Source organism: Arthrobacter sp. 01T428 (genome assembly GCF_056398685.1).
In genome coordinates this window covers 573,177-629,695 of record NZ_JBFTPW010000001.1, presented here as the reverse complement: position 1 = coordinate 629,695, position 56,519 = coordinate 573,177, and the positions used below count along the sequence as shown (strand labels likewise).

Genomic DNA, 56,519 nt, shown 5'->3' with positions numbered 1-56,519 from the left:
CCGAGGGCATTGGCCCGGACTTCGGCGATGGGGAGCGGCCCGTAGGGTCCGTTGGCTGTGTCTCCCACGTAGATGATCGACTCATGGGGCAATTGGTCGATGATGGACCGTGCCACGGTGAGTCCGCCGACTCCGGAATCGAAGACACCGATGGGGCGTGATCCCAGCAAGGGGTTGGGTGCTGTGCTGTTCAGTGTTTCCGGCGTGCGCTGGGATTCCAACGCCGCTGCGGCGCTCTCCCCATCCGATACCGCGTCCGATGCTGAGTTCATGATTCTTAGAGAATAAGCCAAGGCATGTGCTGCAGCGACGACATGTGGCGGGGGCCTCGTGTCTGTTTTGTCACACGGACGCCCACAAGCCCCACTCAGGGCTTCCGGTCCATCGAGGCCATCATGGCCTGGACCAACGATTCCTGGAGCCACGTGGTGAAGTTGTAGACGAGCGCCAGGTAGCTCTCCACGTCTTCGGCCTGGGACCAGTCCTGCATGGCATGGACATGGTCGGCATCCGCTTCGTCGCGGATATCGAGGCGCTCCGCCAGCACCAAACGAACATCGTTGAGGGCCATGGACCAGAGCTTCGCCTCCTCCGGGGTGAGGACGAGCTCGTTGCGGTCCAGGCCCATGGCAGCGGCTCGAAGGGCGCCGATTTTTCCTTCCCGCAGCGAGCGCTCGGTGAGCTGGCGGAACTCGAGGGACGCGGCGTCGTCATTCTTCATGACGTTCGGCAAGAGCCGCAAAAGGGCGCGATCGGACGGTTCCTTGACGTTCATATCCAGGCCGATCAAAGCCGTCAGGGGATCTTCGTTGCTGGACAGCTCCGGTTCCAGCATCGAAATGACATCATCCACGAGTCCGCGCAGGAGTTCGCGCTCGGCGGGCTCAAGATAGCCGGTGATGCCCTTGAGTCCGTACTTGAAAGCCTTAGCCACGTGCGCCGCCCTTGCGTCCCCGGCCGTCGCCGCTGCTGCTTGCCTTTTCAACCGTTGCCCACAGACCGTAGCCGTGCATGGCAACCGCGTGCTGCTCCACTTGTTCCTTGCCTCCGTGCGCCACGATGGAACGGCCCTTCTTGTGGACCTCGAGCATGAGTTTGTTGGATTTGGCCTCGGAATAGCCGAAGTAGCTCTGGAACACGTAGCTCACATAGCTCATGAGATTGACGGGGTCGTTCCAGACCACCAGGTTCCAAGGGATATCAGCAGCACTGAGGAGGTCGGTGGACGACTGCTCCGAGATGTCCGTCCGTTCTTCTCCCTTTAAGCCTGCGTCTGTCACTGTGCAGGTGGCTGCATAAATGCCGGGGGCGACGGTAGTGGTCATCTGTCCATTCTAATGGTGATGGATGCGCGAGCTAATGACGGCGAGACGTGGGAGGCGGTGGGTGGGCCCACACCGCCGAGGGCCCCGCGTTGAGCGAAGCGAGACGTGGGAGGCGGTGGGGACTAGAGTGAATTCGTGAGTAGATCCGTCGCCTGGGACCACCCCCGCACGTCGTTGTATACCGATCACTACGAGCTGACAATGCTGGAAGCCGCCCTCCATTCGGGCGCGGCGCACCGGCGCTCGGTCTTCGAGGCCTTCGCCCGCCGCCTGCCCGACGGCCGCCGCTACGGCATCGTCGCCGGCACCGGCCGGCTGCTTGAGGGAATCAAGGACTTCCGTTTCGGCGATGCCGAGCTCGCGTTCCTCGATCAGCACAAAGTCGTTGACAGGCAAACACTGGACTTCCTCGCCGACTACAGGTTTTCCGGCGACATCTGGGGCTATCCGGAGGGCGAGGCCTACTTCCCCGGCTCGCCCATCCTGATCGTCGAATCAACGTTCGCGGAAGCCTGCATCCTGGAAACGTACATCTTGTCCGTGCTCAACCATGACACCGCGATTGCTTCTGCTGCTTCCCGGATGACCAGCGCGGCCGGCAACCGGCCTTGCATCGAGATGGGCTCCCGGCGCACCCAGGAGGAGTCCGCGACGGCGGCAGCCCGCGCCGCGGTCATCGCCGGTTTCGGCAGCACCTCCAACCTTGAAGCCGGACGCCGTTACGGCATCAAGACCGTGGGCACGGCCGCCCACTCGTTCACTCTCCTGCACGACACCGAGCGCGAGGCCTTCGAAGCCCAGATCGCCGCCTTCGGACCGGAAACCACGCTCCTGGTGGACACGTACGACGTCGAGGTCGGGGTACGGACCGCGGTGGAACTCGCGGGTGACAAACTCGGGGCCGTCCGGCTGGACTCCGGAGACCTCGTGGCCCAAGCCCAATGGGTCCGCGAGCTGCTGGACAACCTCGGCAACATCAACACCCGGATCGTCGTCACCTCGGATCTCGATGAATACGCGATCGCGGCCCTGCAATCGGCCCCGGTGGATGTGTACGGCGTGGGCACCTCCCTGGTCACAGGTTCGGGAGCGCCCACCGCCAGCATGGTCTACAAACTCGTCAGCCGGACCAACGATGCCGGGGAATTCGTTCCCGTGGCCAAGGTAGCCAAGAACAAGGCCAGCGTGGGCGGCCGCAAATACGCCCTGCGCAAGCTCAACGAACTCGGCATCGCAACCCAGGAGATCGTAGGCATCGGACATCGCCCGGAAGACGATGGCAACGACCGCCAGTTGCTCCAGCAGTTCATCAAGAACGGTGAGCTGCTCCCGGGATGGACCGGACACGAGGGCGTAGTCCGGGCACAGGAACGCCACGCTGCCACCATGGCCGAATTGCCTCCGGTTGTGCGCAGGCTGCAGCGCGGTGAGCCGGCAATCCCCACCGTCTATGAGGAGGACTGAATGTCCCGTGCCCTGATTATCGTGGACGTCCAGAACGATTTCTGCGAAGGCGGCTCCCTCGCCGTGGAAGGTGGCGCCGCCACGGCGGCTGCTATCAGCGAATACCTGGACGCGAACCATCAGCACTTCGACCACGTCGTGGCTACGCAGGACTGGCACGTGGACCCGGGCAGCCATTTTTCGGAAACTCCGGACTTCGTGGACAGTTGGCCGCCGCATTGCCGCGCCGGGAGCAAGGGCGCGGAGCTCCACCCGGATCTCGACGCCGAATACGTCCAGGCCTATTTCCGCAAGGGACAGTACACGGCCGCCTACTCGGGATTCGAAGGAGTCCTGGCGCCCGAAGACGAAGTGCCCATGGGCGAACTCGCGCCCGGTGCAGTCCCCTCCGTCGAGCTGGACGAGGACGCCCTCGGGCTCGATGACTGGCTGCAGAGCCACGGAGTGGAAGAAGTCGTCGTGGTGGGAATCGCGACCGACTACTGCGTCAGGGCCACCGCGCTGGACGCCGTGCAGGCGGGCTACTCGGTGACGGTGATCGGTGAACTCACCGCCGGAATCGCGGAAGATCTTGACGAGACCTACGCGGAACTGGAAGAAAACGGCGTCGAGCTGGGGCAGCGCTAAGGGCAGGAGCCCTGCCAAGCAGTTCTACTTCCGTCCGATGAACCAATCCTGGAGCTTGCGCAGCCGCGACTGCAATTGCTCCTCGTTCGCCTGCGCGACTGCCGGTCCGCCACACACTTCGCGCAACTTGTTGTGGACGACGCCGTGCGGGGTGCCGGTACGGGCCGACCAGGCCGCGACGTTTTTTGCGAGCTCATTGCGCAGGTCCATCAGCATGCGGTGGTCCGGGACCGCGGGTGACGCCGCGGCAGCCAACGGAGATTGGCGTTTCTTCCTCGACTGCTGGTCATGCTGCCGCTGCCGGAGCAAGGTTCCCACTTGTTCGGCGTCGAGCAGCCCGGGGATCCCGAGGAAATCAAGTTCGTCCTCGGAGCCGATATCGGCTCCCGTACCGAATTCGCCGCCGTCGAACAGCACCCTGTCAAAGGATGCCTGCGAATCGAGGGCCTCGAATTTGCCCTTCTCCAGGGAGTCCGAGGCCTTCTCTTCGCGGTTGGCCTCAGCCATCAGGTTCTCTTCGGGGTTGAAGAGGCCGTCCGGATCTTCCTTCTCAGGCCGGTCCAGCGCGTGGTCCCGCTCGGCTTCCATGGAGTTGGCCAAGGCCATGAGGGGTGGCACGGAGGGCAGGAAGACCGACGCCGTTTCCCCGCGTTTGCGGGCACGGACGAAGCGGCCCACGGCCTGGGCGAAGAACAGCGGCGTGGAGGTGGACGTCGCGTAGACGCCGACCGAAAGCCTGGGGACGTCGACGCCTTCGGACACCATGCGGACGGCCACCATCCAGCGCTTGTCGCTGGCGGTGAACTCCTCGATCTTGTGCGAAGCCTTGGAATCATCGGACAGGATCACGGTGGGCGACTGACCCGTGATCTTCTTGAGCTGACCGGCGTAGGCGCGGGCGTCGTCGTGATCCGTGGCAATCACCAGACCGCCGGCGTCGGGCACGGTGCGCCGCACTTCACTGAGGCGCTTGTCAGCGGCAGCAAGCACGGCGGGGATCCATTCGCCGCTGGGGTTCAGCGCGGTCCGCCACGCCTGGGAGGTGATGTCCTTGGTCACGGCGGCCTCGCCGAGGGAAGCCGCCATTTCGTCTCCCCCGCTGGTGCGCCAACGCATCTGGCCCGAATACGCCATGAACAGCACGGGACGGACGACGTGGTCCCTCAAGGCATTGCCGTAACCGTAGGTGTAGTCCGCTTTCGAGCGGCGGATGCCGTCACGGTCTTCGGCGTATTCCACGAAGGGGATGGGTGAGGTGTCGGAACGGAAAGGCGTTCCTGTGAGGGCCAGGCGCCGAGCCGCTGGATCGAATGCCTCGCGCAATCCGTCGCCCCAGGACAACGCCTCGCCACCGTGGTGGATTTCGTCGAGGATGACCAGCGTGCGGGCTGCCTCGGTCTTGGCCCGGTGGAGCATGGGCTTGCTGGCCACCTGCGCATACGTCACTGCGACGCCGACGAACCCCCTGCCGTGCTGGCCGTCCGCATTCTTGAAGTTCGGATCGATGGCAATGCCCACCCTGGCGGCGGCGTCCGCCCACTGCCGTTTCAGGTGGTCGGTAGGGGCGACGATCGTCACGCGGTTCACGGTTCCGCTGTCAAGGAGCATGGACGCAATCCGCAGGGCGAAGGTGGTCTTACCGGCGCCCGGCGTTGCCACGGCGAGGAAATCGCGCGGGCTCGCGTTCAAGTACAGGTCCAGCGCTTCCTGCTGCCAGGCGCGCAGCTTCGGGGCGGTTCCCCAGGCCGCGCGTTCCGGATAGGCCGGAGGCAGCGCCGGGCCGCCGAAGAGTGTTTCAGTCACGCGGATTCCCCCCGACCAGCAACGATTCCAAGCAAGGCCGCTGCAGCCAGCGAAACCCAAATAACCACAAAAAACACCAATCTGTTCCGGATGCGCCGAATCACGCAGGGCAGCACACAGGCAGGGGAAAGCGCTCCCCCGCCTACTACCAGGAAATACCCGACTACTGGGGCTTACTCGCTACTTGGAGCCGCCCGAGCCGCCTTTGTCTCCGCCGTCGTTACCTGGGCGAAGTCCTTCATAGATTTCTTTGCACTCGGGGCAGACCGGGAACTTCTGCGGGTCCCGGCCAGGGGTCCACACTTTACCGCACAGCGCAATCACGGGTTCGCCCGTCAGGGCGGACTCCATGATCTTTTCCTTGCGGACATAGTGCGAGAAACGCTCCCGGTCACCGGGTTCCACTTCTTGGCGCAATTCCTCGCGCTCAATGGTTGCAGTGGAAGTTCCGGCTCCGGAAAGCTCGCGCATGGGATCGTTTTCGAATGGGTCCGGAGGCAGCGTCGTCATGCCATCCATCTTAGCCGCTGCAGCTTCGCGATCAGATGCACCGTGTCAGATGCTCTGCCATTTCGGCTTGTTGTCATAGGTGTGGCGATAGTAGTCGGCGAGCTTGAGCGAGGACGCCGCAGCCTCATCGATCAAGATGGTGGCGTGCTGGTGCATCTGCAGCACTGATGCCGCGCAAATGGCCGCAACCGGCCCCTCGACGAAGTCCCTGACGGCCTGGGCTTTCTGGGCACCCGTAGCGATCAGGACCACGTGCCGGGCATCCATGATGGTTCCCAAACCCTGTGTGACCACGTGGTGGGGAACATCGTCGATGCTCTTGAAGAACCGTGCGTTGTCCTTGCGGGTCTGCTCGATCAGCGTCTTGATCCGGGTCCGCGAAGCGAGCGATGAGCCGGGCTCGTTGAATCCAATATGGCCGTCGGTGCCCACGCCGAGGATCTGCAAGTCAACGCCGCCGAGTTCGCGCATGGAGTCCTCGTACGCTTGGCAGGCCGCGGGAAGGTCGGCCGCGGTACCGTCCGGGCTGTGGACGTTGGAGGGGTCGATGTTGACGCGGTCCGTGAATTCACGGCGGATGACTTCACGGTACGACTCCGGATGGCCAGGCTCGAGCCCCACGTATTCGTCAAGGGCGAAGGCGTGTGCCTGGCTGAAGTCGAGGCCCCTTTCCTGATGGCGGCGCGCCAATTCGTCGTAGACAGGGAGCGGAGAGGACCCTGTGGCCAGGCCCAGGACGGCATTCGGCTTTCGGAGGAGCAGCGCCTCGATGGCATCCGCGGCAAGCGCCCCGATCTGCTTGCTTCCCGGAAGGATGACAACTTCCATCGTCCACGACCTTTCTAGCTGTGTTTCCCGGATCGACTGGTTCAAACTCGAGGTTATCCCATGTCCCATAACTTGTCATTGTCGTTCATGGAATCAACGGTTGACGCTCAATTGCGCGAAGAGCTCCGGCCCGCGCCGGTCAAGCCATCGGCCGCCGATCCGGACACCCGCAACGAACAATGCCGCTCCGAGAACCGTACCAATTGCCAGATTGATCCATCCCCACAGTGGATCGCCCGTGACCGACTGGACAATCACCAGGACAAGCTCCGGAAGGACGAGGAGGAACAAGACTGCCATTCCCCCGAACTGGACCGCCAGTGTCTGGGCAACGTTTCCCGGCGGCTTCTTGAACGGGCTGTCACCGGGCAACGGCACGGTGGACGTGTACCGTGCCGACACGATGGAGGCCAGGCCCAGGCCGGTGAACAGCACACCGAGGGAAAGACCCAGGACACCGGGCAACCAGCCCCAGTCGCCGGTCAGGAAAAAGGGCCCGACGGCGAAGATCAACACCACCGGGAGGGCGAATGCCAGGCAGGCCAAGGCCCGGCCGAGCCGGTCGTGAATGCCGCGGACCCCGGTGGCCAGATGCAAGGCAAAGGCGGTGTTGTCGTAGGAGACATCCGCGGAAATAGACCATGCGAGCACAAAGGCGGCCATGGGTCCCAGAATCACCAGCATGGAGTAGCTTCCGGACTGCGCTGACTGGAACAGGAAAATCACGGGCAACAACGGGACCACCATCAGCGAAGCTGCATAGCGCGGATCGCGGACCCAGTAGCTGAGGGAGCGTGCGGCAATGGCACCGGTGGGAGTTGCCGGCAGCAGTCCGAACAAGCCAAGTTTGCCGCCGCGTTTCCTTGATCCACCCGAATATGGCGGAGTGACCAGCGCCCGCTTGAGCAACGCATTCCAGGCGGCAAACAACACGAGGAGAGTGGCGAGGCCGATCAATGCCTTCGAGCCGGCGGCGGCGATATCTCCGGACGCCAGATCCCCGCCAAGCGACCAGGAAGCTCCGAGTGGAGTCCAGGAGACCGTCCGGGCAAGTTCCGGGAGATAGCCCGTGGAACCGGATACTCCCCTGAAGACGCCAGCTACGATCGGTCCCATCAGCACGAGTGGCACAAAGACCACAATGCTGCTCACGTCTTTGAAACGGCGGGAGGCCGCGAGGCTTGCAGTCGCCGTCGTGATGACTTTCGACAGGACCACGCAGCTCAGCACGCCCAGCACGGCACCCAGCAGGGCGCCGAGCGCCGCCGGTACGCTGCGCCACCATGTGGCCGCAGTGAACAAGGCCACAATCGTCGTGGACAAGCCCGGCAATCCGATGAATCCGGCGAGGGTAAGCCCGGCCAGCAGCTGGCGCATGGGAATCGCCGACGTCGTGAAGCGGGAAGGGTCAAGCGTCATATCGGCGGCCGAGGCCATCAGGGGAACGATTGCCCAGGCAAGGATCGCGGCGGCGCCACCGAGGACGACGGCGGTGTGGGCCGTCTCGGCGTCGGCCCACCGCAGGGCGACGAGCGTCACCACGAGGGTCGCGACGACCCCCAGCGCATAGAGCCCTCCGATCGCGATTCCCACAAGCTGGCCGGGGCTGCGCCGAAAGCCGTTCAGCAGGAGCCGCCACTTCAGGCTCAGAAGGTGCGCAACCATTCCAGGCCCCCCGTCTGGTTTCCGCCGCCCACGAGCTGCACAAAGCGGTCCTCGAGCGTGGCGCCATCGCGGACCTCGTCGACGGTACCGGCGGCGAGGACCCTGCCGGCAGCCACGACGGCTACGTGGTCGCACATGCGCTGCACAAGGTCCATGACGTGGCTCGAGACGATGACCGTCCCTCCCGAGGCCACATAGTTGTCAAGAATTCCCCTGATATTGGCTGCCGAGACGGGATCCACGGACTCAAAGGGCTCGTCCAGCACCAGCAGCCTGGGCGCATGGATGAGCGCCGACGCGAGGGCAATCTTCTTCGTCATGCCGGCGGAGTAGTCCACCACGAGGGTGCCAGCGTCGGCGCTGAGATCCAGGGCGGCCATCAACTCTCCCACCCTTTGGGCAACGACGTCCCTGTCCATGCCGCGGAGCAAGCCGGCGTAAGTAACAAGCTGCTCACCCGTCAAGCGGTCGAAGAGGCGGACGCCGTCGGGCAGTATCCCCATCAGCTTCTTGGCTTCGAGCGCCTTCGTCCACACATCCACGCCGTGGATGTAGGCCGTCCCGAAATCCGGCCGCAAGAGCCCGGTGGCCATGGACAACGTGGTGGTCTTGCCCGCCCCATTGGGACCAACGACGCCGTAGAAGGAGCCGGCCGGGACGTCCAGGCTGATGCCGTCGACGGCGATTTTGCCGCCGAAACGTTTCGCCAGTCCGCGCAGGGCCAAGGCGGGCACCGGGGATGTGGGAGGGGAACCGGGAAGCTGGACAGTCATGCAGTCAGCCTAGCCCCGGGGGCGGTGCCAGGGGTCGTCCCGGAGGGGGAACTACGGGGCCCCTTTTACGGATCCGCCTCATCCCAAAGGACTAGCTCCTAGAAGCTGTGCCGTGGAACCGCGCGCTGATACTGCGGCGCCCAATCCAAGGGGAAGCCGAGTTCAAATGCCGCGCGGAGCCACCAGTGCGGATCGCGGAGGGCTGCCCGTGCCATGAATACACCGTCGGCTTGGCCCGTAGCTACAGTGTGTTCGGCCTGTCCTGAGGATGTCAGGAATCCGACGGCTCCGGTGGGAACTCCCGCTTCGCGCCGGATCTGTTCGGAGAATCCCGTCTGGTATCCCGGGCCGGCCTTGATCCGCTGATGGGCCACCGCACCCCCGCTGGAGACGTCCACCAAGTCCACGCCGCGCTCGGCCGCGGCCCTCGCGAGACGCACCGAGGCGTCAATGTCGATGCCGCCCTCGGCCCAATCACTGGCGGAAATCCGCAGCAGCAACGGCATCGAATCCGGAATGACCGCACGGACGGCGTCAACGACCGCAAGCATCAAGCGGTTTCGTGCCGCCTCGCTGCCTCCCCAGGAATCCTCGCGCTTATTGATGAGCGGGCTTTGGAATTGGTGCAGGAGGTAGCCATGCGCGCCGTGGATCTCCACCGTGTCGAACCCGGCGTCCACAGCCCGTCCGGCCGCCGCGGCGAAATCCGAAATCACGGCGTGGATGTCCGCCTCGCTCATGGCGCGAGGAGCTGCAAGCCCGGCGAAGGGCTCGACTCCGGGGCCGCGGGTAACCCACCCGCCGTCGGACTCCGCTACGGATCCGCTCTCTTCCGCGAAAGGCCAATAGGTGGAAGCCTTGCGGCCGGCGTGCGCCAGTTGGACGCCGATCTTGCCGCCCACCGCACTGTTGCGGTGGACGAAGTCCACAATCCGCTCCCAGGCGCCCGCTTGCTCGTCCGTGTACAGTCCGGCGTCCCGCGGGCTGATCCGCCCCTCCGGGCTGACGGCCGACGCCTCGGTGAGGATGAGCGCCGCGCCGCCCGTGGCAAACGCTCCAAGATGCACCAGGTGCCAATCGTTCGGCACGCCGCCCCCGCCGTCGGGCGAGCAGCTGTATTGGCACATCGGGGAAACCCAGCCGCGATGCGGCAACGTCAAGGAGCGCAATTGAAGCGGACTGAACAACGCCGGCTGCGTCATTAGAAGAGGACCCGCGCCAGACCTTGCCGGGCCTTGGCAACGCGTTGGTCCGCAATGCCGACGACGTCGAACAGCTCCAGCAGGCGCACACGAGCCGTCTCGCGCTCGGGCCCGAAGTTGCGGCCAATGAATGCGATGATGCGGTTGAACGCGTCCTCGATGTGTCCGCCCGAAATGTCGAGGTCGGCCACCGTGAGCTGTACTTCGATATCGTCCGGCTCCTCCGCCGCACGCTGACGCATGGCTTCGGCATCCGTTGCCGTCAGGAGCTCAATCCTGCCCATGAGTTCCACCTGGGCAAGTCCGGCCTTCGCCTCGGCGTCAGCCGGTTTCTCGGCCAGCGCCTGGCGGTAGGCACTGGCGGCGGCGGCGTAATCCCCCGCTTCAATGGCGTCGAAGGCTGCCTGGTGCAGCGGCGGCAAAGGAGGGGCCTCCGCAGCAGCGGGGCCAGCGCCGATGCTGCCCGTTACGCCGTTGGCTTCGGCCACCTTGAGGAGTTCATCGATGAGGGCACGGATTTCCTGGTCCGACGCGGGCCCCTCGAAGAGCGGCACGGGCTGGCCCTTCAGGACCGCGACGGCGGTGGGGACAGCCTGGACCTGAAATGCCTGCGCAAGCTGCGGGAACGCGTCCACGTCCGCCGCGGCCAGCACCACTTTGCCGGCGTAGCTTTCGACGACGCCTTCGAGGCTATGGAGGAGGGTCGAGGCCTCCAAGGAGCGATTGGACCACAAGAGGAAAAGGACGGGAATCTGCGCGGAGAGCTGGACGAGGTCCTGGAAATTGGCCTCGGTGGCATCTACGCGAAGGGGCTGGCCGCTTCCCGGGCTTCCGCCGGAGGCAGCCGGGGCACCGCTCGGTGCCGCCGGCGCAGGGCGCCGCAATGCAGAGAGGTCGACGGCGCCGCGCAGGTTGAGCTGGCTGGCAGCGGCTGGAGAGACGGGACGGGATCCTGGCGAACTCATACCGTCCACTCTAGCCGCTGCGCCGACAGCATTTGCCTACTGGAAGCTGGCTCCCACCAGCCCGCGGACCGCGGCGACGAGCTTCATGGGAGCGGTCGAGCCTGCCGGCGGAATGTAAACGGCTACCGACTCCGAGAAGGTCTGCACAAGGCCGACTTTCGTGGAATCCCCGCCCGCGAGCACTGCCGCGGCTTTGTCCACGGTCAGCGTGTCTCCATCCGACTTGGGTTTGCTGGTGAAATCGAAGTTCAGCTTTCCCACCACCACGGCGCCGCCGTCGGAGGTGCGGAACACTGCCGTATCCGTCGGAGAGGGCGTGTGCGTGAAGGTGAAATTGCCGTTGGTACCGGACTTGACCGTGCTCGCCTGGTAGTCAAGGACATCGGCTATGTAGGGCGAGTTGGTGCCTTCCACGAGCTTGTCCTTGAATGCCGAATCGGCCTTGGTCAAGCGATCGCCCAGGGCTGCCATCGCCTCGGTCCCGCTGTACTGCAGCCCGGACTTGTCTCCGGCCGCCAACTGCGCGGTTCCGCCCAAGGGGATCGCCGGGAAGGACGTTCCCGGCTGAAGCGGGGAAGTGCTCTTCAGCTTGTAGTTCTCCCGCGGCGAGGCCTGCACGAGGGTAAGGACCTGGGGAACCACGTTGCCATCGCCCTGGGTCAGGGCGATCACAGTGCGGGGCCAGGTTCGCTGGTTGGAGATGACGCTGCCCAGCAACTTGCTGGACCGGACGGGCATCCGCGCCTCGTGAGTAGCAACCTGGGACCGTATTTTATAGTTCTGCGTGCGCACCTGCAGTTCCGCGCCGTCAACCCTGGGAGCAAGTTTGGAGGCATCGCGTGCGGCATCTCCGGCCGCCACGGCGCCGGCGACCTGGTCCAGGATGCGCTTGAGCTGCGCGTCCACCAAGACGGGGACGTTCTGCGCTCCGGCGGTCCCCGCGGGGCTCGCCGTCGCGGATCCGGAGCCCGGCGCCGCGGATCCGGAGGGAGAAGGAGTCTCGGCCGCTTGGGCACCTGCCGCGGTGCCACCGACGAGGGCCGTCACAACAGCTGCGGCTACAAGCGAAATACGAAGTGCGGGACCCGCGGCTGTGCCTTTGTTGGTGTCCTGGGCAGGTGCGTCCCCGGCAGGTGTGTCCTCGCCCAGGGGGTCCTTGTCGGTTTCATCGGCGGTGCCTTTGCTGGCGGTCTCCGGGGAGTTTCCGGTGGTTACGCCGCCCCGCGGACCGTTGGGGCGGCCGCCCCGGCCCTTGGTGAACTTGCTGACGAACGGCAACGCCGCACCCGCGACAATGAGGATCGCGCCAATGACGATGAGCGGTACGGCCCACGGCATGGTGGCATCATTGGCGAATGTAATGGAGACCGACGACGGCGCCGGTTTGGTTCCGTCGCTCGCCAGAAGGAGTGACCAGTTGCCGCTCGCGGGAGGGGTGAAGGTGTACTCCAGCTGTCCGTCGGCGTTCTCCGTTTGCACCCACAAGTCCGATCCGGCAGGAGAGGGGGCGTTTGCTTCGCCGTCGGTGCCTGCAAGCTGGAGGGACTTGCCGTCCTCGGAGACGCCGTTGATGGTGTTGTGGGCGGTCTTGCCGACCCACGCGTCGACGTCATCCGGACGTCCCACAGCCAACACGAACTTGCCGTCGCCCTTGACGCTGATCTGTCTCGGACCTCCCTTGTGGGTCAACACGTCTTGGGTGATCACCGTCAGCGGAGCGGCTTTGGAGTCGCCAGGGGCGGACGCGGTTACGGTCTCGGCCGGGGCCCAAAAGGTCAGCTGGCCAATGCCGGCCAACAGTGTCAGCAGGCCAAGCAGCACCAGCGAAACTGCAGTCTTCAATCGCACAGGAATACCAATCATCAGCGGTCGTTGAACTTCAAGGGTAACGGTTTTGTTACCAAGGAGTCAGTTCGGGGTCCTCCCAGAGGGCTTCCCGCCGGACGGCTTACCCTCTAGAATTCGGCAATTCCGGCCTGCTGATAGTGTGGCGAACAACATGACATCGGGCACCCCTCGAGCCTGACCGCGGAACGAAAAGGCAGCTGAAACACGTGAAAGAGCGCAAGGATCCCACACCCGCCGAACAAGGGCCCGGCACCAGCCCGGGTGGCTTGGATGATGGGTCTGCCCAAGACGGCAGGGATCACGGCGAGGGCCTGATGGCGTCCTTCGTGCGCCGCCTGCGCCAGCCCATTCCCGGCGCCCAACCGCGGGTCCGTTTCGAAATGCCTCCCGAACTTGAGCACGATGCAACCGCCGAACCCGCCTTGGATGAATCCGACGGCCCGCGCTTCGGTTCCCCCGGCCCGAGGATGTCCGCGCAACATCCGCTGTATGTCGGCTTCATGGGCACGGCCGGCGTCGGCGTCGCCCTCATGCTGTACTACATCGGCACCAACACCGCCCAACTGCTGTTGTGGATCGTGACGGCCCTGTTCATTGCCTTGGGACTTGACCCTGTGGTCCGCGGGCTCGAAGAGCGCAAGGTGCCGCGCCCGGCCGGCGTCGTCATCGCCGTCGGGGTCCTCGTTGCCGGAGTGGCGGCGTTTTTCGCCACCCTGATCCCCACCATCGTGGAACAGGTCTCACAGATCGTCCGGCAGGCTCCGGACTGGATCCGGGGCTTCGTGGATTCGGATTTCTTCCGCTCCCTGGACAGCCAATTCGGCGTCCGCGACAAGATCAGCCAGGAACTCGACAAGTTCGTCAAGAACCCGGACGCCATGGGCGGTATCTTCGGCGGCGTCGTCGGCTTCGGATCCACGGTGGCCAACGGGGTCTTCGGGACGCTGATCGTCCTGGTCCTCAGCCTCTACTTCCTCGGTGCCCTGCCTGCCATGAAGAGATGGGGATACAGGCTCGCACCACGGTCGCGCAGGCCCCGGGTGGAAGCGCTATCCGAAGAAATCACGCGCTCGGTGGGCAACTACGTGATCGGCCAGGTCTGTGTTGCCTTGCTCAACGCGCTGTTCGCGTTCATCGTCATGAGCATCCTGGGCATTCCGTTCAGCGTCCTGTTGGCGTTCGTGGTTGCCCTGCTTGCCTTCATCCCCTTGGTAGGCGGACTGATTGCCGCTGTGGTGGTCATTCTGGTAGCTTTGACCGCCGGCTGGCAGACCGCCGTGATCTACGCCATCTGCTACTTCGCCTATCTGCAGTTCGAGGCCTACTTCATCTCTCCGCGCATCATGCAGAAGGCAGTTGCCGTCCCGGGTGCTGTCGCCGTGATCTCGGTAATCGCGGGCGGCAGCCTGCTGGGCGTGCTCGGTGCATTGATCGCCATCCCGACGGCCGCAGCCATCATGCTGCTGATCAAGGAAGTCTTCATCGTCCGCCAGGACCGCCACTGAGCGGTGGCTGTTAAACCGTAGCCATTAGGCCGTGGCCACTGGGCCTGCCCACTGGCGAGGCAAGCCATGGGGTCCTGCACCGGCTTCCGTCACGTCGTCCACAATCTCGTCCAAAACCCGGGCAGCGTACTTCTCGCCGACCCACAAGTGCTTGGCGCCGTCGATCCCCACCACCCTGGCCTGGGGCACCAAACTGAATCGTTCCGCGGCCTCGGCGGGCTGAAGATAGTCGTCGTGTTCCGGAACCAGGACCGTCAGCGGCTTTCCCGAAGCAGCCCATTCCTTCAAATGCACGTCCGTTGCACGGTGCAGCGGCGGAGACAGCAGGACGGCGCCCTCCACTTGGGAAGCCACCGGTTCCACCGCACCGTACATCAAGGCCAGCTCGGTGCCGAAGGACCAGCCCACCAACCAGCGGTTCGGAAGCCCGCGCTCCACAGCGAAGCGAACAGCAGCCTCGACGTCGTACCGCTCGCCGATGCCCTCGTCGAAGTGCCCCTGGCTGGTACCCCGGGGCGAATGCGTTCCCCGCGTGTTGAAGCGCAGAACCGCGACGCCAGCCAGCGCCGGAAGCCGATAGGACGCCTTCCGGTAAACGTGCGAATCCATGAACCCGCCGTGCGTTGGCAGGGGGTGCAGGGTAATAAGGGTCGCCGAGATCTCGCCGGATTCCGGCAGCGCCAGCTCACCCACAAGCAACTTGCCGTCTTCGGTGCGGAATTCCACGTTTTCGCGGTGCGCCGGCAAAACGGTGGATGCCCTGATGTCCGTGGCAGACTCCGGCTGGCTGAAAACGAGGGAAGCGGGATCGAAACTCATGCTTCCAAGCTTAAGCGCTCAGCGGTATCTGTAGGTCCGGCCGGTCCAGCAGTTGTTGTGCCAGTGGCGGCGCTCCGCCAGCCCTGCGGCGTCGCCGAAGAGGTGCGTCTCGGACCACACCACCAGATGGGCGATGCCAGGCATGATGGCCATCGAACAGCCGGGACATATATACGTCTTCTCGGCATTGCGTGCGGTCATGGTCCGGACCATCCAGTCGCCGTCGGGGGCGCTTTCCCTGCGGGCAATGCCCGAGCGGGCACGTTCCAGGTCCAGTTCCGGCGACTCGCCTGTCCGTTTCCAGCTTGCCTTGGCTGATTCGGTGCGTCGGGGGCGGTTGGAGCGGGGCATGACTCCATTCTGCCCCAGTCGCTAGTTGCGCGGGGCAGGGGATGCGGCAGAGGAAGTAAAGTGGAGCGGGTGCGACTCGTCATAGCCCGTTGTTCCGTAGATTACGTTGGCCGCCTCAAGGCCCACCTCCCCCTTGCCACCCGGCTTTTGCTCGTCAAATCCGATGGTTCGGTGCTGGTCCACTCCGACGGCGGCTCCTACAAGCCGCTGAACTGGATGAGCCCGCCCGCAACCCTCCGGGTGACGACGCCGGAAGAGACCGAGGTGGAAGAAGGCGTGGTGGAGCAGTGGACCGTGCAGTCGGCCAAGACCGATGACCGGCTCATCATCAACATCTACGAGCAACTCCATGACACGTCCCACGACCTCGGAACGGACCCCGGGCTCATCAAGGACGGCGTCGAGGCCGATCTGCAGCGACTGCTCGCCGAGCAGATCGAAACACTTGGTGCCGGCTATTCGCTCATCCGGCGCGAGTACTTCACTGCCATCGGTCCGGTGGACATCCTCGCCCGCGACGGCGACGGCAGGACGGTCGCCGTCGAACTCAAACGGCGCGGCGACATCGACGGCGTCGAGCAGCTCACGCGGTACCTCGAACTTCTCAATCGCGATCCGCTGCTGGCCCCGGTGCGGGGCATTTTCGCCGCCCAGCAGATCAAGCCGCAGGCGAAGGTCCTTGCCAACGACCGCGGAATCGACTGCGTCACCCTGGACTATGACGCGATGCGGGGCGTGGACGACAGCGAGTCCCGCTTGTTCTAGCGGTCCCGGCCTTCATCCCGGTTAAACCGGGCCAGGCGCGGTCCCCGGCAACTAGAATCAAAACATGACTGTCCCAGACCGGCCTGTATCTTCTTCTGCGCCCGTGCGCCACCTGATCACCGGAACCATCGTCAGCGACGGTGCGGTGATCGAAGATGGCCTGGTGGCGGTGGAAGACGACCGCATCGCCTTCGCCGGGCCAGCCGCCGAATTCCACGAAGCAGCCTTCGAGGGGTTCGAGGAAACTCCCCGGACCGATTTCCCCGCGGAACGGTACATCGTTCCCGGATTCGTGGACGTGCACTGCCATGGCGGCAATGGAGGCGACTTCCCCGGGGCTGATGAATCCTCGGCGCGCAAGGCCATCGATTTCCTGCACCGCTCCGGAACCACCACGCTCCTCGCCAGCATGGTCACGGCGCCCCGGGAGGACCTGCTCCGCGGCATCGAGCTTTTCGTGCGCCTGGCCGATGAAGGACTCGTAGCGGGAATCCACCTTGAGGGGCCTTTCCTCTCTCATGCACGATGCGGCGCCCAGAACCCTGCTTATTTGCTGGAGCCGGACCTGGACCTCATGACGGAGCTGGTTGAAGCCGCTGCAGGCAAGCTCGCAACCATGACTTATGCCCCCGAGCTTCCGGGTGCCGCTGCACTCGTGGACCTGATGACGTTCCACGGAGTAACGCCGTCTCTTGGCCACACGGATTGCGACGACGCGACGGCGGCAGCCTCCCTCACTGCGGCGCGCGAGGGCCTGGAATCCGCCGGTTTCGACGGCGTCAGCTCTCTGCCCACCGTCACGCACTTGTTCAATGGCATGCCTCCCATGCACCACCGCTCCCCCGGCCCCGTGGCCGCCTCCCTTCGGACGGCCCAGGAAGGTAAGGCCGTGGTGGAACTGATTGCGGACGGCACGCACCTGGACCCAAGCACGGTCGCAACCGTCTTTCAGCTGGTAGGCGCAGCAAACGTTGTCCTCGTGACCGATTCGATGGCGGCGGCGGGACTCTCCGACGGAAACTACATGCTTGGCCCCTCCCCCGTGACCGTGACGGACGGCGTCGCTACCTTGGATGCCACGGGATCCATCGCGGGTGGCACCGCCACCATGCTCGACGTCGTCAGGCGCACGGTTGCGGCCGGCGTCGGGCTCGCCGACGCGGTTGCCTCGGCCACGGCGGTTCCCGCCGCGGTCCTGGGGCTCTCCGATGAACTTGGCGGCCTTCGCAGGGGCTTGCGGGCCGATCTCGTCGTCGTGGACAAGGAGCTTCAACTCGCTGGCGTATTGCGCAATGGGGATTGGCTGGCCTAGGCCGAATTTGCGTGCTCCTTATGGCGGATCCCGTGGCTGGCGCGCTTTCTTCCGTTACCTTCTTTTTACTTAAAATTTGTCGGAATTCCCCAGCAGACCGTTGACCTCCACTATCCGCCATGAAAGTGTTGTAGCAGTCTTTGTGTAGGTGTGATTCATGCTCGCAAGACGTGTTGCGAGCGTGAAGCTCCTGCGAAGCCAACCAGGCCTTGCTTGGACGGAATACCAGGTCTTCTCGCGGAGTAACCAAGGCCGGCACGCGGTGTGCCGGACTTAATAGTTCCACAATGAGGAGAAACAAAAATGGCACTGGGCACCGTCAAGTGGTTCAACGCTGAAAAGGGCTTCGGCTTCATTACCCCGGACGACGCTGAAGGCGACGTCTTTGTCCACTACTCCGAGATCCAGACCGGCGGATTCCGCACCCTCGACGAGAACCAGCGTGTTCAGTTCGAGATCGGTCAGGGCGCAAAGGGCCCGCAGGCCACCGGCGTAACCGCCGTCTAGTTTGACTGCTTGAATTCTGCTTGGCAGGTTCAGGGAAGGGGTTCCGCACAGGCTGCGGGACCCCTTTTCCTTTTCAGGCGACCAGGGTGCGGAGAAGCCTGGCAGTTTGGCGAACGGATAGCCCGGGCAAATATGCGCGGCTTAGCGCGGCGCCGATCGCGGGAATCTCCAGGCTGTCCTGATAGTACATATACAAAGTCCTGTACTCCGGCTGGAACCTCGATTTGAAGCGGGCCAATGAGCGGAATCCGTAAACAGGTTCCAGGGTCCTGCCCACGAGGTCGAGAATGCCCGCCAGGCCGGCTTCCCCGCTGGAGAATTCCTCGGTCTCGCCGGCAAGGGGAGAGCCCGACAAAGAAATGACCTCCACTCCCTGCCGCAACTCGTGCACTGCCGAGGCAATCATGAATTCCGTGAGGCCAGGAAAGGCATCGCTTCGCCGACGCATGAAATCCAAGGTCCAGCTGATCACCCGCCCGTCACGAAACACCGGCAGCCAACTGGTGACCCCATAGACAAACCCTTTGCGGTCGACGGCGATGCAGCACAGCACTTCATCGTCCATCAGCTCGTCGAGGGAACCCAAGGTAAAGCCCATTTCGGGTACTTTTTTCCTGGCGGCCCACTCTTCCGACACTTCGCCGAGTTGGGAGCGTACGTGTTGCGGAAACTCCGAATAGCGCCCCCACCGGGCTTCAACGCCGGCCTTTAGCGCGCGGTTCTTTGCTGTACGGACGTTTTGCCACGCTTTGCCCGTGAACTCAAGGTCACGGATGGAGAGCCGGGTTTCCTGGGCGACCGCAATTCGGCGAAATCCCGCGGATTGCAGCATCGGCCACAATTCCTCGGTGCAGGAATAGAGGCACGGCACCAATGCATGGTGCGCACAGTAGTCCAGGAACCCCTCGGTCGCGGCAGGGGCTTGTGCGGGATCACCGAACGGTCCGGCAAGGGTCAGTGCCACGTTTCCGTGCTGCTGGTAGGCAATTCCAGCGTCCATTCCGGGAGTGAACCAGAACTTGTTCGGCTCCCACAGCGCCATCCACGAAAGCGACTCCCCGCCGCGTTTGACCAAAGCCTTGGCCGCCAGGCGGGCCGGATCGTCGCCGCCGGGCCCGTGCTGCCGTTTCAGGAGCAGCGTCCACACCGCTGCCATGGCCACGAGCCAGAAGATGATCCCGGACCACGCGAACAATATCGACTCGGCGGCGCTACGTTCCGCGAACACTCGACCGAAGGCCGTGGGTATGGGCAAGGGAAGATACTGCCGGGCGAGTTCCGCAATGAGGCCGAGGATGCCGCCGTCGTGCGCCATACCGCCCGAGCCGAGCCAGGCCCCGGTGTAGCCACTCGCCAAGATGAGCCACGTACCGCCAACCAGCCACGCCATTTTCCGGCGGAGCGGCGCCCTGGAGCCCACCACAAAGTTGCCCCGGAAAAGGAAGAGCAGGACCGCCAGGATAAGGGGAACCAGGGCGAGGGTCAGAATGTGGAACACCGCGGAGCCCATGACTACCGTACGGCCCCGCCCTGGAAAATGCGGAATGCTGGCAAACAACACCAGATAGGCAAAGGACAAAGCCACCACACCGAGTTGCACGGCGATGGCGATTTTCAATGCCAAACGCCTTCCTTGGCGCATGCCCACCGCGCAGATCAGGAGAAGCAACGCGGGCACCACCGCGAGGGCCACGCCGGCGGGCCCGGGATAGCCCTGGCGTCCGAGCTCAAGGCAGCTGATGTCCACGGTTCCACCGCAGTTCGCCTGTAACTGGTTGAGCGTCGGGACCGGGTTCAGGACCATTTCGCGGAGCAACGCGAGCGGCCCCGCGGGGCTCCTCACCGCGCCCGCCACCAGGGGCCCGACGCCGAAAATCGCCACCATGAGGGACAACAGGTTTCGGGTTTCACGCCTGGTCGCCCGGTGGCTCGGTTGAATCCCGTGGTCGAGCTGGAGCCACAGGCCCGCCCCCAGTCCGAGCACGGCTCCGGCCAGGGCCATGACGGCTGAGGGGTCGCCGACGTACAGGACCAAGAGGAGCGACAAGGACACAGCGGTCGCCCTCAGGCGCCTGCGCCACAGGGTCGGGAGAAGGCCGCTGGCCGCCATCGAGACGAAGAGGGTTGCCGGAAGCGGCCCGGAAGTCCTGGCGTCCATCATCCGCCCCAGCCAGCCGTCGTCGGCGTAGGCTGCCAACTGGACCACCAACAGAAAAGCGGTGACCGTGGCAAACTGTCCGCCAAAGAAGCCCGCCGCCGTGCGGAACCACCCCAGCTTGCGCTCTGCAGAGCCCAACAGCACGACAAACAACAACGAGCTCATCACGTAATCGAGGGGGTTGGCTGCAAAGAACATCGACGTCCAGATGGACCACCAGTCCCCCGACTTCAATCCTCCGCCGCTCACGCTTGAAAGGTGCCGCAAGACGTCGGGGCCGTACCCGAGATCTGAGTCGAAGATCGCGGGAGTGAGAAGGTACAGGGCGAGCACAATCACGGTGAACGGGATTGCCCCGATGTGGGCAGCCACGTTGCCCAGGATGGCCCGGGCAAGCGTTGCCACCATCTTCCGGGCGGGTTTGCCTTCTTCGGGATCAGTCGTCTGGTCCTTGGATAACCGGGCTTCCTGGGTGCTCACTGGACGAGTCCCCAGCGAGGGGCCAGGAATTCCATGGCGGAAGGAAGCTCTTGCACGGCGACTGCCCACGAATGGCCGGCTCCGGAAACTGAAGCGTGCCGGATGTCGAAGCCGGAGGTGCGGGCGGCCGCCGCAAGCTCGGTGGCGTAGCCGACGAATTCGCCGTCCGAGGCCCCGACGGCGAAGAAGCCCGCAAGCCCGTCGTAGCTTCGCTGTTTCATCAGGTTCAACGGTGTCAGGGCGTCGAAGGCCGTAGAGTCGCCGCCAAATGCGGTCTGGATGGTCCGCCGGCGGTCCGGGCCAAGTGAAGGCTCCCGCTCTCCCGAGAACGCGATGAACGAAGGATAGATTTCGGGATGCAGCGTAGTCATCTGCACGGCACACGTTGCGCCGAAGGAGAACCCGCCGACCGTCCACTTCCTTGGGTCGGCCGAAACCTCGAGCGTCGAATTGATCCAACGCGGAACATCGATCGCTAGGTAGGTATCCGCACGTGCGATCCGGCTATCCATGCACATCGTGTTTGCGGTATCGGAACCGTTGGGATCGACCACCACGACGACGGGCGCCACGCCTCCGTGCCGGGCGGCGAAAGTATTCATGGCCGGTTCAAGGAGACCGCCGGTCAGCCAGTCGGCGGGACGTCCGGGTTGGCCGGCAAAGAGCACGAGCACCGGTAGTTGGCTGCGGTCAGCGGATTGGTAGGCCGGCGGCAGGTAGATGAAAGCATCCTGGGCCGTGAATCCGGATTCGATTCCGGGGATCGACGCCCTGCGGACAAGTCCCCCCTCAGGCAGCGACACCGGGAGGGTTCGGGAAGAACCCCTTTTGAACCCCTCCTCAAGCTGTGGGATCCGGCCAACATTGTGGCCGAAGAGATCAGCCGCCGTGTGGTTAAGCCCGAAGTAGCTGTTGATCTGAAACGCGGAGAGGAGCAGGACCGCGAAGAACGAGAACCCTGCGGCGCTCCTGCCGCGCCACGAGGAACCCGGAAGCCGAAAAAGGAAGAGGGCCAGCGCGGAAAAGGCAACCGTCGACCAAGCGAGGACATCGAAGGGGAGATCCTCCGGGAAGACGGTGAGGACGTTGACGAGTAGCCAATGAATGACCGCAACAACTCCACTTGCGGCGATAAGCGACACAACAATGGAAAGCAGCCAGCGCCGGTCCCATCGCAGGAGAAGGAATGCGCTCCCGGCAATTCCAGCGCCAAAGATGGTCCAATAGAAGGGACCATCAACAAGGCTCAGGTTGTACAGGAATTCCACTGTCCTCAGCGCCAGGTGCCGACGCCCACCACGGGGCCGGCCTCCAGCCAGGATGACAACCCGGCGTAGGCATCAAATCTCATTGCCAGCATGAACCGCTGGCCTTCGTGCTGGAGTTCGACGACCACGACGTCGGGCTGCAGCCTCGTCAGTTCTTCCTCCGTTGGCTTCCGGCGGCCCAAGAGTTCCAGGGAGCTGCGGCGGAAGCTGTGTCTTGGACGGAAGCTAAGGGAAAGCAGGCGGAACCACTCAAGCTCCGAGTCCTGATAACGACAAACCCCCATCCGCCAGCTGTTTCCAGCCGTGCAAATGGAGGCGTCGACCGTGCCCAGGGCGCGCCGCAGATTGAAGCGGCGCACCCCGACGAGGCACAGTGTAAAGATCAGCAACGCAAACGCCGTTGCCAAGGCGATGAACGGAATAGCAGAATCGTCCATCAAGGTCTTGCTATCGGATCCCCGCAGTAGCTGAATCGCCCAACTGGGCGTTGTCAGCGACGATCACCACGCGGTTGTTGTCGACGGAGAAGAACCCGCCGTCCACAACTACTGCAAGGCGGTCTCCGGTAACCGGCTCGATGGCCAGCTCGCCCGCGGCCAGAATGGCGAGGAGCGGCGAGTGGCCCGGCAGGATCCCGATTTCACCATCGCTGGTACGGGCCTTGACCATCTTGGCCGCACCGGACCACACGAAGTGGTCCGCTGCGACAATCTCAACCTCGAGCTCAGCCATACTACTTGGTCTGTTCCTGGATCTTGGCCCACTGGCGCTCGACGTCATCCAGGCCGCCGACGTTGAAGAACGCCTGCTCTGCGATGTGGTCCAGCTCGCCGTCGCAAATCGCCGTGAAGCCTTCGACAGTGTCCTTGATGGACACGGTGGAGCCTTCGACGCCGGTGAACTGCTTGGCGGTGTAGGTGTTCTGGGACAGGAACTGCTGGATGCGGCGTGCACGCGACACGACGATCTTGTCTTCTTCGGACAGTTCGTCAACGCCGAGGATGGCGATGATGTCCTGGAGTTCCTTGTTCTTCTGCAGGATCTGCTTCACACGGACAGCCGTGTTGTAGTGGTCCTTGCCGATGTACTGCGGGTCCAGGATGCGGGAAGTCGACGTCAGCGGGTCAACGGCCGGGTACAGACCACGGGAGGCGATTTCACGGGAAAGTTCCGTGGTCGCGTCGAGGTGTGCGAAGGTCGTTGCCGGAGCCGGGTCGGTGTAGTCATCAGCCGGCACGTAGATAGCCTGCATCGACGTGATCGAGTGGCCCTTCGTCGAGGTGATGCGCTCCTGCAGGAGTCCCATCTCGTCAGCGAGGTTCGGCTGGTAACCAACTGCGGACGGCATGCGGCCGAGCAGGGTGGAGACCTCGGAACCGGCCTGCGTGAAGCGGAAGATGTTGTCGATGAAGAGCAGCACGTCCTGGTTCTGCACATCGCGGAAGTACTCCGCCATAGTGAGCGCAGACAATGCCACACGCAAACGCGTTCCCGGCGGTTCGTCCATCTGGCCGAATACAAGGGCAGTGTCCTTGAGGACGCCTGCCTCTTCCATTTCAACCCAGAGGTCGTTTCCTTCACGGGTACGCTCGCCAACGCCGGCGAATACCGAAGTACCACCGAAGTTGCGGGCCACACGGGTGATCATTTCCTGGATCAGAACGGTCTTGCCGACACCGGCGCCACCGAACAGACCGATCTTTCCACCCTTGATGTACGGGGTGAGAAGGTCGATGACCTTGATGCCGGTCTCGAGCATCTCCGTGGAGCCCTCGAGGGACGCGAAGGCCGGGGCCTTGCGGTGGATCGGCCAGTAAGCGTCCGCGTTGATCTCGGACTCGTCAACGTCCAGCGGCTTGCCGAGAACGTTGAAGATGTGGCCCTTGACGCCGTCGCCGACAGGCACGGAGATCGGGGAGCCGGAGTCCTGCACGGAGGTGCCGCGGACGAGTCCGTCGGTGGCCTGCAGGGAGATGGCACGGACGAGGTTGTCACCCAGGTGCTGGGAGGTCTCGAACGTGATGGTCTTGGTCTCACCGTTGAGGGTTACCTCGGTGGTGAGTGCGTTGTAGATCGACGGGATTGCGTCAGCCGGAAATTCGACGTCGACAACCGGGCCGATGACGCGGGCAATGCGGCCGGTGGCGCCGGCCGTTGCGGCTGCGTGCTCGGTAGCGGTGGCAGTCATCTCTCTCACTTCACTCAGTAGATGGCGTGGGGTTAAGTTTATCTATTTGGTGCAGGTGCAGCTTGCGCCGAACCATGCACCGGCAACTACGCGCTCAGGGCGTCGGCGCCGGCCACGATTTCGGAAAGCTCCTGCGTGATCTCAGCCTGGCGGGCCGTGTTGCGCAGACGCGTGTACTTCTTGATCAGTTCGGTCGCATTGTCGCCTGCCGACTTCATGGCGCGCTGGCGGGCGGCGAGCTCGGAAGCCGCTGCCTGCAACATTGCCGCGAAGATGCGGGACTCGATGTAACGCGGAAGAAGAGCGTCAAGCACCTGCTCCGACTCCGGTTCGAACTCGTACAGCGGCAGAAGCTCGGACTCGCTGACTGCCTGCTCTTCGACCTCGAGCGGCAGCAGACGGACAACCGTGGGCTCCTGCGTCACCATCGACTTGAAGCGGGTGTAAACGACGTGGATCTCATCCACGCCACCCTCAGCGAAGTCGTTGGCGAACTCTTCGAGAAGAGCGGCGCCGACTTCCTTGGCAGTCTCGAATTCCGGTGCGTCCGTTCCGCCGGTCCACACGCGGGAGTACGAACGGCTGCGGAAGTCGAAGTATGCCTGGGCCTTGCGGCCAACCAGGTAGGTCTTGACTTCCTTGCCCTCTGCCCGGAGAAGCTCGTTGAGACCTTCAGCCTTCTTGAGCACGCTTGCGGAGTAAGAACCAGCCAGGCCACGGTCCGAGGTGATGACCAGGACGGCGGCACGGCGGATCTGCTCCGGCTCGGTGACTAGCGGGTGATCGATTTCGCTCTGGCTTGCGACAGCAGAAACAGCACGGGTAATCGCGTTTGCGTAGGGCGTCGAAGCTGCAACGCGGGCGCGGGCCTTACCGATGCGCGAGGTAGCGATCAGTTCCATCGCCTTGAAGATCTTGCGCATCGACGTCGTCGAGCTGATCTTCTGGCGGTAGACCCGGATCTGGGCTCCCATACATTTCCTTTCCTAAGATCCCGATGGATCAGCGGCTAAGGCTTTGGCGAAGGTACCGGGCCTGCGGATTCCGCAGGCCCGGTAACCAATGCTCTAGCGCTTCTGCTTGACGATCTTTTCCTGGTCGACTTCGCCACCGGAAATCGCTTCGTGCTCTTCGTGGCCGGCGCCAACCAAGCGGTTGTCGCCCTCCCCGAAGAAGCCCTTCTTGAAGTCGATGATCGAGGACTTCAGCGCTTCAGCGGTGTCGTCGTCCAGGACGTTGGTCTGCGCCAGCGTGGTCAGGATGGAGGACTTGTGCTTGAGGTGCTCCAGGAACTCGGACTCGAAACGGCTGACATCCTCAACCGGAACGTCGTCCAAGTAGCCCTTCGTACCGGCCCAGATGGAGACAACCTGGTCCTCGACCGGGAACGGCGAGTACTGGCCCTGCTTGAGCAGTTCCATCAGGCGGGCACCACGGGTCAGCTGCTGGCGTGAAGCCGCGTCGAGGTCGGACGCGAACATCGCGAAGGCCTGCATGTCGCGGTACTGCGCCAGGTCCAGCTTCAAGGTACCGGAGACCTTCTTCATGGACTTGACCTGTGCCGCACCACCAACACGGGACACGGACACGCCGACGTCAACAGCGGGGCGCTGGTTGGCGTTGAACAGGTCCGACTGCAGGAAGATCTGGCCGTCGGTGATGGAGATGACGTTGGTCGGGATGTAGGCCGAGACGTCGTTCGCCTTGGTTTCCACGATCGGAAGACCGGTCATCGAGCCTGCGCCGAGCTCATCGGAGAGCTTGGCACAACGCTCCAGCAGACGGGAGTGCAAGTAGAAAACGTCACCCGGGTACGCTTCGCGTCCCGGCGGGCGGCGGAGCAGCAGGGACACTGCACGGTAGGCTTCGGCCTGCTTCGACAGGTCGTCGAAGATCACCAGGACGTGCTTGCCGCCGTACATCCAGTGCTGGCCGATGGCCGAGCCGGCGTACGGAGCCAAGTACTTGAAGCCTGCGGGGTCGGATGCCGGGGAAGCCACGATGGTGGTGTATTCCAGCGCGCCGTGGTCTTCCAGGGTCTGGCGCACAGCGGCAATGGTGGAAGCCTTCTGTCCGACACCGACGTAAACGCAGCGCACCTGCTTGCTGACATCGCCCGAAGCCCAGTTGGCCTTCTGGTTGATGATGGTGTCGACGGCGATGGCGGTCTTGCCCGTCTGGCGGTCACCGATGATCAGCTGGCGCTGGCCACGGCCGATCGGAATCATGGCGTCGATTGCCTTGAGACCGGTCTGCATGGGCTCGTGAACCGACTTACGCTGGGTCACGCCCGGAGCCTGGAGTTCCAGGGCACGGGTGGTCTCGGCCTTGATCTCGCCGAGGTCGTCGATCGGCTGGCCCAAGGGGTCAACTACGCGGCCAAGGAAGGCGTCGCCTACCGGGACGGACAGGATTTCGCCGGTGCGGTGGACTTCCTGGCCTTCTTCGATACCGGTGAAGTCACCGAGGATGATGACGCCGATTTCGCGGACGTCGAGGTTCTGGGCCAAGCCCAGGGTGCCGTCTTCGAAGCGAAGCAGCTCGTTCGCCATGACCGAGGGAAGGCCCTCAACACGGGCGATGCCGTCACTTGCGGCGGTCACGCGGCCGACCTCTACGCGCTCTGCGTTTCCGGGTTCGTAGGACGCCGCGAACTCGTTCAACGCATTACGGACGTCGTCGGCGTTGATGGTCAATTCGGCCATCTGCAGTCCCTGCTCTCCTGTTTTCGTGATCATCGTTGCTCACGATGACCGGTGTTTGTATCAGTTAAGTTGTGCTTGTCTGGCTAGCCAGCGAGTTGCCGGCGGAGTTCGGACAGGCGGGCTACGACGGAAGCGTCAACCACTTCGTCTGCCACCTGGACCCGGATTCCACCGATCAGAGTTGGATCAACGCTGACGTTGACCTTCAGCTCGCGGCCGTAGAGGGCATCAAGCCCGGCCTGCAGACGGCTGGCCTGCGCATCCGTCAACGGACGGGTAACGCGGACAGTTGCGATCCAGCGCTGCTGGCGCTTGGCTGCAAGCTTGGCGAAATTGTCGATGAGCTTGCTCGGCTTGACGCCGCGCGGCTGCGATACGGCCTGGGCGATGAGGAGCTGGGCTTCCGGGCTTGCGCCAGGAACCAACTTCTCCGCCAGGCTGATCTTGGCCGCGGCACTTGCCTGCGACTCTCCCAGGGCACGTTGTACCTCGTGGCTGGAAGCAACGGTCTGGTTGAAAGCAAACAGATCGTTTTCCAGCTCTTCCAGCCCCGTGATTCCGGAGGCAGAAACGGCCGACTTGTTTTCAGCCACGGCGATGACCACCGTGGCGGCAAGAGTCTCGAGTGCATCGCCGATATCGCGTGCCGATGCCCAGCGTGAGCTGGCCAATCCACTCGCGATTTCCGCAGCATCAGCGGAGACTTTCCCGCCAACCAGCTGCTTGACCAGCGCCGACTTTTCTTCTCCGCTGCGGGAGGGGTCAGTCAGGGCGCGGCGCAAGCCAGCCGAGCTGTCCACCGTTCCCAGGATTCCGAAGAGGTCCTTAGCCAACTGCAGCGAGGCCGTCGGAAGCGTGGCTTCCAACTGCTCCAGCGCCTTGGTCAGCGATTCGCTCGATACACCTGCCATTACTTAGCTGCACCTGCGCTCTGGGTCTCCAGATCTGCAAGGAAGCGGTCCACCACGCGGGCGGCACGCTCGTCATCGCTGAGCGATTCGCCAACGATGCGCTCTGCCAAAGTCGTGGCAAGGGTGCCCACCTCGGAACGCAGGGAGACAACAGCTGCCTGGCGCTCCGATTCGATCTGGGCGTACGCCTGCTCAGTGATGCGAGCCGACTCGGCTGCTGCCTTGGTCTTCAGCTCCGCGAGGATCTGGGCACCTTCGGCTCGAGCTTCTTCGCGGATGCGGTTGGCTTCGGCGCGGGCATCGTGGAGCTGCTGCTTGTACTCTTCGAGAGCTGCAGAAGCTTCGGCCTGGGCCTTTTCAGCCTTGGCAATGCCGCCCTCAATCGCCTCTGCGCGCTCGGCAAAGGTCTTCTCGAACATCGGGACAACAAACTTGACCACGATGTACAAGAGGACCACGAAGCCGGCGAAGACGACGCCCATTTCCCAGAGATTGGGAACGAGCGGATTAGCCGACTCGGCGGCACCTTGAGCGGCGGCTGAGATGATCTGCTGATTCATGTTTCACCCGTCCTTATCTACTCGGTTCTGAATGTTCGCTTGGTTCTTAGCGGTTTACTTGAGAACGAAAGCGAAGACCAGGCCGAGGATGGCGAGGGCTTCCGTCAGAGCCAGACCAAGGAACGCGATCGGCTGGAGCACGCGCTGGGCTTCCGGCTGACGTGCAACACCGTTGATGTAAGCAGCAAATACGAGACCCACACCGATACCACCGCCGATTGCGGAGAGACCGTAGCCAATGAGGTTAAGGGAGCCGTTGATGTCGCCGTTCATTGTATTCCTTTCAAGATGCCGCAGTCGCGGCAGGTTGTTTGGTTTGCTTCAACCCCCGAAGGGGAAGATTGAGGGGTTGTGCCTAGTGGCTGTCGGCGTGGAGCGCGCCTTCGATGTAGATCGCAGTCAGAAGGGTGAAGACGTATGCCTGAAGCACCATGATCAAGGCTTCGAGCATGTACATGGCGACGGCGCCAACAAGTACCAGCACGGATGCGCCTTTGAGAAGGACGTTCTCCTGCATGACAAGGAACTCAATACCGGAGCCGGCGATCATCACGATGAGGTGTCCGGCCATCATGGTGGCGAAGAGACGGAGGCTGTGCGTCACGGGCCGGACCAGGAAGTTGGAGATAATTTCGATCGGTACGACGATCGGCAGGATGTACCAAGGAACTCCGGAAGGAACCGTGGCCAGCTTGAAGTACTTCAGGCCGTTCTTCCTGATGCCGATGCCGATCCAGGTGACGTACACGACTGCGGCCAGCACATAGGCCCCGCCGACGTGCGAGAAGCTCGGAAGCTGGATCACGGGAATGGCGCCGTAGATGTTGTTCACCAGGATGAAGAAGAACAAGGAGAACAGAAGCGGCACGAACTTCATGAAGTCGCGGCCGCCGATAATGTCCTTGGCGATGCTGTTGCGGACGAAGCCGTAGGCCATCTCGCCTGCGAACTGCAGTTTGCCGGGAACCAACTGCTGCTTGCGTGCAGCAGCAATGAAGAATGTGGCGATAAGAACCACCGACAGGATCACCAGCAACATCTGCTTGGAGAAGCCATCGCTCGCACCCCACGGCAGGATAGCCGGCAGGTGCATTTGGTCGATTCCGGGAGGAGTGAAGGTCCCTGAATCCTGGGCCGGGAGCGCAAGCGCGATCAACGCGTTTCCTCTCTGCAGTGTCCATCATTGGGCGTTGTTGAGGATCCGGCCGCGTTTCTTGCAGCCATTTCCCGTGTGAAATTATTTGGCATTACTGTTCCCGTCCTGGGACGGACCACTGTCTGCTTTGCTTCCACCGGAAGACGAGCGATGACTTGTGAGGCCGTGCATATGGGAAAGATAGAACCCTCCTGCGGCTCCAAGCAGAGCGCCAAGGAGCACAATCCAGCGAGTCCCCCACAGATTATCCAGACCCCAGCCTATCAAACTCCAGACTATGATTCCGCCAACAATGTAGCTGAAGACGGCTATGCCGGCGTTGTATCCGCCGTCGCTTCCGTCGCTCACTTGCTCAGCGGAATCGCCGGTTTTTGGGGCATTGGATGTCTCGGAGCGTCGCTTGTTCCTAGGAGTGAACATCGCCGCCCCCTTTGCCCGCTGCGGGGTCGTTGTAGATCTGGAGCCGGGCCTTGCTGAAGCCGTAGATTTCGGCGGCTTGCCACGAGACAACCGTGACGACGGCGCCGATCACGAACCAGCGTCCGTGCAGCCAGGCGGGCGCTCCCACGACGAAGAGCACCACCGCGAAGCCGACCACCTTGACAAAGTAGCTGGCAACGAAAAGGCCCACCGCGCCGGAGGGGTTATCCCGGCCGACGAAATGGCCGATCAGGAGGCTGATAGCAAAAAATGCCATCACGATCGCCCCGCCGAATGCGGCAGAGAGCACCCCTACGCCACCGTTCATGACCGCCGCAACAGCCGACGTTGCCGCGAGGGCCGCCACCGCCGTCGTCGAGCTGAGGAAAAGAAGCCGGAGCCACAGCGAAGACATGGAGCGGGGGGCAGCAACGCCGCTCGAGTCGGACTGCTGTCCGCCGGCGTTGGAGGTCATGGGGATGCCAATCGTCGTGGCAAGAATGCCAAAGTCTCAAAAAGGGTGGGTGCGCGGGCGAGTGACTGTCCGCCCTAGAATTCTACATGAGATAGAACTGTGATGTTAACGCCCTCGTCACACATCGTCTACTGGGCAGCGCGCCCTTTTCGGACAAAGTAGGGCCAGGCCGTCACCCCGGCCATGATCAATGCGGCCACGATGTCGACCGTGAGGACCATCTGCCAGGGGAAGATGGCGAACGCGAGGCCTCCGAACGCCAGAATGCAGGTCCACACGTACATCATGAGCACCGCCGTGCGGTGGGTGTGGCCGAGTTCGATGAGCTTGTGGTGCAAGTGACCGCGGTCCGCAGACCAGGGCGATTGGCCGCGAGCTGTCCGCCGCAACACCGCCAAGCCAAGGTCCAGCAACGGCAGCGACAAAATCGCGAACGGCAGCAGGATGGGCACGATGGTCGGAATACCGTTGGCGCGGTCGTAGAGTCCGGAACTGATCTGGCCCGTGGACACCACACCGGCCGAGGCCATCACGAGGCCCAGAAGCATGGCGCCGGAGTCGCCCATGAAGATTTTGGCCGGGAACCAGTTATGCGGCAGGAATCCGATGCAACAACCGACGATGATGGCCATCAGCAGCGCCGCCAGATCCGAGCGGTCCGTCAGTGTTGCATTGCGGTGGACCCAATACGCCGTCAGGAAGAACGCAACCCCGCCGATCGCGGCGACGCCGGCCGCGAGGCCATCGAGGCCATCGATGAAATTGACGGCGTTCATGGTGGTCACGATGAGGAGCGCAGTCAGGACAATCCGCAGCGGTTCCGCCTCGATCCGGATGGGTTCCGGGACAAAAGGAATCACGGACATCTGCACGCCCCAGACCGCAACGATCGTACCCGCCGTGCATTGACCGATCAGCTTGACCCACCAGCGGATGTCCATCACGTCGTCGGCAACACCAACCGCGACGATCACCAAGGCACCCGCCAGGATTCCCCACGGCGCACCGTTTCCGTGGAAGATGTCCTTCACGAAGAACGAATTGCTGGCTACCACGAGGGCCACGGCGAAGCCTGCGAAGAGTCCCAGGCCTCCGAGCCTGGAAATCGGGACTGAGTGCATATCCCGGCTGCGGATGGGGGCGAAAAGCCGGAGTTTGTTACCCATCTGGCGGGCTACCCACGTAGCGAGATACGACACGACGGCAGCCGTGAGCATCATGAGCGAATACATGATCACGTGGCGGCTCCTGTTGGCGGTGGTGGTGGATTATGTCCCTGGCGACTAGCTGCCGGCACAACACCTGCAACACCTCTGCGCACCGCCGAATATTGCTGTACTACAGTTGGACTCTGTCAAGATACTAGCGTCAACGGCGGCTTTGCTCCGTTTCACGCGCCCCTAGGGCGAGCCGGGAGGACCCTCCCCGCGAGTGCCCGGAAGGAACCCTACATGACTGTCTCCGTTGCCGTAGCGGCTGTGACCTTTGACCGCCCCGGAGAGCTAGCAGTCTTGCTCGACGCCATCAACAAGCAGTCCATGCCCGTGGACACCATTTGCCTCGTGGACAGCGGAACCATTCCTTCGCGGGAGCTTGCGTCAAGCCATCCAAAAGTGGACTACGTCCGCTCGGAGGCGAACCTGGGCGGCGCGGGCGGCTTCGCCCTCGCAATCCTCAAGGCGGTCGCCAGCGGCGCCGAATGGGTCTGGATCATGGACGACGACGCCGAACCCGGCGATCCTGCCTGTCTTGAAACCCTGGTTCGCGAAGCAGAGGCCCGCGGACTCGACGCCGTCGTGCCGCTCGTCGTTGCGCCCGGCCACCCGGACAAGCTCTCCTTCTTCTTCCGCATCGACGGCAAGGTGACCCACGAACGCGCCGAAGTCGAGAAGGCGGGGTTCCTGCCCGACGTCGGGCACTTCTTCAACGGCGCGCTCATCCGTTCCAATGTGTTCTTCAAAGTGGGAGTGCCGGATATCCGGCTGTTCATCCGGGGCGACGAGGTGGACTTCATGATCCGCCTCAGGAAAGCGGGAATCCGCTTCGGTACCGTCGCGACGGCCTGGATCAGCCACCCGCACGCGTTTTCCGAGACAAAGCACGTCTTCGGCGCGCGCTGGCACGTGATCGTGCCGGATTCGGCGTTCAAGCGATACTTCTACTACCGCAACCGCGGCTACTTGATCCGCCGCTACCGCCGCGGAAAATCCATGGTGGCCGACGTCGGAGGCTACTTGGGCTACTTCCTCCCCCGGGGTGACTTCCGCGGGCTCGCCGAATGGTTCCGGGCGTTCTCCGCCGGCTTGCGGGACAAGGGCTTTGGCCCCCTGGAGGACCAGAAGTTCTAGCGGTCCTGCCGGGCGCTTCGGTTCAGGCGCTGTTCCTGCCGGAGAGCCGACGGCGGACCAGCAGGCCGAGGAGCACCCACGGCTCGCCGAAGACCCTGTAGGCGACGCGTCCCGGGTGCAGGACGAGCCGCCATGCCCATTCGAGCCCGAGGCGGCCCAGCCAGCGTGGAGCGAGCTTCTGGAGGCCCGCCAACTGTTCGATGGCGCCACCGACGGTGCAGTAGACGGCAGGCGGAAGCTCGTCGAGGCGGCGGTGCAGGACCGATTCCTGCAGCGGCATTCCAAGGCCAAGAAGCACGAGTTGCGGGCGGAATTCCGCGAGCCAGGCGACGGCGGCCTCTTCGCTGTCATCGTCCCAATTCTCACCGGGCCGCCCGGAGACCTCGGCGCCCGGCACGATTTTGCGGAGGCGCTCCACCGTCTTGCTGTTGGCCTCGGGGCCGGCGCCGACAACGGCGATCCTGCGCAGGCCTTCGACGCCGCCTAGCGCCGGCACCCAGTCAGTGGATCCCAGACGGTATTCCATCAACCCCGCGGCATCGCCCCGTGAAGCTCCGCGCCGTCCAAGTCCCCAGAGCATGGCGACAGGCGCACCATCCATGAGCACCACATCGCTGCGTTCATAGAGGCGGCGGAAATCCGGGCTCGAATGGAACAGCGTGACGCTGTGCAGATTGTGCCCGAGGACAACCTTGGTGGTGCCGTCCGAAACGTACCCGCTGATGGCCTCGATGAGTTCGTCGGCGCACAGTGCGGTGACGTCTACGTCCAGAAGGGGAACGCGATCCCGGACCAGGCTCATTCGGCCCTGGTCTCCGTGTGGACAGGGGTCTCGGCCTGTTCCTCCGGGGCTGTTTCCGTCTCGGACGCCGGTTCCGCCGCTGTTTCAGCCGCGGCCGTTTCAGGCGCCGGTTCAGTATCAGGTGCGGCTTCAGCCGCGGGTTCGGGCGCCGCTTCCCCGAGGGCCAGCACCCCGGGAACAATCTCGCGGAGGCGTTCCAGGGAAATCGCACCATCGCGGACCACCCGAAGCGGCAGCGCGGTGGCGTCGACAATCGTGGACGCTACGGACTCGGTTCCCTCGACAGGCCGGAAGCCGCCCTCAAGGTACACCTCGACCGATTCAGCAAGCTGGGTCCTCGCCTCGGAGGCTGTCTGCGCGGCGGCCTGGCCGGTGCGGTTTGCCGAGGACACCGCTAGCGGTCCGGTGCGGTTGAGCAGTTCAAGCGCAATTTCATCGTCGGGCATGCGCAGGGCCACGGTTCCGCGGGTCTCCCCCAGGTCCCAATCCAAGGACGGCTGGGCGTGGAAGATCAGCGTCAGGCCGCCGGGCCAGAAGGCTTCCGCGAGCTTGCGGGCTTCTTCCGATACATCGGTTGCCAGCCCGTCCAGCGCATTGAGCCGCGGAATCAGCACCGGGGGCGGCATATGGCGGCCGCGGCCTTTCGAGACAAGCAGCATGGTCACGGCTTGCGGCGAGAAAGCGTCGGCGGCAATGCCGTAGACAGTGTCCGTCGGCATGACGACACACTTTTTCTCGCCGATGGCGCGCTGCGCATGCTCCAGGCCTTCGGCGCGTTGTTCCTCTGACGTGCAGTTGTAGCTTGTGGTCACAGCGCTATTCTTTCATTTCCCGGAGGCAGCGATTGCCAACACCGCGCTCGTGGCACGTTCCTTGCCATTGAGATCGAGGTGGGTGGCGACGTGCGTCCAGCAACCGGCAGCCTTCAGGTGTTCGGCAATCCAGCCCGCCTGCACTTCCGCGTGCTCCATCACGAAGTAGCCGCCGCCCTTGAGGAGCCGGGCAGCGGAGGCTGCAGCGGCCGTCGGAAGCTCCATTCCGTCCGCTCCCCCGCCGTACAGTGCCTCCGGCGGATCGTGCAGCGCCACTTCAGGTTCGTTCGGAATTGCTTCAGCCGGGATATAGGGCGGATTGGAAACGACGACGTCGAACGTTCCGTCGTGTTCGGGCAGTGCATTGCGAAGGTCGCCTTGCACGAGCTTCACCCCGAGGGGCTTCAGGTTCTTCGCGGCCCAGGCGTGGGCGAACGTGCTGAATTCGACGGCGTGGACCTCGGCCCCGGGCACTTCGTGGGCGATCGACGCCGCGATGGCGCCGGAGCCTGTGCCAAGGTCAACCACCTTGGGGTGCTCGAGTCCCTGGAGGTGGTCGATGACGAGCTGGACCACGGATTCCGTTTCCGGTCGCGGAATGAACACGCCAGGGCCCACGGCGAGCGTGAGGTAGCGGAAGTGCGCGACGCCGGTGATGTGCTGGAGCGGGACGCGCTGGGCCCGCTCGGCCACCAAGTCCGCGTAGCCTTCCGGGGCCTCGGAATCGCCCAGCAGCATGGCGCGCAGGCGGCCGAGGCCGACGCCCAGGAGGTGTTCCGCGAGGAGTTCAGCGTCCACGCGCGGAGTGGGGACTCCGGCGTCGGACAGGATGGCTGTTGCCTCGCGGACAGCGTCGGCGAGGCTTTGGCCCGGAAAGAACGTCATGAAGATCCTTGCAGGCTGTTACTCGCCCAGGGCATCCAGGCGCGACTGTTCATCCATTTCGATGGCCGATTGGATGACCGGCTCCAGGTCGCCGTTCATGACGGCGTCGAGGTTGTAGGCCTTGTAGCCCGTCCGGTGGTCGGCAATCCGGTTTTCGGGGAAGTTGTACGTGCGAATGCGCTCGGAACGGTCCATGGTGCGGATCTGCGACTTGCGCTGGGCCGAGTTCTCGGCGTCGATCTGCTCCTGCTGGTGTGCCAGGATACGGGCACGAAGGACGCGCATGCCGGCTTCACGGTTCTGGAGCTGGGACTTTTCGTTCTGCATGGCCACCACGATGCCCGTGGGGAGGTGCGTAATGCGGACGGCAGAGTCCGTGGTGTTGACGGATTGGCCGCCGGGACCTGAAGACCGGTAGACGTCGATCTTGAGGTCGTTCTGGTTGATTTCGAGCTCTTCAGGCTCATCCACTTCGGGAAGCACGAGTACGCCGGCCGCGGACGTGTGGATGCGGCCCTGCGACTCCGTGACGGGAACACGCTGGACGCGGTGCACGCCGCCTTCGAACTTCAAGCGGGCATAGACGCCTTCTGCGGGATCGTTCGAGTTGCCCTTGACGGCCATCTGGACGTCCTTGTAGCCTCCCAGGTCCGATTCCGTGGCCGAAATGAGTTCGGTCTTCCACCCGCGGGACTCGGCGTAACGCATGTACATGCGCAGCAGGTCCCCGGCGAAGAGCGCAGCTTCGTCGCCGCCTTCGCCGCCCTTGACCTCGAGAATGACGTTGCGGGCGTCGTCGGGATCGCGAGGGATCAGCAGCCTGCGCAACTTCTCCTGCGCTGCCGGAAGCTTCGCCTCGATTTCGTCTACCTCGGCAGCAAATTCGGCGTCCTCGGAAGCCATTTCCTTGGCCGCTTCGAGATCGTCCATGAGCCCGCGCCAACGGTTGTACGCCTCAACGATGCCCTGCAACTGGGCAGAGCGCCGCCCCAACTTGCGGGCCAAAGCCTGGTCGGCATAAACGGCAGGATCACTCAACTGCGCCTGGATAGCAGCATGCTCGTCAAGCAATCCCTGTACGGACTCAAACATTTTCAAACCTCTTTCGACTTCTACAAGTCTAATAACTGCAACGCGGGGTCACTTACGGCCCATCCAGGCCCTCGGCATGGGCCGTAAGTGACCCCGCGTTGCAAAGGGAAGGGGCGGGAGCGGAACATCCGCGCGGCACCAACCGCACGAACGAACCAGCGCCCGCCCCTAAAACAGCTATTTGTCGTTATCCGACTTGGCTCCAAGAGTCGTCTTCTGTACCTGCATGAGGAACTCGACGTTGCTCCCGGTCTCCCGGATCTTGTTGGTCAAGAGTTCAAGGCTCTGCTGGGTCTCGAGTCCGGAGAGGACGCGGCGCAGCTTCCACATGATCTTGACTTCTTCGGCCGAAAGCAGGTTCTCTTCGCGACGGGTACCCGAAGCGTTGACGTCCACGGCCGGGAAGATGCGCTTGTCCGCCAGCTGGCGGGACAGGCGGAGCTCCATGTTGCCCGTGCCCTTGAACTCTTCGAAGATGACCTCGTCCATCTTGGAACCGGTCTCCACGAGCGCGGTTGCCAGGATGGTGAGCGAGCCACCGTTTTCGATGTTGCGCGCAGCACCGAAGAAGCGCTTCGGCGGGTAGAGCGCAGCGGAGTCGACACCACCGGACAGGATACGGCCGGAGGCCGGTGCTGCCAGGTTGTAGGCGCGGCCCAGGCGGGTCATGGAGTCCAGGAGGACCACCACGTCCATGCCCATTTCCACGAGGCGCTTGGCGCGTTCGATGGAAAGCTCGGCAACCGTGGTGTGGTCATCGGCAGGACGGTCGAAGGTGGAGGCAATGACCTCGCCCTTGACGGTGCGCTGCATGTCCGTGACTTCTTCGGGACGTTCGTCCACCAGCACCATCATGAGGTGGACCTCAGGGTTGTTGGTGGTGATCGCGTTGGCGATGGACTGCAGGATGAGCGTCTTGCCGGCCTTGGGCGGGGAGACAATCAGGCCGCGCTGGCCCTTGCCGATCGGGGCCACGAGATCGATGACACGCGGGCCGATCTTCTTGGGGTCCGTTTCGAGGCGCAGTCGCTCGGACGGGTACAGCGGAACCAGCTTGGCGAATTCGACGCGGTCCTTGAGCTCTTCGGGCGTCTTGCCATTGACCGACGTGACGCGGACGAGCGCGTTGAACTTCTGGCGCGCGGACTGCTGGCTGCGGTCCTCGCCGTCGCGCGGGGCGCGGATTGCGCCGACGACGGCGTCACCCTTGCGCAGGTTGTACTTCTTGACCTGGGCGAGGGACACGTACACGTCGTTGGCGCCGGGCAGGTACCCCGAGGTGCGGATGAACGCGTAGTTCTCCAGTACGTCCAGGATGCCGGCAACAGGCAGCAGGACGTCGTCCTCGGTGACCTCGACGTCGTCGACGTCGGGACCCTGGCCACGGCCACGGCGGCGTTCGTTGCGGTCGCGGAAGCGGTCGCTACGGGTGTTTCCATCGCGGTTGTCACGATTGTCCTGCGGACCCGGACGATCGTTGCGGTCGCGACGGTTGCGACGATTGCGGCGGTTGCCGGTGTCATCGCCGTCGTTCGTGTCTTCGCGACGCGTACGGGTGTTGTCGCGGCGTTCGCGCTGGCCGGGTTCGCCGGCTTCGACAGAGGCCTGCTCGCCCTGGCGCTGCTGTGCCTGGCGCTGTTCGGGCTGGCGCTGCTCTGTCTGGCGCTGTTCAGGCTGGCGCTGTTCTACGCGGGGCTGTTCGGCCTGGGGCTGCTCTGCGGCGCGGGTCTCGGCGGCTTCACCGGCCTCTACCGGAGCGGCCTCGCCACGACGACGGTTCCGCGTGCGCGGCTGGCGGCGTTCGCCGGCGGCCTCGCTTGCTTCTGCGACGGGAGCCTCGACGACGGCAGCGGGAGCCTCCGCGGTTTCCGTGGCGGCAGGAGCGGCAACAACGCCATCGCTGGTGGCGCGACGGCTTCGGCCACGGCCACGTGCACGGGTGCCGTCCTGCGCAGGAGCTTCAACAGGTGCTGCGGCAGGTGCGGCAGCGGTCTCAGCTTCCGGGGCTGCAGGCGCGGCCTTTGCTGCCACGGCCTTGGCCGCGGTGGGAGCCTTGCTGGTGGTTGCACCGGCACGGTGGGCCGAGATAGCCGAGACCAAGTCCCCCTTGCGCATCCGGGATCCGCCCGAAATGCCCAGCTGACTGGCGAGAGCCTGGAGCTGCGCGAGCTTGAGGCCTGCAAGGCCGCTGCTCTTAGCGGTTGCGGCCGTTGATTCAGCTGCAGAAGATGTTGTTTCCACAGCTGAAGCCAGCTCAGTGGTTTCTGTCACGAAGGATCCTTCCCCCTCGACGGCGTCCAGACCTAGAGCTGGACGCGATGATTTGTTCTGGACTGCAGTTCAGATCTGCAGCCGTGATTTCGGTCTTGCCGGTTTAGTTTCAGCAGGGCCGGATACTAATACGTCTTCGATGCTCCGGCGGGCGGGGCGCGGGCTGACCGCTCGGGTAACAGAAAGGGTTCTGTGGCACCTGCGACAGGCCGATAAGGAGACGACACCGGCAGACTTCGACACAGTAGGAGACGGGAACGGCAATAAGCCGGGATCCAATGTCAGGGAACTGCCCGCGGTTCTACCGCCGGTGCAAGTCCACTCTAGCACCTTCAACGTCCACTGCCAGTGTCATCACGCGCCACGCAACATCCGGAGTGTTGTCCGCGATGAACGAATTAATCAATTCGGCGATCGCCTCGGCTTCATCCGCGCCGTTGGCCAGTGCCAGAACTGTGGGTCCCGCTCCCGAGACCACGGCTGCATGGCCCGAAGACCGCAATGCCTTGATCAGCGCCGCACTGGGCCGCATTGCCTCTGCGCGGTAGCTCTGGTGCAGGTAGTCCTCGGTTCCGGGAAGCAGGAAACGGGGGTCGGCCGTCAATGCGTGGATGAGGAGCGCCGCGCGTCCTGAGTTCATGGCTGCTGCGTGGTGGCCGATGGAAGCAGGCAGCAAACCGCGGGCAGTCTCGGTGGACAATTCATAGTCAGGCACGGCGACGATCGGGATGACCGACGGGACCACTTCTGCGCGGGTGCTGCTGTACTGCTCGCTGTCCTGCCATGACAGGGCCAATCCGCCGAAAATCGCGGGTGCGACGTTGTCCGGGTGCCCTTCCATCTCGCTCGTGAGCTGCAGGATCCACTCTCGGTCACGCTGTGCGGATTCGGGCACCAAGGCGTTGGCCGCGGTCACGGCGGCAACCACGGCCGACGCCGAGGAGCCAAGTCCGCGGCCGTGCGGGTTGACGTTGTCCGCGGTGATCCTGAGGCCGCTGTGCCGGAAACCGAGGCGCTCCAAGGCCGTGTTGAGGGCACGCACGACGAGGTGGCTCGCATCCCGGGGAAGGGAATCGGCTCCCTCACCGGAGAGCTCGAACTCGAGCTCTCCGGTGGTGAGTGTTTCGACGGTCAGGGTGTCGTAGATCGACAATGCCAGGCCGAGGCTGTCATAGCCGGGGCCCAGGTTGGCGCTGGTGCCCGGGACCCTGACGGTCAGCTGCTGGCCTGCCGCGACAAGCGTGAGACCCGTCGCGGTGGGCTGCGTGGTTTCCACTCTTAGTTTTCTTCCAGTCCCAGTTCGGATGCCACGGTTACGACGTCGTTCGGCACCTTGACCGGTTGGACCTCACTGCCGTCTTCGGTACGGAGTGCCCACTGCGGGTCTTTGAGTCCGTGTCCGGTGACGGTGATGACGATCGTCTTGCCGGTGGGAACCTCGCCTGCGGCGTGCTTCTTGATGAGCCCGGCTACGCCTGCTGCGGAACCGGGTTCCACGAAGACGCCTTCCTTGGCGGAGAGCCAGCGGTGGGCATCGAGGATTTCCTCGTCGGTCACGGCGTCGATGAAGCCGCCGGATTCATCACGCGCCGCAATGGCCGTGTCCCAGGACGCCGGGTTGCCGATGCGGATGGCCGTGGCGATCGTGTCCGGTTCGGTGATGGGGTGGCCTGCCACGAACGGTGCCGCGCCTGCCGCTTGGAATCCCCACATGGCTGGCGTCTTGGTGGAGACGGCGGGAAGGGTGCCGGCGGTCGCGGACTCGAAGGGGGCGGAATACTCCTTGTAGCCCTTCCAGTACGCGCTGATGTTGCCCGCGTTGCCTACCGGCAGGACGTGGATGTCCGGAGCGTCTCCGAGGGCGTCGACGATTTCGAAGGCACCGGTCTTCTGGCCTTGGATACGCGCCGGGTTGACCGAGTTCACGAGGAACACCGGGTAGGACTCGCCGAGCTTGCGGGCGATGTCGAGGCAGTTGTCGAAGTTGCCGTCCACCTGCAGGAGGGTCGCGCCGTGCGCGATGGCCTGGCTGAGCTTGCCCATGGAGATCTTGCCTTCGGGGACCAGCACGGCGCACTTGAGCCCGGCGGCGGTGGCGTAAGCTGCGGCGGAGGCTGAGGTGTTGCCCGTGGAGGCGCAAACAACGGCCTTGGCGCCTGCTTCGACAGCAGCTGTCATGGCCATCGTCATGCCGCGGTCCTTGAAGGACCCGGTGGGGTTCATGCCCTCCACCTTGAGGTACACGGTGGATCCGGTGAGTTCGGAGAGCTTCTGCGCGTGGACGAGCGGAGTTCCGCCCTCGCCGAGGGTAATGACCTTCGTGGCTTCCGTTACAGGCAAACGATCAGCGTATTCGCGGATTACTCCGCGCCATTGGTGAGCCACTTAGACCCCTTCTACCCGCAGGACGGATGTCACAGAATTGATGACGTCCAGGCCCTTGACGGCCTCGACGGTTGCCGCGAGTGCGGCTTCGGATGCGCGGTGCGTGACGATCTTCAGCTCGGCCGACTCAACCTTCGAGGCGGCGTCGCGGTGGATCGTCTGGCGCATGATTTCGATCGACACGCCGTGCTCCGCAAAGATGTGGGTGATCCGGGCCAGGACGCCGGCCTGGTCGGCAACGTCGAGGCCGATGTAGTAGCTCGTGGTCGATGCATCGATCGACAGCGCAGGCACGTAGCCCGTGGTGGTCTCGGTACGGCCGGGACCGCCCAGTACCACCCGGCGGGCTGCCGAGACGAGGTCGCCCAGGACGGCAGACGCCGTCGGGGTTCCGCCGGCTCCCTGGCCGTAGAACATGAGCTCGCCGGCGTTCTCGGCCTCGATGAAGACTGCGTTGAACGCACCGCGAACGGCCGCCAGCGGGTGCTCGCGGGGCAGGAGGGTGGGGTGGACGCGGACTGAAATGCCGCCGTCGCCGTTTGCGTTGGTGATCTTCTCCGCGATGGCGAGCAGCTTGATGACGAAGCCTGCGTCCTTCGCGGCGGCAATATCCGCTGCGCTGACCTTTGTGATGCCTTCGCAGTACACGTCTTCGAGGGCGAAGCGCGTGTGGAAGGACAACGACGCGAGGATGGCGGCCTTCGCCGCGGCGTCATGGCCTTCGACGTCGGCAGTCGGGTCGGCTTCCGCGTATCCGAGCCGCTGGGCCTCGGCCAGCGCGTCGGCGAACTGCGCACCGGTGCTGTCCATTTGGTCGAGGATGAAGTTGGTGGTGCCGTTGACGATGCCCAGGACCCTGGTGATGCGGTCGCCGGAGAGGCTGTCGCGGATGGGACGCAGGATCGGAATGGCTCCGGCGACGGCGGCCTCGTAGGAGAGCTGGACGCCCGCCTTGTCGGCCTCTTCGTAGAGGGTCGGGCCGTCCTGTGCCAGGAGTGCCTTGTTGCCAGTGACGACGCAGGCGCCGTTCTGCATGGCGGTCAGGATGAGCGAACGGGCAGGCTCGATGCCGCCCATGAGCTCAATCACCAGATCGGCGTCCTTGACCAGGGTGTCGGCGTCGGTGGTGAACAGTTCGCGCGGCAGTTCGACGTCGCGCTCTGAATCAAGGTTCCGCACGGCGATGCCGGACAGCTGCAAGCGTGCGCCGGTGCGGGCCGCAAGGGCGTCGGCGTCGTCAAGGAGAATCCGCGCTACCTGGGCTCCCACGTTGCCACAGCCCAGCAGGGCCACCTTCAGGGTTCGCACTTCAGACATTCGCCACTCCCATGTCGCGGTTCAAGAGATCTTCTTCGGTTTCCCCGCGGACGATCAGCCGGGCGGATCCATTGCGCACAGCGACAACGCCAGGCCTGGCCAGATAGTTGTAGTTGCTTGAGAGGGCCCAGCAGTAAGCGCCGGTTCCCGGTACAGCGAGCAGATCACCGGCTGCCACGTCTTCGGGCAGATATACATCTCTAACAACTATGTCGCCGCTCTCGCAATGTTTGCCCACTACTCGGGACAGTTGCGCGGCAGCGTCCGAGGTCCGCGAGGCGAGAATGGCCGAATAATCCGCGTCGTACAGCACCGGACGGGCGTTGTCGCTCATGCCGCCGTCCACCGACACATAGCGGCGCGGGAACGTAACGTTTTGGTTGCCACCGGCATCTACAGGCGCGTCCACGCGGACGGTTTTCAGCGTCCCGACCTCGTACAAGGTGAAGGTGCTGGTGCCCACGATTGCGCGGCCCGGTTCGATCGAAATGCGCGGCGAGGCGATTCCCAGCTCAGCGCACTTGGAACGAACGACGGCGGCCATCGCCTGCGCGATTTCGGCCGGCGGGCGGGGTGTGTCCACGGGCGTGTAGGCGATCCCGTAGCCACCGCCGAGGTCCAGTTCCGGCAGGACGATGGAGTACTTCGCCTGCATTGCGGCGAGGAATCCCAACAGCTTCTCCGCTGCCAGGGCGAAACCGTCAGGCTCGAAGATCTGGGAACCGATGTGGCAGTGCAGGCCAAGGAGTTCCACATTGGAGTACGAAGTCGCCGCAGCGACCGCTTCTTCGGCGGCCGAGAGGCCGGCTGACTCCGTGGTATCCCCGGCCATGGAGAGACCGAATTTTTGGTCCTCGTGGGCCGTGGCGATGAATTCGTGGGTGTGGGCGTGCACGCCGGGAGTCAGCCGCAGCATGACCTTCGCCGTCTCGCCGCGGCCGGAGGCAATCTTGGCGACCCGCTCAAGCTCATCGAGGCTGTCCACCACGATGCGGCCGAGCTTCATGTCCAGTGCCCGGTTGATCTCGGCGTCGGACTTGTTGTTGCCGTGCAGCCCCAAATTGGCGCCGTCGATGCCGGCGCGGGCCGCGACGGCGAGTTCGCCGCCCGAGCACGTGTCCAGGCGCAGGCCTTCCTCGGCCACCCAACTGGCCGCGGCAGTACACAAGAAGGACTTTCCGGCGTAGTAGACGTCCACTCCCCCGCAAATGTCCTCAAAAGCTGCGTCAAAGGCGTCCTTGAAGGAGCGGGCGCGGGCACGGAAATCACCCTCGCTCATGACGAACAGCGGAGTGCCGAACTGCGCCTTGAGCTCGCTGACGGGAACGCCGTCAATGGCGAGCTCGCCGTCGTCGGTCCTCTGGACACCTTCGGCCCACATCGGCGCGTGAAGCGCGTTCACGTCCTCCGGCACGACGAGCCACTCGGGGGCAAGGGGCGAGGCGGCGGTGTTGTTTTGCACGCTGATCACATCCGTTCCGGAGCTGAAACGCCGAGGAGTTCGAGTCCGTTGGCAAGTACCTGGCTCGTGGCGTCGTTGAGCCACAGCCGTGTGCGGTTGACGTCCTGGACCGGCTCGTCGCCGAGCGGTGAGACGCGGCAAGCGTCGTACCAGCGGTGGTAGGCACCGGCGATGACCTCGAGGTGGCGGGCCACACGATGCGGTTCGCGGAGCTCGGCGGCCTTGGCAACGATGGACGGGTAGCTGCCGAGGTAGGACAGCAGCTCGTTCTCGGTGGCGTGGTCCAACAAGGACGCGTCGAAGGCGCTGTGGTCGACGCCAGCCTCGATCGCGTTGCGTGCCGTGCCGCGGGAGCGGGCATGCGCGTACTGCACGTAGAACACTGGGTTTTCGTTGCTGTTCTTCTTCAGCAGTTCCGGATCCAGCGTCAGCGGAGAATCGGCGGGGAAGCGGGCCAGCGAGTAACGCACGGCGTCCTTCCCGAGCCATTCGATCAAGTCCTTGAGCTCGATGATGTTGCCGGCACGCTTGGACAGCTTGGCGCCGTTGACCGAGACCAACTGTCCGATCAGGACCTCGATGTTGACCTCGGGGTCGTCGCCCGCACAGGCTGCGATGGCCTTGAGCCGGTTGATGTAGCCGTGGTGGTCGGCGCCGAGCAGGTAGATCTTCTCCGTGAAGCCGCGGTCCTTCTTCGACAGGTAGTACGCGGCGTCGGCGGCGAAATACGTGGGTTCGCCGTTGGCCCGGATCATCACGCGGTCCTTGTCATCGCCGAAGTCCGTGGTGCGCAGCCAGACCGCCCCGCCGTCGTCGAACACGTGGCCCTGCTCGCGGAGGCGGGCGACGGCGGACTCGATCGCACCGCCGTCGTGCAGTTCCTGCTCGGAGAAGAAGACATCGAAAGCCACGCCGAACTCGGCCAGGGTGTCCTTGATGTCCTTCATCTGGGCCTGGTAGGCCGCGGAACGGATCACCGGCAGTGCGGCCTCGTCGGTCAGCTCGCGGATTGCCGGATGGGCCTTGAGCACCTCGTCGCCGAGTTCCCGGATGTACTCACCGGGGTAGCCGCCCTCCGGAACGCCGCGTCCGTGCAGGCGGGACAGCACCGAGTTCGCGAAAACGTTCATCTGCGAGCCCGCGTCGTTGATGTAGTACTCCGCGGTGACGTCCGCACCGGAGGCACGGAGGACGCGGGCAATCGAATCTCCCAGGGCCGCCCAACGCGTGTGGCCGATGTGCAGCGGTCCCGTGGGGTTGGCCGAGACGAATTCCATGTTGACCACATGGCCTGCGAGCGCCTGGTTGGTTCCGTAGGAGCTTCCCGCCTCGACGATGGCCTTGGCCAGCGCACCGGCGGCCGCCGCGTCCACGGTGATGTTCAGGAAGCCCGGGCCCGCGATGTCCACGGCGGTGACGCCGTCGATCGCTTCCAGCCGCTTGCCCAGGATTGTGGCGAATTCACGCGGGTTGGTCCCGGCATGCTTGGCAAGCTGCAAGGCAATGTTCGTGGCCCAGTCGCCGTGCTCCCGGTTCTTGGGTCGCTCCACGCGCACGTCCTCAGGGAGGGCAGATTCGGAAAGCGCAAGCTCGCCGGCGGCGACAGCGTCTTTCAGGCAGGCGGATATGGCGGCTGAGAGTTCTTCGGGAGTCACCCGTCTAGCCTACCGGTGGGGCTTGCAAGTGGTGGAATTCTAATGCTTAGCAATGCGCACACGCGGGCACCAGCGCGCACCCAGCCGGCGCCCAGCTTCGGCCAGTAAAGCTCCCAGACTGAACCGATAGGCTGAAATCACCGTCAGTGGTGTGATCGGCCCACGGCCCGAAGGAACGCGCATTGACCACTTTTCGAGTCCAGTTGAAACGAGCAGAACCATGACTACGCCACTCCGCAAGGGCCTCCTGGTGGGCGCCGCCGGCCTCTCCCTGGCCAGTTCGGTGGCAGCTTGCGCCCCCTCGGCACAAGGCAGCACCCCGCAAAAGACCTCCACGATTTCCGGCCCCTACAAGGACGGTACCTACAGTGCGGACGGTGACTACATTTCACCCAACGGCGGTGAAACCGTGGGGGTCAAGCTGACATTGGCCGGTAGCACCATTTCCGCGGTGGACATCACAGTCCATGCCAACAACCCGAACACCAAGGAATTCCAGGGGCAGTTCAAGAACGGCATCGCGGCGCAGGTGGTCGGCAAGAAACTGGATGAGATCAACGTCTCAAAAGTCGCCGGCTCCTCCCTGACCAGCCAAGGATTCAACAAGGCCGTGGAAACCATCAAGTCCGAGGCCAAATAGGCGCATGGCGCACACGGGCTGGAGCGTTTTCAGCTTCGACGGGATCGGAACCACGTGGGAAATCTCGACGCCGGAGCAACTCCCCGAGGAGGTGCGCGCCGGCTTGCTCGGCGTCGTGGAGGACTACGACCGAAGCTACTCGCGCTTCCGGGACGACTCCCTGGTTGCGCCGCTCGCCCGTGAACCCGGCACCGTGACCCTCCCTGCCGGGGCAGGCGAGCTGGAACGGCTTTTCAAAAAGCTGTACCGCCTCAGCGACGGCACCATGACGCCGCTCATCGGCGGCAGCCTCGAGCACCTGGGCTACGGGGCGGACTATGCCTTGCGGCCCCTCGGCCATCCGGTGCCGGCACCGCGCTGGGAAGACGCCCTCGTATGGAACGGCACGGAGATTTCCGCTTCCGTCCCTGTGGTTTTGGACATCGGTGCTGCCGGGAAGGGCCAATTGGTGGACCTTCTGGCCTCGGTCCTGCGTGGAGCGGGAACCACGGAGTTCCTGGTCGATGCCAGCGGCGACATGCTTCATTCCGGGGCGGAGCCGTTGGGCGTGGGCCTCGAACACCCCTACGACCCCACCCAGGCGATCGGCGTCGTCGAACTCCATGACGGGGCGCTGTGCGCTTCAGCCGCCAACCGCCGCGCGTGGGGCGACGGGCTGCACCATGTCCTCGACGGCGCCACCGGGCGCCCGGTGGAGACGGTGGTGGCCACGTGGACCATGGCTACCACCGCAATGGAAGCCGATGCGCTGGCCACGGCGCTCTTCATGGTGGATCCGAAAGTACTTGAGCGAGAATTCGAGTTTTCCTGGCTCATGGTCTATTCGGACGGACACGCCGCCTATTCGGCCGGCTTCGAAGGGACACTGTTCTCATGATTGCCATCAAAGCCCGGGTGGATGCCTGGCTCGGCCATTTCACGATGTACCGGCTGATTCTTTGGGTCCTTGCCGTTCTCGCGGCGTACAGCATGGTGTTGAACGCCCTGGGCTGGTTGAGCTTCGGGCTGCCTGAAATGGTTGTCCATCTTGTGCTGTGCCTGGGCCTGACGTATGCATCCAACCGGCTCATGGCCATGCTCTTCAAGGTCCAGCCGCACTCGGAGTCCTCGCTCATCACGGGCCTCTTGTTGTACTTCCTGTTCTGGCCCACCGAGCTGATTCCTTCGGTCCAGGTCCTCGACCTCGCCGGGGTCGCCGTGGCATGCATCTTGGCCTCGGCATCCAAATACGTCTTGGCGTTCCGAGGCCGGCATATATTCAATCCCGCCGCGGCGGGCGCCTTCATCGCCGGGCTCACCGGTTTGAACATCGCCACGTGGTGGGCGGCAACCCCGGCCATGTTGTGGCTCCTGGTTCCCGGCGTGCTGTTGGTGCTGTACCGGACGCTGAAGGTGCTCATGGCCTGCACTTTCCTCGTCGTGGCGCTGTCGGTGGTGTGCGCCGTGCTCCTGCGCGGCGGCATGTCCTTCGGACCCGCTTTGTGGCAACCGATCGCGCAGCAGCCGCTTCTCTTTTTCGTCGGTTTCATGCTCACCGAGCCCCTCACCCTGCCTCCCCGCCGCTGGCAGCAAATGGTACTGGCCGCCGTCGTGGCCTTGTTGTTTGCTGTGCCGTACAACGTGGCGGGCGTGGCCAATTCGCCGGAACTCGCTCTGCTGATCGGAAACCTCCTCGCGTTCCTCGTGGGGCAGCGGGGCGGGATCATGCTGACGTTCAAGGGTTCGCGCCCCCTGACGCCGTTAACCACCGAGTTCCGCTTTGAGCCACGACGGCCCGTCCGTTTCCTCCCGGGGCAGTTCATGGAACTCAACCTTCCGCACTCGCGCTCGGACGGTAAAGGGCGGCGACGGGTCTTCAGCATCACCAGCTCGCCCGACTCGCTCGAGATGACATTCGGCGTCGGCACGGCGGGACCAGTCTCCGCCGCCAAGCGTGCGTTGCTCGCGCTTGAGCCTGGAGAGTGCGTCAGCGGAACCGCGGTGGGCGGCGACTTTGTCCTGCCGCCCGACGCCGGCAAACCCGTGCTGCTCATCGCGGCGGGAATAGGGATTGCGCCTTTCCTTTCCCAGCTGGCGTCCGGCAGCTCCGCGCGACGGGACATCGTCGTGCTGTATCTCGCCCCCAGCGCCGCAGAACTCGCCGGAAGCGATGTCCTGGAGGCCTCGGGCGCGCGGGTCATCGCCCGCCTTTCGGACGGTTCCCCGCCGCCGTCGTTCATGCACGACGCCGGGCGGAGCCGCATCGACGGCGACTCCCTGCGGGAGCTCATCCCCGATGTGGCCGAGCGGGACGTATACGTCTCCGGGTCCCCGGCAAACGTGGACACCCTTCGCTCCGCCGCCCGCCATGCCGGAGCTCGACGCATCCATGTGGACGCTTTCGCGGGCTACTGACGGCTCGCCCCCGCCCGTTTTCCATTGGGGCGCGGTGACCTGCTAAGCTCGTGGACGTCCCTCCGGCAACGGATGGGAGCCCCGGATGCCCTCGTAGCTCAGGGGATAGAGCGTCTGCCTCCGGAGCAGAAGGCCGTAGGTTCGAATCCTATCGAGGGCACAACAGAAAACCCCGCCAGTTCAAGGAACCGGCGGGGTTTTTCTTTGCCTCACCGTTTGCCGTGGAGCCTCGCCGCTTGCCAGTCGGGCAACAAAAAGTGGAAAACTGCGTCACGATTGGCCGCCTGCCAGCACAACGTTCTTGTGCAGACAACAAAAAGACCAGGGCAGACACCTCAACTGGAGCCCGCAGCAGCGTTCCCCGAGCTCGAGTCCATTGCCCCGGTTCTCGCCAAGAAGCTGTCGCGGCTCCCAGCAGAACATCTCGCAACCATCCTTTGCCCACAACCCGAGGACACCGATGCCTGAATGTGAAGCCGCCCGCCGCAACAAGCAAGCCCTCTACGAAATCGAACTGGCCTGGGGCAATGGCATCGTGGACCTCGGCAAGCTGCAACGGATCCTGAAGGGCCCCGAATATGAGGAGGAACTGTTGCCGGTGTGCTTGCAGGAGGCCTCCGAGTCGTCGTGATCCCGGACATGCCGCACCGGCCCGGCTAAAAAGTCAGTAGCCACTCCTAAGCTGTTCGTACCCGTCCAACAGGTACGAAAGGGTTCGCCGTGATCTGTTCCATCATTCCTCCCTACATGCTGCGAAGGCTGGCGGCACAGCACGAGCCCCGCCTGCGGGTGATCGCACGGGCGGCCAAGGAATCCCTGCTCCACATCAAGAACCTCCAGGCGGTCCGCGCGCTTCCCGTGCCGGCCCCCGTGCCGACGGCACGGCAGGCGAAGCCCGGCCCGCCCAAGCGGACCATCTACGACGCTGGCTCCACCGAAGCCCTGCCCGGCAAGCTCGTCCGCAAGGAAAAAGGTCCGGCAACGGGCGACCCCGCCGCCGATGAAGCCTACGACGGACTGGGCGAAACCCACGCGCTGTATGCAGGTGCGTTCAGCCGTAATTCGATCGACGGCGCCGGGCTGAAACTTGATGCCACTGTCCACTACGGCGAGCTGTATGACAATGCTTTCTGGAACGGCAGCCAAATGGTCTTCGGCGACGGCGACGGCGAAATCTTCCAGAGGTTCACGAAGTCGCTCAGCGTCATAGGGCACGAGCTTGCCCACGGCGTCACCCAATACACGGCAGCCCTCGCCTACCGGAACCAGGCCGGAGCCCTCAACGAGTCCATGTCGGATGTTTTCGGGGCCCTGGTGGAGCAATACGCCAAAAAGCAATCGGCTGCGGAGGCCAGTTGGCTGATCGGCGAGGGCTTGTTCACCGACGCCGTCCAAGGCACCGCGCTCCGTTCCATGAGGGCACCCGGCACCGCGTATGACGACGACGTTCTGGGCAAGGATCCGCAGCCGGACTCCATGGACAAGTACGTCCGCACCACCGCGGACAACGGCGGTGTCCACATCAATTCAGGCATCCCCAACCGGGCGTTCTGCCTTCTTGCCCTGGAGCTGGGTGGCAATGCGTGGGAGGCGCCGGGCCAGATCTGGTACAACACGCTGACCAGCGGCTCATTGCCTGCCACGTGCACCTTCGGACGCTTCGCCAAGGCCACAGTGGCCTCGGCGGAGGAGCTCTTCGGCGCCGGCTCACACGAGCATGACGCAGTCCGTACGGCGTGGGAAACTGTGAAGGTAAAGCTCTAGCAGCACCCTCCGGAGCAGTGGAAGCCGCAGAACATGAAAATCACTGTCCAGCGCAGCGGTGGCGTCGCCGCGATCACACGCGTCTGGACCGTGGATGCCGCCACCTCCGAAGATAGGCAGCGCTGGATGCCGATCGTGGAGGCCTGCCCTTGGGACCAAGTGCCGTCCCGCGGTCGCGCCAGCGCACAGGCGGCCGCGCGGGCACCCGGGAAAGCTGCCGGGCAAGCCGACCGGTTCATGTATTCAATCCGCGCCGGACAACACCGTGCCACGCTCCCGGAGACCGAGGTCACCGGGCCATGGCACACCCTCGTGGAGAACGCCAAGGTAGAAGGCCACGAGACCCTCCGCCGCTAGCCAACTTCCGCCAACTGGCCGCGGAAAGCCCTCCGGTAAGACTGAGGGCTCGTGGCCAGGACCTTGGCGAAGTGGTGCCGCAGCAGCACGGAATGTCCGAATCCTGCTTCGCGCGCAATTTCGTCGATGTTCAACTCCGTGCTTTCCAGGAGCTCCTGTGCCCGGAGCACCCGTTGCGAATTGAGCCACGCCGCCGGTGTGGCACCTGTTTCGGCCCGGAACCGGCGGGCGAAGGTCCGGGCGGACATGTGCAGCCGGGAAGCCAGTTCGTTGACGCTGTGGTCATGCTCGAGGTTTTCCACCATCCAGCGCAGCAATGCCTCCATGGGCGCAGAGCCGCACGTGGGCATGGGCCGGTCGATGAACTGGGCCTGGCCGCCGTCGCGGTGCGGCGGAACCACCATGTCGCGGGCGATGGCAGCAGCAACGTTTGCGCCAAGCTCGACGCGGACAAGATGGAGGCAGGCGTCAATGCCGGCGGCCGTGCCGGCACTTGTGATGATCGTTCCGTCCTGGACGTAAAGCACATTTTCGTCCACATGAATCTGCGGGTACCTGCTGGCGAGGTCCTGTGAATAGTGCCAGTGCGTGGTGCAGCGGCGCCCGTCAAGGAGGCCCGCACGGGCAAGCGCGTACGCCCCGGAGCAGATCGACATGACCCAAGCCCCGCGCGTGTGGGCCGCCCGTAGCGCATCCAATACAGGCTCCGGGACGTCCTCGTCCCGTCCATACGGGGCCATGATGACCAGGTCGGCATCGGCCGTAGCTTCCAGGCCCAGTCCGACATGCATCGACAGGCCGGACTTCATCTTCACGTCTCCCGGTACGGGGGTGCAGACCCTGAAGTCAAAGCCGGGAACGCCACTCCCCCGGTCCGCTCGGTCAATGCCAAAGACCTCGCAGGCGGTCCCGAATTCGAAGATCGAGAAGTTGGGAACAACAATGATTGCCACCGTTTTCAACATAGATCCAGTGTGGCAGAAAATTGCCTAAATGGGTCATTTCTGCCACTGTTTCTTGGGGTGCGTGAGGAACACGATGGAGTCATGGAATTCATCGGAGTCTTGCTCTTCATCATCCTCATCATCACTGCCGCCGCTTCCATCTCAGCGGTCCTTCGGGACGGCCGCGGCCGCCTTCCCGACCGTTCCGAGCCCTGGACGGCGAGGGACCTGCCTGACAACTCGTGCTGGACACTGCGCGCGTTCTAAGGACAGCCTGCCCCTCAACACGGACGACTTTTGTCCGCATGGTGGGCTAGATTCAGTGCCATGATCCAAACGTCCGCAAGGCTCCTGCAATTGCTGTCCTTGCTGCAGGTCCGGCGTGAATGGACCGGCCCGGCATTGGCCAAGCGGATGGGTGTCACGGAGCGCACCGTCCGCCGCGATATCGACAAGCTCCGGAACCTCGGCTATCCCATCCACGCCTCGCCTGGGATAGCCGGCGGCTACCAACTGGGCGCCGGGGCCCAGCTCCCGCCGCTGCTCCTTGACGACAATGAAGCTCTCGCCGTCGCCCTGGGACTGAACTCGGTGGCGGCGGGTCCCGTGGCCGGTATCGGCGAAGCATCGGTCCGCGCCCTTGCCAAGCTCGAGCAGGTGCTTCCCTCACGTCTCCGCCCGAAGTTCGCGATGCTCAAGGCCGCGGTCACCACACTGCCCAGCAACGCGGCGTCGGTTGACCCCCAGCAGCTCACTGTGGTCTCCGCGGCGATCGCGGACAAGCGACAACTCAGTTTCGACTATGTCAAGGCAGACGGTGACGCTGGCCGGCGTTTGGTGGAGCCATACCGGCTCGTCGACACCGGGCGGCGCTGGTACCTGGTCGCATGGGATGTGGACCGGGAAGACTGGCGCACGTTCCGTGCCGATCGCATCGCCACGCTTCCGGCCGAACGGAAAAAGTATGTGCCGCGCCCCCTGCCTGCCGAGGACCTCGCGGACTACGTCCAGCGCTCCGTGACCCGCTCGCCTTACCGTTACGACGTCGTCGTGCGCCTCCACGCCCCCATCGGCGACGTGGCCGCCGTCGTCGGCCCGCAGCTCGCTAGCCTGAGCGACGACGGCGGGAGCGCAACCCTGCTCCGCGCCGGCTGGGACAGCTTGGCCCAGCCCGCGGCGCACCTCGCGGCGCTGGACATGGACTTTGAGATCATCTCTCCTGAAGAATTCAAGGAGTACGCCCGCACCATGGCCGGGCGATTGGAAAAGGCCGCGGGAAAGCGCGCACTGCGTGCCGAGGCGCCGCCACAGTAGACTGTCAGCAGCCATGACACTTCATATTTCCTACCCCGCAGAGCTGCCCGTCTCCGAGCGCCGCGAGGACTTGATGGCGGCCATCGCCGCAAACCAGGTGACCATCATCGCCGGCGAGACCGGTTCCGGCAAGACCACGCAGATCCCCAAAATGTGCCTGGAACTCGGCCTCGGCGACAAGGGCCTGATCGGCCACACCCAGCCGCGCCGCCTTGCCGCGCGCACCGTCGCAGAACGCATCGCCTTCGAGATGGGCGTCGAGATCGGGCAGGAAGTGGGCTTCCAGGTCCGTTTCACCGGCGAAGTCAGCAAGGCCACCAAAATCAAGCTAATGACCGACGGCATCCTGCTGGCTGAGATCCAGCGGGACAAGCTGCTACGTAAGTACAGCGCCATCATCATCGACGAGGCACACGAGCGCAGCCTCAACATCGACTTCATCCTGGGCTACCTCAAGCGGATCCTGCCGCAAAGGCCGGACCTGAAGGTCATCATCACCTCGGCGACCATCGACCCCGAGCGTTTCGCGAAGCATTTCGGCAGCGAGGAAGAACCCGCGCCGATCATCGAGGTCTCGGGCCGGACCTACCCGGTGGAAATCCGCTACCGGCCGCTGTCCCAACCGGCCGGCGGTGCATCCGGCGAGGATGAGGACGCGTCCGACGACGAGCTCGAGGAAGACCGCGACCCACTCGATGCCGTGTGCGACGCCGTCGACGAGCTCGCGCTTGAGGCTCCCGGAGACATCCTGGTGTTCTTCTCCGGCGAGCGCGAGATCCGCGACGCCGCCGAGGCGTTGAACGGCCGGATCCAGGCCAACCGCAGGCTGGCGGGCACCGAGGTGCTGCCGTTGTTCGCCCGCTTGAGCCTGCAGGAGCAGCACAGGGTCTTCAACCCGGGCGGCAAGCGGCGGATCATCCTCGCTACCAACGTCGCGGAAACGTCCTTGACCGTTCCCGGCATCAAATACGTCGTCGACACCGGCACGGCCCGCATCTCGCGCTACTCGCACCGCACCAAGGTGCAACGGCTGCCGATTGAACGCGTGTCGCAGGCATCGGCAAGCCAGCGTTCCGGCCGTTGCGGGCGCGTGTCCGAGGGTATCGCCATCCGGCTCTATTCCGAGGAGGACTTCGAGTCACGCCCCCCGTTCACTGATCCGGAGATCCTGAGGACCAACCTTGCCGCGGTCATCCTGCAGATGACTGCCATGGGCGTTGCCCGCGGCCCCAAGGACGTGGAGAACTTCCCCTTCGTTGAGCCGCCGGACTCCCGGGCCATCAACGACGGCGTCACGCTGTTGCGCGAACTCGGCGCCTTGAGCGCGGCCCGCACGGGCGACGGCGGCGCTCCCCCACCCGTCGACGGCCGCAGCGCGCGCGGGGGCGGCACCGACAACCGCGGCGGCCTGACCGCCGTCGGGCAGAAGTTGGCCCAGCTCCCGGTGGACCCCCGGCTCGGCAGGATGATTGTCGAGGCCGGAAAGCGCGGCTGCGTCAAGGAAGTCATGATCCTGGCGGCGGCCTTGACGATCCAGGATCCGCGCGAGCGTCCGACGGACAAGCAGCAGCTTGCCGCCGAGAAGCACGCACGCTTCAGGGATGAGAACTCGGACTTCACCGGATTCCTGAACCTGTGGAACTACATCCAGGAAAAGCAGCAGGAGCTCTCCTCCACGCAGTTCCGCCGGCTGTGCAGGAACGAGTTCATCAACTACCTGCGCGTCCGCGAATGGCAGGACCTCTTCCAGCAATTGCGCCAGCTCGCCAAGCCGCTGGGCATCACCATCGACAACAAGCGCGAGGCCGACCCCGTAGGCAACAACGAGGGAATCCACATCAGCTTGCTCTCCGGACTGCTGAGCCACATCGGCATGCTGGATGAACGCAAGCGCGAATACGCCGGAGCACGCGGCAGCCGTTTCGCCATCTTCCCGGGCTCGGCGTTGTTCAAGAAGTCGCCCGCCTTCGTTATGGCCGCGGAATTGGTTGAAACAAGCCGGCTCTGGGCCCGGGTCGCGGCGAAGTTCGATCCCTTGTGGGCGGAGCAGGTTGCACCGGATCTCGTAAAGCGCTCCTACAGCGAACCCCACTGGTCCACCCGGACGGGCTCGGTTATGGCCCACGAGAAGGTGATGCTCTACGGAGTTCCCATCATCCCGAACCGCCGCATCAACTACGGCAGGATCGACCCCGAGCTCTGCCGCGAACTCTTCATCCGGCATGCCCTCGTCGAAGGCGACTGGAAAACCCACCACAAGTTCTTCCACCGCAACCGCGCCTTGCTCCACGAAATCGAGGAGCTCGAGACGCGGATGCGCCGCCGGGACATCCTCGTGGACGACCACACGCTCTTCGAGTTCTACGACGCCAGAATCGGCAAGGACGTGGTCTCTGAACGCCACTTCGACAAATGGTGGAAGGAAGCCCGCCAGCAGGACCCCACGTTGCTGGACTTCGACCAATCGCTGCTCATCAGCGAGGACGCGGAAGCCCTGGATGATTCCGCCTACCCGAAAACCTGGCTGCATAAGGGCTTTGAGCTGCCCCTGAGCTACGAGTTCCATCCAGTGGCTCCCGGCTCGCCGCCCAATCCGTCGGATGGTGTCACAGCCGAGGTCCCCGTGCTGTTCCTTAATCAGCTCGACGACGCCCCTTTCCGCTGGCAGATACCGGGCCAGCGGGTGGAGCTCGTCACCGCCTTGATCAAGTCGCTGCCCAAACACATCCGCAAGAACTTCGTGCCTGCCCCGGATGTTGCCCGGCAAGCGGCTGCTGCTTTGGAAACCGACTTCGATCCTGCCTCGGACGATCTTGAGGCCTCACTTGAGCTGGTGCTGCGCCGTATCCGGGGACACATCGTTCCTCCGGGATCGTGGAATTGGGACGCCGTTCCGGCGCACCTGCGCGTCAGCTTCAAGGTAGTGGACAGCCGCGGCAAGGTGCTCGACGAAGGCAAGGACCTGGCCGCTCTCCAGGAGCAGCTGGCTCCGGCTACCCGCCGTGCCATCGCCGAATCCCTCGGCGCAACACCCGCGACGACGGCGCGCACCAACGGTCCGAAGGGCGCTGCACATGCCGGCGGTGCCGGATCCCCCAGTGGAAACGGCAGCGGCGGCTCGACCCCGCAGGCCGCCGGTTTCCTCTCAGAGCAAACCGGGCTCACCGCGTGGACTTTCGGAGCTATCGAACGCCAAGTGACGCGCACAGTGAAGGGGCACGATGTCACGGGTTTTCCCGCTCTCGTGGATGAGGGCACATCCGTTGCGTTGCGGGTGTTCCAGACCCGGGCGGAGCAGGAGCCGGCAATGCGCGGCGGCGTTATCCGGCTGCTCGCGCTGCGGGTTCCCGCCCCGGACCGCTACGTCCTGGAACACTTGAACAACACGGAGAAGTTGACGTTCAGCCAGAATCCCCATGGTTCGGTAAGTGCCTTGATTGCCGACTGCGTCCTCGCGGCCATCGACAAGCTGACTCCGGCCGAACTT

At 64.1% G+C, this 56,519-nt stretch carries 54 protein-coding genes and 1 tRNA gene (2 of these 55 cut by a window edge); 17 read left to right on the top strand and 38 right to left on the bottom strand.

Going from position 1 to position 56,519, the window contains the following annotated elements; translation table 11 throughout:
• The 3 genes from murI to clpS form a co-directional block, all read right to left on the bottom strand.
• Positions 1-272 carry the 5' end (the start) of a glutamate racemase gene (murI, locus tag AC1DJB_RS02945; RefSeq protein WP_284988396.1) on the bottom strand. It extends 799 nt beyond the left edge of the window, so the window shows 272 of its 1,071 coding nt (coding positions 1-272); it begins with the start codon at positions 270-272; its stop codon lies beyond the left edge, outside the window.
• A gap of 95 nt (positions 273-367) precedes the next feature.
• Positions 368-934 (bottom strand): DUF2017 domain-containing protein, encoded by a 567-nt coding sequence (locus tag AC1DJB_RS02940; RefSeq protein WP_284988397.1) that lies wholly within the window; start codon positions 932-934, stop codon positions 368-370.
• The gene (gene clpS / locus AC1DJB_RS02935) at positions 927-1,325 is read right to left on the bottom strand and encodes an ATP-dependent Clp protease adapter ClpS (protein ID WP_059387623.1); all 399 of its coding nucleotides are present in this window, start codon (positions 1,323-1,325) and stop codon (positions 927-929) included. The genes AC1DJB_RS02940 and clpS overlap by 8 nt, the downstream gene beginning before the upstream one ends.
• A gap of 135 nt (positions 1,326-1,460) precedes the next feature.
• Between clpS and AC1DJB_RS02930 the strand changes: the two genes are divergently transcribed.
• Together AC1DJB_RS02930 and AC1DJB_RS02925 are read left to right on the top strand one after the other, a co-directional pair.
• Positions 1,461-2,789 carry a nicotinate phosphoribosyltransferase gene (locus AC1DJB_RS02930; protein ID WP_284988398.1) on the top strand — a complete coding sequence of 443 codons (1,329 nt, stop codon included), beginning with the start codon at positions 1,461-1,463 and terminating at the stop codon, positions 2,787-2,789.
• Entirely contained in the window at positions 2,790-3,416 is a 627-nt protein-coding gene (locus AC1DJB_RS02925; protein WP_059390254.1) for an isochorismatase family protein, read from the top strand.
• A 24-nt stretch (positions 3,417-3,440) separates the two neighbouring features.
• Here AC1DJB_RS02925 and AC1DJB_RS02920 read toward each other — a convergent pair whose 3' ends face one another.
• The 8 genes from AC1DJB_RS02920 to AC1DJB_RS02885 all read right to left on the bottom strand — a co-directional run bounded on the left by AC1DJB_RS02920 (position 3,441) and on the right by AC1DJB_RS02885 (position 13,025).
• On the bottom strand, positions 3,441-5,219 hold the full coding sequence (locus AC1DJB_RS02920; protein WP_284988399.1) for a DEAD/DEAH box helicase: 1,779 nt from the start codon (positions 5,217-5,219) through the stop codon (positions 3,441-3,443).
• A gap of 180 nt (positions 5,220-5,399) precedes the next feature.
• On the bottom strand, positions 5,400-5,738 hold the full coding sequence (locus AC1DJB_RS02915) for a DUF3039 domain-containing protein (protein WP_059387622.1): 339 nt from the start codon (positions 5,736-5,738) through the stop codon (positions 5,400-5,402).
• 36 nt (positions 5,739-5,774) lie between these two features.
• Entirely contained in the window at positions 5,775-6,557 is a 783-nt protein-coding gene (gene nagB, locus AC1DJB_RS02910; protein WP_059387621.1) for a glucosamine-6-phosphate deaminase, read from the bottom strand.
• A gap of 93 nt (positions 6,558-6,650) precedes the next feature.
• Entirely contained in the window at positions 6,651-8,222 is a 1,572-nt protein-coding gene (locus AC1DJB_RS02905; RefSeq protein WP_441437140.1) for an ABC transporter permease family protein, read from the bottom strand.
• Positions 8,204-8,995, bottom strand: coding sequence for an ABC transporter ATP-binding protein (locus AC1DJB_RS02900; protein WP_441437141.1), 792 nt, complete (start codon positions 8,993-8,995; stop codon positions 8,204-8,206). Before AC1DJB_RS02900 ends, AC1DJB_RS02905 begins: the two co-directional genes overlap by 19 nt.
• Positions 8,996-9,093: 98 nt before the next feature.
• Positions 9,094-10,197: an NADH:flavin oxidoreductase/NADH oxidase gene (locus tag AC1DJB_RS02895; RefSeq protein WP_441437142.1), complete on the bottom strand. Its 1,104-nt coding sequence runs from the start codon at positions 10,195-10,197 to the stop codon at positions 9,094-9,096.
• Positions 10,197-11,162 (bottom strand): tetratricopeptide repeat protein, encoded by a 966-nt coding sequence (locus AC1DJB_RS02890; protein ID WP_284988403.1) that lies wholly within the window; start codon positions 11,160-11,162, stop codon positions 10,197-10,199. The genes AC1DJB_RS02895 and AC1DJB_RS02890 overlap by 1 nt, the downstream gene beginning before the upstream one ends.
• A 36-nt stretch (positions 11,163-11,198) precedes the next feature.
• Positions 11,199-13,025: a DUF8094 domain-containing protein gene (locus AC1DJB_RS02885; RefSeq protein WP_441437143.1), complete on the bottom strand. Its 1,827-nt coding sequence runs from the start codon at positions 13,023-13,025 to the stop codon at positions 11,199-11,201.
• Positions 13,026-13,324: 299 nt separating this feature from the next.
• Here AC1DJB_RS02885 and AC1DJB_RS02880 point away from each other — a divergent pair, with 299 nt between their 5' ends.
• The gene (locus AC1DJB_RS02880; RefSeq protein ID WP_284988486.1) at positions 13,325-14,515 is read left to right on the top strand and encodes an AI-2E family transporter; all 1,191 of its coding nucleotides are present in this window, start codon (positions 13,325-13,327) and stop codon (positions 14,513-14,515) included.
• Positions 14,516-14,539: 24 nt separating this feature from the next.
• Here AC1DJB_RS02880 and AC1DJB_RS02875 read toward each other — a convergent pair whose 3' ends face one another.
• The gene (locus AC1DJB_RS02875) at positions 14,540-15,334 is read right to left on the bottom strand and encodes an alpha/beta hydrolase (protein ID WP_059387619.1); all 795 of its coding nucleotides are present in this window, start codon (positions 15,332-15,334) and stop codon (positions 14,540-14,542) included.
• Between the two features lie 18 nt (positions 15,335-15,352).
• Positions 15,353-15,685, bottom strand: a complete 333-nt coding sequence (locus AC1DJB_RS02870; protein WP_284751215.1) for an ATP/GTP-binding protein — start codon at positions 15,683-15,685, stop codon at positions 15,353-15,355.
• A gap of 69 nt (positions 15,686-15,754) precedes the next feature.
• Between AC1DJB_RS02870 and nucS the strand changes: the two genes are divergently transcribed.
• The 3 genes from nucS (at position 15,755) to AC1DJB_RS02855 (ending at position 18,269) form a co-directional block, all read left to right on the top strand.
• A complete protein-coding gene (gene nucS / locus AC1DJB_RS02865; protein ID WP_284988405.1) occupies positions 15,755-16,450 on the top strand; it encodes an endonuclease NucS in 696 nt (231 codons plus the stop codon).
• A 64-nt stretch (positions 16,451-16,514) separates the two neighbouring features.
• Positions 16,515-17,762: an N-acetylglucosamine-6-phosphate deacetylase gene (gene nagA, locus AC1DJB_RS02860; protein WP_284984682.1), complete on the top strand. Its 1,248-nt coding sequence runs from the start codon at positions 16,515-16,517 to the stop codon at positions 17,760-17,762.
• A 303-nt stretch (positions 17,763-18,065) separates the two neighbouring features.
• On the top strand, positions 18,066-18,269 hold the full coding sequence (locus tag AC1DJB_RS02855; protein ID WP_028264741.1) for a cold-shock protein: 204 nt from the start codon (positions 18,066-18,068) through the stop codon (positions 18,267-18,269).
• Between the two features lie 73 nt (positions 18,270-18,342).
• Here AC1DJB_RS02855 and AC1DJB_RS02850 read toward each other — a convergent pair whose 3' ends face one another.
• From AC1DJB_RS02850 to AC1DJB_RS02785, 14 genes are all read right to left on the bottom strand, one after another.
• Positions 18,343-20,835, bottom strand: coding sequence for a bifunctional lysylphosphatidylglycerol flippase/synthetase MprF (locus AC1DJB_RS02850; RefSeq protein ID WP_441437182.1), 2,493 nt, complete (start codon positions 20,833-20,835; stop codon positions 18,343-18,345).
• 68 nt (positions 20,836-20,903) lie between these two features.
• Positions 20,904-22,175, bottom strand: coding sequence for an alpha/beta hydrolase (locus AC1DJB_RS02845; RefSeq protein WP_307054228.1), 1,272 nt, complete (start codon positions 22,173-22,175; stop codon positions 20,904-20,906).
• A gap of 5 nt (positions 22,176-22,180) precedes the next feature.
• Entirely contained in the window at positions 22,181-22,612 is a 432-nt protein-coding gene (locus tag AC1DJB_RS02840; RefSeq protein ID WP_059387617.1) for a DUF2550 domain-containing protein, read from the bottom strand.
• Between the two features lie 10 nt (positions 22,613-22,622).
• On the bottom strand, positions 22,623-22,907 hold the full coding sequence (locus AC1DJB_RS02835) for a F0F1 ATP synthase subunit epsilon (RefSeq protein ID WP_059387616.1): 285 nt from the start codon (positions 22,905-22,907) through the stop codon (positions 22,623-22,625).
• Between the two features lies 1 nt (position 22,908).
• A complete protein-coding gene (gene atpD, locus AC1DJB_RS02830; RefSeq protein ID WP_059387615.1) occupies positions 22,909-24,363 on the bottom strand; it encodes a F0F1 ATP synthase subunit beta in 1,455 nt (484 codons plus the stop codon).
• An 86-nt stretch (positions 24,364-24,449) separates the two neighbouring features.
• Positions 24,450-25,337: a F0F1 ATP synthase subunit gamma gene (locus AC1DJB_RS02825; RefSeq protein WP_059387614.1), complete on the bottom strand. Its 888-nt coding sequence runs from the start codon at positions 25,335-25,337 to the stop codon at positions 24,450-24,452.
• A 93-nt stretch (positions 25,338-25,430) separates the two neighbouring features.
• A complete protein-coding gene (gene atpA, locus AC1DJB_RS02820) occupies positions 25,431-27,068 on the bottom strand; it encodes a F0F1 ATP synthase subunit alpha (RefSeq protein WP_059387613.1) in 1,638 nt (545 codons plus the stop codon).
• A gap of 83 nt (positions 27,069-27,151) precedes the next feature.
• Positions 27,152-27,979: a F0F1 ATP synthase subunit delta gene (locus tag AC1DJB_RS02815; protein ID WP_284988407.1), complete on the bottom strand. Its 828-nt coding sequence runs from the start codon at positions 27,977-27,979 to the stop codon at positions 27,152-27,154.
• The gene (locus AC1DJB_RS02810) at positions 27,979-28,539 is read right to left on the bottom strand and encodes a F0F1 ATP synthase subunit B (RefSeq protein WP_078108476.1); all 561 of its coding nucleotides are present in this window, start codon (positions 28,537-28,539) and stop codon (positions 27,979-27,981) included. The genes AC1DJB_RS02815 and AC1DJB_RS02810 overlap by 1 nt, the downstream gene beginning before the upstream one ends.
• A gap of 54 nt (positions 28,540-28,593) precedes the next feature.
• On the bottom strand, positions 28,594-28,812 hold the full coding sequence (gene atpE, locus AC1DJB_RS02805; RefSeq protein WP_028264751.1) for an ATP synthase F0 subunit C: 219 nt from the start codon (positions 28,810-28,812) through the stop codon (positions 28,594-28,596).
• Positions 28,813-28,894: 82 nt separating this feature from the next.
• Positions 28,895-29,695 (bottom strand): F0F1 ATP synthase subunit A, encoded by an 801-nt coding sequence (gene atpB / locus AC1DJB_RS02800; protein WP_059387612.1) that lies wholly within the window; start codon positions 29,693-29,695, stop codon positions 28,895-28,897.
• 81 nt (positions 29,696-29,776) lie between these two features.
• Positions 29,777-30,115, bottom strand: coding sequence for a hypothetical protein (locus AC1DJB_RS02795; protein WP_284988408.1), 339 nt, complete (start codon positions 30,113-30,115; stop codon positions 29,777-29,779).
• Complete coding sequence (locus AC1DJB_RS02790; protein WP_284988409.1) at positions 30,102-30,590, bottom strand: Cg1360 family ATP-synthase-associated protein; 489 nt, start codon at positions 30,588-30,590, stop codon at positions 30,102-30,104. The genes AC1DJB_RS02795 and AC1DJB_RS02790 overlap by 14 nt, the downstream gene beginning before the upstream one ends.
• 128 nt (positions 30,591-30,718) lie before the next feature.
• Positions 30,719-31,828 carry an MraY family glycosyltransferase gene (locus AC1DJB_RS02785; RefSeq protein ID WP_284988410.1) on the bottom strand — a complete coding sequence of 370 codons (1,110 nt, stop codon included), beginning with the start codon at positions 31,826-31,828 and terminating at the stop codon, positions 30,719-30,721.
• Positions 31,829-32,041: 213 nt separating this feature from the next.
• Here AC1DJB_RS02785 and AC1DJB_RS02780 point away from each other — a divergent pair, with 213 nt between their 5' ends.
• Complete coding sequence (locus tag AC1DJB_RS02780; protein ID WP_306960920.1) at positions 32,042-32,938, top strand: glycosyltransferase; 897 nt, start codon at positions 32,042-32,044, stop codon at positions 32,936-32,938.
• Between the two features lie 22 nt (positions 32,939-32,960).
• Here AC1DJB_RS02780 and AC1DJB_RS02775 read toward each other — a convergent pair whose 3' ends face one another.
• The 10 genes from AC1DJB_RS02775 to argS all read right to left on the bottom strand — a co-directional run bounded on the left by AC1DJB_RS02775 (position 32,961) and on the right by argS (position 45,619).
• On the bottom strand, positions 32,961-33,740 hold the full coding sequence (locus AC1DJB_RS02775) for a WecB/TagA/CpsF family glycosyltransferase (RefSeq protein WP_306960921.1): 780 nt from the start codon (positions 33,738-33,740) through the stop codon (positions 32,961-32,963).
• Positions 33,737-34,552 carry an L-threonylcarbamoyladenylate synthase gene (locus tag AC1DJB_RS02770; RefSeq protein ID WP_441437145.1) on the bottom strand — a complete coding sequence of 272 codons (816 nt, stop codon included), beginning with the start codon at positions 34,550-34,552 and terminating at the stop codon, positions 33,737-33,739. Before AC1DJB_RS02770 ends, AC1DJB_RS02775 begins: the two co-directional genes overlap by 4 nt.
• Positions 34,553-34,564: 12 nt before the next feature.
• Entirely contained in the window at positions 34,565-35,437 is an 873-nt protein-coding gene (gene prmC / locus AC1DJB_RS02765) for a peptide chain release factor N(5)-glutamine methyltransferase (RefSeq protein ID WP_284988414.1), read from the bottom strand.
• Between the two features lie 18 nt (positions 35,438-35,455).
• Positions 35,456-36,529: a peptide chain release factor 1 gene (gene prfA / locus AC1DJB_RS02760; protein ID WP_028264759.1), complete on the bottom strand. Its 1,074-nt coding sequence runs from the start codon at positions 36,527-36,529 to the stop codon at positions 35,456-35,458.
• A gap of 177 nt (positions 36,530-36,706) precedes the next feature.
• A complete protein-coding gene (rho, locus tag AC1DJB_RS02755; RefSeq protein WP_441432433.1) occupies positions 36,707-38,800 on the bottom strand; it encodes a transcription termination factor Rho in 2,094 nt (697 codons plus the stop codon).
• A 301-nt stretch (positions 38,801-39,101) separates the two neighbouring features.
• Entirely contained in the window at positions 39,102-40,076 is a 975-nt protein-coding gene (gene thrB / locus AC1DJB_RS02750; RefSeq protein ID WP_441432434.1) for a homoserine kinase, read from the bottom strand.
• Between the two features lie 2 nt (positions 40,077-40,078).
• A complete protein-coding gene (gene thrC, locus AC1DJB_RS02745; RefSeq protein ID WP_059387608.1) occupies positions 40,079-41,185 on the bottom strand; it encodes a threonine synthase in 1,107 nt (368 codons plus the stop codon).
• Entirely contained in the window at positions 41,186-42,502 is a 1,317-nt protein-coding gene (locus tag AC1DJB_RS02740) for a homoserine dehydrogenase (protein WP_284988417.1), read from the bottom strand. It abuts the gene before it with no gap.
• Positions 42,495-43,964 (bottom strand): diaminopimelate decarboxylase, encoded by a 1,470-nt coding sequence (lysA, locus tag AC1DJB_RS02735; RefSeq protein WP_441432435.1) that lies wholly within the window; start codon positions 43,962-43,964, stop codon positions 42,495-42,497. The genes AC1DJB_RS02740 and lysA overlap by 8 nt, the downstream gene beginning before the upstream one ends.
• Positions 43,965-43,969: 5 nt before the next feature.
• Positions 43,970-45,619, bottom strand: a complete 1,650-nt coding sequence (argS, locus tag AC1DJB_RS02730) for an arginine--tRNA ligase (RefSeq protein WP_284988419.1) — start codon at positions 45,617-45,619, stop codon at positions 43,970-43,972.
• Positions 45,620-45,839: 220 nt separating this feature from the next.
• Here argS and AC1DJB_RS02725 point away from each other — a divergent pair, with 220 nt between their 5' ends.
• The 7 genes from AC1DJB_RS02725 to AC1DJB_RS02695 all read left to right on the top strand — a co-directional run bounded on the left by AC1DJB_RS02725 (position 45,840) and on the right by AC1DJB_RS02695 (position 50,774).
• On the top strand, positions 45,840-46,259 hold the full coding sequence (locus AC1DJB_RS02725) for an FMN-binding protein (protein ID WP_284988420.1): 420 nt from the start codon (positions 45,840-45,842) through the stop codon (positions 46,257-46,259).
• Between the two features lie 4 nt (positions 46,260-46,263).
• Positions 46,264-47,136, top strand: a complete 873-nt coding sequence (locus AC1DJB_RS02720) for an FAD:protein FMN transferase (protein ID WP_306960933.1) — start codon at positions 46,264-46,266, stop codon at positions 47,134-47,136.
• On the top strand, positions 47,133-48,653 hold the full coding sequence (locus AC1DJB_RS02715; RefSeq protein WP_476909862.1) for an FAD-dependent oxidoreductase: 1,521 nt from the start codon (positions 47,133-47,135) through the stop codon (positions 48,651-48,653). The genes AC1DJB_RS02720 and AC1DJB_RS02715 overlap by 4 nt, the downstream gene beginning before the upstream one ends.
• Positions 48,654-48,740: 87 nt before the next feature.
• A tRNA-Arg gene (locus tag AC1DJB_RS02710) sits at positions 48,741-48,813 on the top strand.
• Positions 48,814-49,113: 300 nt separating this feature from the next.
• The gene (locus tag AC1DJB_RS02705; RefSeq protein ID WP_172465479.1) at positions 49,114-49,284 is read left to right on the top strand and encodes a hypothetical protein; all 171 of its coding nucleotides are present in this window, start codon (positions 49,114-49,116) and stop codon (positions 49,282-49,284) included.
• 116 nt (positions 49,285-49,400) lie between these two features.
• Positions 49,401-50,417 (top strand): M4 family metallopeptidase, encoded by a 1,017-nt coding sequence (locus AC1DJB_RS02700; protein ID WP_441437183.1) that lies wholly within the window; start codon positions 49,401-49,403, stop codon positions 50,415-50,417.
• Between the two features lie 33 nt (positions 50,418-50,450).
• Entirely contained in the window at positions 50,451-50,774 is a 324-nt protein-coding gene (locus AC1DJB_RS02695) for a protealysin inhibitor emfourin (protein WP_307053599.1), read from the top strand.
• Here the strand turns inward: AC1DJB_RS02695 and AC1DJB_RS02690 are convergent.
• On the bottom strand, positions 50,771-51,739 hold the full coding sequence (locus tag AC1DJB_RS02690) for a GlxA family transcriptional regulator (RefSeq protein WP_306960943.1): 969 nt from the start codon (positions 51,737-51,739) through the stop codon (positions 50,771-50,773). The two genes, AC1DJB_RS02695 and AC1DJB_RS02690, sit on opposite strands and share 4 nt — an antisense overlap.
• A gap of 81 nt (positions 51,740-51,820) precedes the next feature.
• On the opposite strand from AC1DJB_RS02690, the gene AC1DJB_RS02685 reads away from it, so the two are divergent.
• The 3 genes in view from AC1DJB_RS02685 to hrpA are tightly spaced (at most 60 nt apart) and all read left to right on the top strand, a layout consistent with a single transcriptional unit that may run on beyond the window.
• Complete coding sequence (locus AC1DJB_RS02685; protein ID WP_172465477.1) at positions 51,821-51,985, top strand: hypothetical protein; 165 nt, start codon at positions 51,821-51,823, stop codon at positions 51,983-51,985.
• Between the two features lie 60 nt (positions 51,986-52,045).
• Complete coding sequence (locus tag AC1DJB_RS02680) at positions 52,046-53,032, top strand: helix-turn-helix transcriptional regulator (RefSeq protein ID WP_306960946.1); 987 nt, start codon at positions 52,046-52,048, stop codon at positions 53,030-53,032.
• A gap of 13 nt (positions 53,033-53,045) precedes the next feature.
• Positions 53,046-56,519 carry the 5' portion of an ATP-dependent RNA helicase HrpA gene (gene hrpA / locus AC1DJB_RS02675; protein WP_307053597.1) on the top strand. It continues 528 nt past the right edge of the window, so 3,474 of the gene's 4,002 nt are visible here — the first part of the coding sequence; the start codon lies at positions 53,046-53,048; its stop codon lies off the right edge, out of view.

Excerpts from the sequence above, each read along its gene's own strand:
- clpS (WP_059387623.1), bottom strand. The coding sequence starts at position 1,325 with ATGACCACTACCGTCGCCCCCGGCATTTATGCAGCCACCTGCACAGTG.
- AC1DJB_RS02925 (WP_059390254.1), top strand. The coding sequence starts at position 2,790 with ATGTCCCGTGCCCTGATTATCGTGGACGTCCAGAACGATTTCTGCGAA.
- AC1DJB_RS02915 (WP_059387622.1), bottom strand. The coding sequence starts at position 5,738 with ATGGATGGCATGACGACGCTGCCTCCGGACCCATTCGAAAACGATCCC.
- nagB (WP_059387621.1), bottom strand. The coding sequence starts at position 6,557 with ATGGAAGTTGTCATCCTTCCGGGAAGCAAGCAGATCGGGGCGCTTGCC.
- AC1DJB_RS02905 (WP_441437140.1), bottom strand. The coding sequence starts at position 8,222 with ATGGTTGCGCACCTTCTGAGCCTGAAGTGGCGGCTCCTGCTGAACGGC.
- AC1DJB_RS02900 (WP_441437141.1), bottom strand. The coding sequence starts at position 8,995 with ATGACTGTCCAGCTTCCCGGTTCCCCTCCCACATCCCCGGTGCCCGCC.
- AC1DJB_RS02895 (WP_441437142.1), bottom strand. The coding sequence starts at position 10,197 with ATGACGCAGCCGGCGTTGTTCAGTCCGCTTCAATTGCGCTCCTTGACG.
- AC1DJB_RS02890 (WP_284988403.1), bottom strand. The coding sequence starts at position 11,162 with ATGAGTTCGCCAGGATCCCGTCCCGTCTCTCCAGCCGCTGCCAGCCAG.
- AC1DJB_RS02885 (WP_441437143.1), bottom strand. The coding sequence starts at position 13,025 with ATGATTGGTATTCCTGTGCGATTGAAGACTGCAGTTTCGCTGGTGCTG.
- AC1DJB_RS02880 (WP_284988486.1), top strand. The coding sequence starts at position 13,325 with ATGGCGTCCTTCGTGCGCCGCCTGCGCCAGCCCATTCCCGGCGCCCAA.
- AC1DJB_RS02875 (WP_059387619.1), bottom strand. The coding sequence starts at position 15,334 with ATGAGTTTCGATCCCGCTTCCCTCGTTTTCAGCCAGCCGGAGTCTGCC.
- AC1DJB_RS02870 (WP_284751215.1), bottom strand. The coding sequence starts at position 15,685 with ATGCCCCGCTCCAACCGCCCCCGACGCACCGAATCAGCCAAGGCAAGC.
- nagA (WP_284984682.1), top strand. The coding sequence starts at position 16,515 with ATGACTGTCCCAGACCGGCCTGTATCTTCTTCTGCGCCCGTGCGCCAC.
- AC1DJB_RS02855 (WP_028264741.1), top strand. The coding sequence starts at position 18,066 with ATGGCACTGGGCACCGTCAAGTGGTTCAACGCTGAAAAGGGCTTCGGC.
- AC1DJB_RS02850 (WP_441437182.1), bottom strand. The coding sequence starts at position 20,835 with ATGGTGGCAACGCTTGCCCGGGCCATCCTGGGCAACGTGGCTGCCCAC.
- AC1DJB_RS02840 (WP_059387617.1), bottom strand. The coding sequence starts at position 22,612 with ATGGACGATTCTGCTATTCCGTTCATCGCCTTGGCAACGGCGTTTGCG.
- AC1DJB_RS02835 (WP_059387616.1), bottom strand. The coding sequence starts at position 22,907 with ATGGCTGAGCTCGAGGTTGAGATTGTCGCAGCGGACCACTTCGTGTGG.
- atpD (WP_059387615.1), bottom strand. The coding sequence starts at position 24,363 with ATGACTGCCACCGCTACCGAGCACGCAGCCGCAACGGCCGGCGCCACC.
- AC1DJB_RS02825 (WP_059387614.1), bottom strand. The coding sequence starts at position 25,337 with ATGGGAGCCCAGATCCGGGTCTACCGCCAGAAGATCAGCTCGACGACG.
- atpA (WP_059387613.1), bottom strand. The coding sequence starts at position 27,068 with ATGGCCGAATTGACCATCAACGCCGACGACGTCCGTAATGCGTTGAAC.
- AC1DJB_RS02815 (WP_284988407.1), bottom strand. The coding sequence starts at position 27,979 with ATGGCAGGTGTATCGAGCGAATCGCTGACCAAGGCGCTGGAGCAGTTG.
- AC1DJB_RS02810 (WP_078108476.1), bottom strand. The coding sequence starts at position 28,539 with ATGAATCAGCAGATCATCTCAGCCGCCGCTCAAGGTGCCGCCGAGTCG.
- atpE (WP_028264751.1), bottom strand. The coding sequence starts at position 28,812 with ATGAACGGCGACATCAACGGCTCCCTTAACCTCATTGGCTACGGTCTC.
- AC1DJB_RS02795 (WP_284988408.1), bottom strand. The coding sequence starts at position 30,115 with ATGTTCACTCCTAGGAACAAGCGACGCTCCGAGACATCCAATGCCCCA.
- AC1DJB_RS02790 (WP_284988409.1), bottom strand. The coding sequence starts at position 30,590 with ATGACCTCCAACGCCGGCGGACAGCAGTCCGACTCGAGCGGCGTTGCT.
- AC1DJB_RS02780 (WP_306960920.1), top strand. The coding sequence starts at position 32,042 with ATGACTGTCTCCGTTGCCGTAGCGGCTGTGACCTTTGACCGCCCCGGA.
- AC1DJB_RS02775 (WP_306960921.1), bottom strand. The coding sequence starts at position 33,740 with ATGAGCCTGGTCCGGGATCGCGTTCCCCTTCTGGACGTAGACGTCACC.
- prmC (WP_284988414.1), bottom strand. The coding sequence starts at position 35,437 with ATGACGTTCTTTCCGGGCCAAAGCCTCGCCGACGCTGTCCGCGAGGCA.
- prfA (WP_028264759.1), bottom strand. The coding sequence starts at position 36,529 with ATGTTTGAGTCCGTACAGGGATTGCTTGACGAGCATGCTGCTATCCAG.
- AC1DJB_RS02740 (WP_284988417.1), bottom strand. The coding sequence starts at position 42,502 with ATGTCTGAAGTGCGAACCCTGAAGGTGGCCCTGCTGGGCTGTGGCAAC.
- AC1DJB_RS02725 (WP_284988420.1), top strand. The coding sequence starts at position 45,840 with ATGACTACGCCACTCCGCAAGGGCCTCCTGGTGGGCGCCGCCGGCCTC.
- AC1DJB_RS02720 (WP_306960933.1), top strand. The coding sequence starts at position 46,264 with ATGGCGCACACGGGCTGGAGCGTTTTCAGCTTCGACGGGATCGGAACC.
- AC1DJB_RS02715 (WP_476909862.1), top strand. The coding sequence starts at position 47,133 with ATGATTGCCATCAAAGCCCGGGTGGATGCCTGGCTCGGCCATTTCACG.
- AC1DJB_RS02705 (WP_172465479.1), top strand. The coding sequence starts at position 49,114 with ATGCCTGAATGTGAAGCCGCCCGCCGCAACAAGCAAGCCCTCTACGAA.
- AC1DJB_RS02700 (WP_441437183.1), top strand. The coding sequence starts at position 49,401 with ATGCTGCGAAGGCTGGCGGCACAGCACGAGCCCCGCCTGCGGGTGATC.
- AC1DJB_RS02695 (WP_307053599.1), top strand. The coding sequence starts at position 50,451 with ATGAAAATCACTGTCCAGCGCAGCGGTGGCGTCGCCGCGATCACACGC.
- AC1DJB_RS02690 (WP_306960943.1), bottom strand. The coding sequence starts at position 51,739 with ATGTTGAAAACGGTGGCAATCATTGTTGTTCCCAACTTCTCGATCTTC.
- AC1DJB_RS02685 (WP_172465477.1), top strand. The coding sequence starts at position 51,821 with ATGGAATTCATCGGAGTCTTGCTCTTCATCATCCTCATCATCACTGCC.
- AC1DJB_RS02680 (WP_306960946.1), top strand. The coding sequence starts at position 52,046 with ATGATCCAAACGTCCGCAAGGCTCCTGCAATTGCTGTCCTTGCTGCAG.